At 73.0% G+C, this 57,174-nt stretch carries 50 protein-coding genes, 2 tRNA genes and 1 riboswitch (2 of these 53 only partly in view); of the genes, 21 read left to right on the top strand and 31 right to left on the bottom strand.

Features of this window, described 5'->3' with window-relative positions:
• The 4 genes from B124_RS15885 to B124_RS15870 form a co-directional block, all read right to left on the bottom strand.
• On the bottom strand, positions 1-603 hold the beginning of the coding sequence (locus B124_RS15885) for a glycoside hydrolase family 3 protein (RefSeq protein ID WP_496503482.1). 969 nt of this gene lie to the left of the window's left edge; 603 of the gene's 1,572 nt are visible here — the first part of the coding sequence; its start codon is at positions 601-603; the stop codon falls past the left edge of the window.
• A gap of 61 nt (positions 604-664) precedes the next feature.
• Complete coding sequence (locus tag B124_RS15880; RefSeq protein ID WP_496503481.1) at positions 665-1,495, bottom strand: carbohydrate ABC transporter permease; 831 nt, start codon at positions 1,493-1,495, stop codon at positions 665-667.
• Positions 1,492-2,478 carry a carbohydrate ABC transporter permease gene (locus B124_RS15875; RefSeq protein ID WP_496503480.1) on the bottom strand — a complete coding sequence of 329 codons (987 nt, stop codon included), beginning with the start codon at positions 2,476-2,478 and terminating at the stop codon, positions 1,492-1,494. Before B124_RS15875 ends, B124_RS15880 begins: the two co-directional genes overlap by 4 nt.
• 90 nt (positions 2,479-2,568) lie before the next feature.
• Positions 2,569-3,855, bottom strand: coding sequence for an extracellular solute-binding protein (locus B124_RS15870; protein WP_496503479.1), 1,287 nt, complete (start codon positions 3,853-3,855; stop codon positions 2,569-2,571).
• Between the two features lie 317 nt (positions 3,856-4,172).
• On the opposite strand from B124_RS15870, the gene B124_RS15865 reads away from it, so the two are divergent.
• The 6 genes from B124_RS15865 to B124_RS15840 all read left to right on the top strand — a co-directional run bounded on the left by B124_RS15865 (position 4,173) and on the right by B124_RS15840 (position 12,002).
• Positions 4,173-4,979: a GntR family transcriptional regulator gene (locus tag B124_RS15865; RefSeq protein WP_496503478.1), complete on the top strand. Its 807-nt coding sequence runs from the start codon at positions 4,173-4,175 to the stop codon at positions 4,977-4,979.
• A gap of 163 nt (positions 4,980-5,142) precedes the next feature.
• Positions 5,143-7,365: a carbon starvation CstA family protein gene (locus B124_RS15860; RefSeq protein WP_496503477.1), complete on the top strand. Its 2,223-nt coding sequence runs from the start codon at positions 5,143-5,145 to the stop codon at positions 7,363-7,365.
• The gene (locus B124_RS15855) at positions 7,362-7,565 is read left to right on the top strand and encodes a YbdD/YjiX family protein (RefSeq protein WP_496503476.1); all 204 of its coding nucleotides are present in this window, start codon (positions 7,362-7,364) and stop codon (positions 7,563-7,565) included. The genes B124_RS15860 and B124_RS15855 overlap by 4 nt, the downstream gene beginning before the upstream one ends.
• A gap of 94 nt (positions 7,566-7,659) precedes the next feature.
• Positions 7,660-8,178, top strand: coding sequence for a GNAT family N-acetyltransferase (locus B124_RS15850; RefSeq protein ID WP_496503475.1), 519 nt, complete (start codon positions 7,660-7,662; stop codon positions 8,176-8,178).
• Between the two features lie 58 nt (positions 8,179-8,236).
• Positions 8,237-8,384, top strand: a riboswitch (cobalamin riboswitch).
• Positions 8,385-8,496: 112 nt separating this feature from the next.
• Entirely contained in the window at positions 8,497-10,986 is a 2,490-nt protein-coding gene (locus B124_RS15845) for a ribonucleoside-diphosphate reductase subunit alpha (protein WP_496503474.1), read from the top strand.
• Positions 10,977-12,002 (top strand): ribonucleotide-diphosphate reductase subunit beta, encoded by a 1,026-nt coding sequence (locus B124_RS15840; RefSeq protein WP_496503473.1) that lies wholly within the window; start codon positions 10,977-10,979, stop codon positions 12,000-12,002. Before B124_RS15845 ends, B124_RS15840 begins: the two co-directional genes overlap by 10 nt.
• Positions 12,003-12,088: 86 nt before the next feature.
• Here B124_RS15840 and B124_RS15835 read toward each other — a convergent pair whose 3' ends face one another.
• From B124_RS15835 to B124_RS15795, 9 genes are all read right to left on the bottom strand, one after another.
• Positions 12,089-12,823 carry a D-Ala-D-Ala carboxypeptidase family metallohydrolase gene (locus tag B124_RS15835; protein ID WP_496503472.1) on the bottom strand — a complete coding sequence of 245 codons (735 nt, stop codon included), beginning with the start codon at positions 12,821-12,823 and terminating at the stop codon, positions 12,089-12,091.
• Between the two features lie 153 nt (positions 12,824-12,976).
• Positions 12,977-13,624 (bottom strand): peptide deformylase, encoded by a 648-nt coding sequence (gene def, locus B124_RS15830; RefSeq protein ID WP_496503471.1) that lies wholly within the window; start codon positions 13,622-13,624, stop codon positions 12,977-12,979.
• Between the two features lie 85 nt (positions 13,625-13,709).
• Entirely contained in the window at positions 13,710-14,702 is a 993-nt protein-coding gene (locus B124_RS15825; protein WP_496503470.1) for a tetratricopeptide repeat protein, read from the bottom strand.
• A 163-nt stretch (positions 14,703-14,865) separates the two neighbouring features.
• On the bottom strand, positions 14,866-16,236 hold the full coding sequence (locus tag B124_RS15820) for a metal-dependent phosphohydrolase (RefSeq protein ID WP_496503469.1): 1,371 nt from the start codon (positions 16,234-16,236) through the stop codon (positions 14,866-14,868).
• Positions 16,233-17,609 carry an HD-GYP domain-containing protein gene (locus tag B124_RS15815; RefSeq protein ID WP_496503468.1) on the bottom strand — a complete coding sequence of 459 codons (1,377 nt, stop codon included), beginning with the start codon at positions 17,607-17,609 and terminating at the stop codon, positions 16,233-16,235. The genes B124_RS15820 and B124_RS15815 overlap by 4 nt, the downstream gene beginning before the upstream one ends.
• A gap of 104 nt (positions 17,610-17,713) precedes the next feature.
• Positions 17,714-18,064, bottom strand: coding sequence for a mycothiol system anti-sigma-R factor (rsrA, locus tag B124_RS15810; RefSeq protein WP_496503467.1), 351 nt, complete (start codon positions 18,062-18,064; stop codon positions 17,714-17,716).
• Positions 18,061-18,879, bottom strand: coding sequence for a sigma-70 family RNA polymerase sigma factor (locus B124_RS15805; protein WP_496503466.1), 819 nt, complete (start codon positions 18,877-18,879; stop codon positions 18,061-18,063). Before B124_RS15805 ends, rsrA begins: the two co-directional genes overlap by 4 nt.
• A gap of 114 nt (positions 18,880-18,993) precedes the next feature.
• Positions 18,994-19,626, bottom strand: coding sequence for an alpha/beta hydrolase family protein (locus tag B124_RS15800; protein WP_496503465.1), 633 nt, complete (start codon positions 19,624-19,626; stop codon positions 18,994-18,996).
• A 144-nt stretch (positions 19,627-19,770) separates the two neighbouring features.
• Positions 19,771-20,592, bottom strand: a complete 822-nt coding sequence (locus B124_RS15795) for an SOS response-associated peptidase (protein WP_496503464.1) — start codon at positions 20,590-20,592, stop codon at positions 19,771-19,773.
• A gap of 82 nt (positions 20,593-20,674) precedes the next feature.
• On the opposite strand from B124_RS15795, the gene B124_RS15790 reads away from it, so the two are divergent.
• The 4 genes from B124_RS15790 to B124_RS15775 all read left to right on the top strand — a co-directional run bounded on the left by B124_RS15790 (position 20,675) and on the right by B124_RS15775 (position 24,390).
• Positions 20,675-21,388 (top strand): M50 family metallopeptidase, encoded by a 714-nt coding sequence (locus B124_RS15790; protein ID WP_496503463.1) that lies wholly within the window; start codon positions 20,675-20,677, stop codon positions 21,386-21,388.
• A gap of 132 nt (positions 21,389-21,520) precedes the next feature.
• Positions 21,521-22,936, top strand: coding sequence for a 3-phosphoshikimate 1-carboxyvinyltransferase (gene aroA, locus B124_RS15785; protein ID WP_496503462.1), 1,416 nt, complete (start codon positions 21,521-21,523; stop codon positions 22,934-22,936).
• An 8-nt stretch (positions 22,937-22,944) separates the two neighbouring features.
• Entirely contained in the window at positions 22,945-23,952 is a 1,008-nt protein-coding gene (rsgA, locus tag B124_RS15780) for a ribosome small subunit-dependent GTPase A (RefSeq protein WP_496503461.1), read from the top strand.
• Positions 23,953-24,066: 114 nt separating this feature from the next.
• Complete coding sequence (locus B124_RS15775) at positions 24,067-24,390, top strand: DMT family transporter (protein ID WP_496503503.1); 324 nt, start codon at positions 24,067-24,069, stop codon at positions 24,388-24,390.
• Here the strand turns inward: B124_RS15775 and B124_RS15770 are convergent.
• Positions 24,356-24,988 carry a TetR/AcrR family transcriptional regulator gene (locus B124_RS15770; protein WP_496503460.1) on the bottom strand — a complete coding sequence of 211 codons (633 nt, stop codon included), beginning with the start codon at positions 24,986-24,988 and terminating at the stop codon, positions 24,356-24,358. The genes B124_RS15775 and B124_RS15770 overlap by 35 nt on opposite strands.
• Before the next feature lie 136 nt (positions 24,989-25,124).
• On the opposite strand from B124_RS15770, the gene hisN reads away from it, so the two are divergent.
• From hisN to B124_RS15750, 4 genes are all read left to right on the top strand, one after another.
• On the top strand, positions 25,125-25,919 hold the full coding sequence (gene hisN, locus B124_RS15765; RefSeq protein ID WP_496503459.1) for a histidinol-phosphatase: 795 nt from the start codon (positions 25,125-25,127) through the stop codon (positions 25,917-25,919).
• A gap of 185 nt (positions 25,920-26,104) precedes the next feature.
• The gene (locus B124_RS15760) at positions 26,105-26,515 is read left to right on the top strand and encodes a CBS domain-containing protein (RefSeq protein WP_496503458.1); all 411 of its coding nucleotides are present in this window, start codon (positions 26,105-26,107) and stop codon (positions 26,513-26,515) included.
• Positions 26,516-26,736: 221 nt separating this feature from the next.
• A complete protein-coding gene (locus tag B124_RS15755; protein ID WP_496503457.1) occupies positions 26,737-27,162 on the top strand; it encodes a Fur family transcriptional regulator in 426 nt (141 codons plus the stop codon).
• Positions 27,163-27,205: 43 nt separating this feature from the next.
• A tRNA-Met gene (locus tag B124_RS15750) sits at positions 27,206-27,282 on the top strand.
• A gap of 154 nt (positions 27,283-27,436) precedes the next feature.
• On the opposite strand, the gene B124_RS15745 is transcribed toward B124_RS15750, so the two are convergent.
• From B124_RS15745 to B124_RS15735, 3 genes are all read right to left on the bottom strand, one after another.
• Complete coding sequence (locus B124_RS15745) at positions 27,437-29,254, bottom strand: tetratricopeptide repeat protein (RefSeq protein ID WP_496503456.1); 1,818 nt, start codon at positions 29,252-29,254, stop codon at positions 27,437-27,439.
• Positions 29,255-29,633: 379 nt separating this feature from the next.
• A tRNA-Met gene (locus tag B124_RS15740) sits at positions 29,634-29,707 on the bottom strand.
• 97 nt (positions 29,708-29,804) lie between these two features.
• Entirely contained in the window at positions 29,805-32,696 is a 2,892-nt protein-coding gene (locus B124_RS15735; protein ID WP_496503455.1) for a UPF0182 family membrane protein, read from the bottom strand.
• A 221-nt stretch (positions 32,697-32,917) separates the two neighbouring features.
• On the opposite strand from B124_RS15735, the gene B124_RS15730 reads away from it, so the two are divergent.
• The gene (locus B124_RS15730; RefSeq protein WP_496503454.1) at positions 32,918-33,511 is read left to right on the top strand and encodes a PPA1309 family protein; all 594 of its coding nucleotides are present in this window, start codon (positions 32,918-32,920) and stop codon (positions 33,509-33,511) included.
• A gap of 75 nt (positions 33,512-33,586) precedes the next feature.
• Here B124_RS15730 and B124_RS15725 read toward each other — a convergent pair whose 3' ends face one another.
• The 4 genes from B124_RS15725 to B124_RS15710 all read right to left on the bottom strand — a co-directional run bounded on the left by B124_RS15725 (position 33,587) and on the right by B124_RS15710 (position 36,688).
• A complete protein-coding gene (locus tag B124_RS15725; protein WP_496503453.1) occupies positions 33,587-34,681 on the bottom strand; it encodes a YlbL family protein in 1,095 nt (364 codons plus the stop codon).
• Between the two features lie 20 nt (positions 34,682-34,701).
• Positions 34,702-34,872 carry a hypothetical protein gene (locus tag B124_RS15720; protein ID WP_018835031.1) on the bottom strand — a complete coding sequence of 57 codons (171 nt, stop codon included), beginning with the start codon at positions 34,870-34,872 and terminating at the stop codon, positions 34,702-34,704.
• Positions 34,873-34,951: 79 nt separating this feature from the next.
• Positions 34,952-35,431, bottom strand: coding sequence for a molybdenum cofactor biosynthesis protein MoaE (locus B124_RS15715; RefSeq protein WP_496503452.1), 480 nt, complete (start codon positions 35,429-35,431; stop codon positions 34,952-34,954).
• Between the two features lie 111 nt (positions 35,432-35,542).
• Positions 35,543-36,688, bottom strand: a complete 1,146-nt coding sequence (locus tag B124_RS15710; RefSeq protein WP_496503451.1) for an NAD-dependent epimerase/dehydratase family protein — start codon at positions 36,686-36,688, stop codon at positions 35,543-35,545.
• A gap of 201 nt (positions 36,689-36,889) precedes the next feature.
• Here B124_RS15710 and B124_RS15705 point away from each other — a divergent pair, with 201 nt between their 5' ends.
• Both B124_RS15705 and B124_RS15700 read left to right on the top strand, forming a co-directional pair.
• Complete coding sequence (locus tag B124_RS15705) at positions 36,890-38,437, top strand: zinc-dependent metalloprotease (RefSeq protein ID WP_496503450.1); 1,548 nt, start codon at positions 36,890-36,892, stop codon at positions 38,435-38,437.
• Positions 38,434-38,964, top strand: a complete 531-nt coding sequence (locus B124_RS15700) for an NUDIX hydrolase (protein WP_496503449.1) — start codon at positions 38,434-38,436, stop codon at positions 38,962-38,964. Before B124_RS15705 ends, B124_RS15700 begins: the two co-directional genes overlap by 4 nt.
• 89 nt (positions 38,965-39,053) lie before the next feature.
• On the opposite strand, the gene B124_RS15695 is transcribed toward B124_RS15700, so the two are convergent.
• Entirely contained in the window at positions 39,054-39,638 is a 585-nt protein-coding gene (locus B124_RS15695; RefSeq protein ID WP_496503448.1) for a M48 metallopeptidase family protein, read from the bottom strand.
• A 168-nt stretch (positions 39,639-39,806) separates the two neighbouring features.
• Here B124_RS15695 and B124_RS15690 point away from each other — a divergent pair, with 168 nt between their 5' ends.
• Both B124_RS15690 and B124_RS15685 read left to right on the top strand, forming a co-directional pair.
• Entirely contained in the window at positions 39,807-41,030 is a 1,224-nt protein-coding gene (locus B124_RS15690) for a ThiF family adenylyltransferase (protein WP_496503447.1), read from the top strand.
• Positions 41,023-42,423 (top strand): ABC1 kinase family protein, encoded by a 1,401-nt coding sequence (locus B124_RS15685; RefSeq protein ID WP_496503446.1) that lies wholly within the window; start codon positions 41,023-41,025, stop codon positions 42,421-42,423. The genes B124_RS15690 and B124_RS15685 overlap by 8 nt, the downstream gene beginning before the upstream one ends.
• Positions 42,424-42,442: 19 nt before the next feature.
• On the opposite strand, the gene B124_RS15680 is transcribed toward B124_RS15685, so the two are convergent.
• From B124_RS15680 to B124_RS15665, 4 genes are all read right to left on the bottom strand, one after another.
• Complete coding sequence (locus B124_RS15680; RefSeq protein WP_496503445.1) at positions 42,443-42,754, bottom strand: putative WhiB-interacting protein; 312 nt, start codon at positions 42,752-42,754, stop codon at positions 42,443-42,445.
• On the bottom strand, positions 42,751-43,116 hold the full coding sequence (locus B124_RS15675) for a WhiB family transcriptional regulator (protein ID WP_106966315.1): 366 nt from the start codon (positions 43,114-43,116) through the stop codon (positions 42,751-42,753). The genes B124_RS15680 and B124_RS15675 overlap by 4 nt, the downstream gene beginning before the upstream one ends.
• 113 nt (positions 43,117-43,229) lie before the next feature.
• The gene (locus B124_RS15670) at positions 43,230-43,553 is read right to left on the bottom strand and encodes a hypothetical protein (RefSeq protein WP_496503444.1); all 324 of its coding nucleotides are present in this window, start codon (positions 43,551-43,553) and stop codon (positions 43,230-43,232) included.
• A 167-nt stretch (positions 43,554-43,720) separates the two neighbouring features.
• A complete protein-coding gene (locus tag B124_RS15665) occupies positions 43,721-45,856 on the bottom strand; it encodes an ATP-dependent DNA helicase UvrD2 (protein ID WP_496503502.1) in 2,136 nt (711 codons plus the stop codon).
• Positions 45,857-46,164: 308 nt separating this feature from the next.
• Here B124_RS15665 and B124_RS15660 point away from each other — a divergent pair, with 308 nt between their 5' ends.
• Positions 46,165-46,422: a mycoredoxin gene (locus B124_RS15660; protein ID WP_496503443.1), complete on the top strand. Its 258-nt coding sequence runs from the start codon at positions 46,165-46,167 to the stop codon at positions 46,420-46,422.
• Between the two features lie 76 nt (positions 46,423-46,498).
• On the opposite strand, the gene nudC is transcribed toward B124_RS15660, so the two are convergent.
• From nudC to B124_RS15635, 5 genes are all read right to left on the bottom strand, one after another.
• Positions 46,499-47,449: an NAD(+) diphosphatase gene (nudC, locus tag B124_RS15655; RefSeq protein WP_496503442.1), complete on the bottom strand. Its 951-nt coding sequence runs from the start codon at positions 47,447-47,449 to the stop codon at positions 46,499-46,501.
• A gap of 105 nt (positions 47,450-47,554) precedes the next feature.
• Positions 47,555-51,289, bottom strand: a complete 3,735-nt coding sequence (locus tag B124_RS15650; protein ID WP_496503441.1) for an ATP-dependent DNA helicase — start codon at positions 51,287-51,289, stop codon at positions 47,555-47,557.
• A 123-nt stretch (positions 51,290-51,412) separates the two neighbouring features.
• A complete protein-coding gene (locus B124_RS15645) occupies positions 51,413-52,120 on the bottom strand; it encodes a hypothetical protein (RefSeq protein WP_496503440.1) in 708 nt (235 codons plus the stop codon).
• Between the two features lie 91 nt (positions 52,121-52,211).
• Positions 52,212-55,580, bottom strand: coding sequence for an ATP-dependent helicase (locus B124_RS15640; protein ID WP_496503501.1), 3,369 nt, complete (start codon positions 55,578-55,580; stop codon positions 52,212-52,214).
• Positions 55,581-55,826: 246 nt separating this feature from the next.
• The gene (locus tag B124_RS15635; RefSeq protein ID WP_496503439.1) at positions 55,827-56,204 is read right to left on the bottom strand and encodes an MGMT family protein; all 378 of its coding nucleotides are present in this window, start codon (positions 56,202-56,204) and stop codon (positions 55,827-55,829) included.
• Positions 56,205-56,365: 161 nt separating this feature from the next.
• On the opposite strand from B124_RS15635, the gene B124_RS15630 reads away from it, so the two are divergent.
• On the top strand, positions 56,366-57,174 hold the beginning of the coding sequence (locus tag B124_RS15630) for a lysylphosphatidylglycerol synthase transmembrane domain-containing protein (protein WP_496503438.1). It continues 1,900 nt past the right edge of the window; 809 of the gene's 2,709 nt are visible here — the first part of the coding sequence; the start codon lies at positions 56,366-56,368; its stop codon lies beyond the right edge, outside the window.

Here is a 57,174-nt window from a genome sequence, read left to right as displayed (position 1 = left end):
CAGCACGCCGAGGGAGACGTCGACCCGCGGCATGGCGTGGTGTGAGTCGACGCTGGTGTCGCCGTGCCCGGGGAAGTGCTTCGCGCAGGCGCTGACGCCCGCGTCCTGCAGGCCCTCGATGTACGCGGCGGTGTGCCGGGCGACCAGCTCCGGGTCGGCGCCGAAGGAGCGCACGCCGATGACCGGGTTGTCCGGGTTGGAGTTGACGTCGGCGGACGGGGCCCAGTCGAGGTTCACGCCGACCTCGGCGAGCCGGCGGCCCAGCTCGCGGGCGACGGCCCGGGTGAGGTCGGGGTCGTCGACGGCGCCGAGGGCGAGGTTGCCGGGGAACGAGGAGCCGGTACGCACCTCGAGGCGGGTGACGTCGCCGCCCTCCTCGTCCATCGCCACCAGCACCTCGGGCCGGACGGCGCGCAGCCGCGCGGTGAGCCGGGCGACCTGCTCGGGGTTCTCGATGTTGCGGCCGAAGAGCCCGACGCCGGTCAGGCCCTCGTCGAGGCGGCGCAGCACCCAGTCCGGGGGCTCGGTACCCAGGAAGCTCGGCTGGAGTACGGCAAGAGCGTCCCGGGTCAGCGTGTCAGTGCTCCCTGCGAGTGTCGTCATGGCCGTCGTGCTGTCCCTTCCCGCGGTGGGTCGTCCCCGCCGCAGCTTACGAGGTGGTGCGTCAGCCCTTCACGGCGCCGGCGGTGAGACCGGCGGTGACCTTGCGCTGGAGGTACAGGAAGAGCAGCAGGATGGGCAGGGCGAACAGCGACGCGGCGGCCATGGTGGCGCCCCAGTCGTCGCCGAACTGGGTCTGGAACTGCGACAGCCACAGCGGCAGGGTCTGCGCCTCGGCCTCCTTGTTGACCACGAGCACGAGGGCGAACTCGTTCCAGGCGGTGATGAACCCGAACAGCGAGGTGGCCATCAGGCCGGGCGCCAGCAGCGGGAAGATCACCTTGCGGAACGCCTGGGTACGGGTGGCGCCGTCGACCATGGCCGCCTCCTCCAGGTCCTTGGGCACCGCGGCCACGTAGGTACGCAGGGTCAGGATCGTCAGCGGCAGCACCATCACGGTGTAGAAGAGCGTCAGCGGCACCAGGCTGTTGAGCATGTCGGCGTCGCGCACCAGCATGTACACCGAGATGACCATGACTTCCCAGGGCGCCATCTGCGCGAACATGAACAGCAGGATGACGCCGCTGCGGCCCCGGAACCGCATCCGCGCGAGGGCGAAGGACGCGAAGAGGGCGATGAGCAGCGAGATGCCGACCGCCAGCAGGGTCACCGTGAGCGAGTTCTTCCAGAAGTTCCAGAAGTTGTCGGCGTCGAAGGCCGTGCGGTAGTGCTCGAAGGTCGGGTCCAGGGGGAACCAGACCGGGTCGTCGCTGATGATGTCGCCGGTCGGCTTGAAGGACGTGGCGAACATCCAGTAGACGGGGAAGAGGAAGAGCACGCACAGCACCAGGGCCGTCGCGTTGGGCCAGAAGCGGCCGATGAACGAGCGCCTCACGAGTCTTCCCTCTCCTGCTTCATGGCCATGCGGATGTAGTACGACGTCAGCCCCATCAGCACCAGGATGGTGAGCACGGAGATCGCCGCGCCCATGCCGTAGTGCTGGTTGCCGACGCCCTCGACGAAGGCGTAGACGGGCAGCGTCTCGGTGAGCCGGTCGGGTCCGCCGCCGTTGATCGCGTAGACGTGCGGGAACGCCTTGAAGATCCAGATGATCTCCAGGAACGTGGTGGCGATCAGGAACGGCTTGATGAACGGGAAGGTCACCGAGGTGAACGTGCGCCAGGCGCCGGCGCCGTCCAGGCCGGCGGCCTCGTACAGCTCCTTGGCGATCGTGGTCGTGGCGGCGTAGAGGTTGATCGCCACGAACGGGATCGACGTCCAGACGAGCATCACCGTGATCACGAAGAACGTGGAGAACTGGCTGCTGGTCCAGGAGTAGTCGGCCATCGAGTGCCAGCCGAGCTTGTCCAGGATCCAGTTGACGACGCCGTAGCGCTCAGCGAACAGCCACTGGTAGACGGTGGTGGCCGCGATGATGGGCATCGCCCAGGCGAGCACGAGCGCCATCATCAGGGTGAGCCGCATCCGGCGGCCGAGCCGGGCGAGCAGCAGCCCGATCAGGGTGCCGAACAGCATGATGAGCGCCACGTTGACCGCGGTGAAGACCACGGTCCGCAGGGTGACGCGCCAGAAGTCCTCGCCGCCGAGGACGTCGGTGTAGTTGTCGAAGCCGTTCCACTCGGTGAGGTGCTGGATCAGCTCCTTCATGCCGAGCTTCTGGAACGACAGGATGCCGTTCTTCACCAGCGGGTAGCCGAGCAGCACCGCGGTGATCACCAGTGCGGGCAGCAGCAGCAGGTACGGGAGGGCGCCGGCCGATCCCTGGGCCTTGCGGTGGCGGCCGGGCGGTGGGGGCGGTGTCGTACGGGCGCGGCCCTGGGTCTTCTCGGTGGCCGGCCCCGGTATCTGCACAGTCATGATGCGGTGATCTCTTCGGGACGAGGTGGTTTCGGACCCGCGGGGGCGGGCGGGGCCGGGTCGTACCCGGTCCCGCCCGCCCGATGGCGCTTACTCCTGCGCGAGGCGCTCGTTCAGGTCGTCCTCGACCGACTCGGCCGCTTCCTCGTGGGAGTCACCGTTGAGGTAGGCGGTCATGTAGGACTTGATGGGGTTGGGGGTGTTCTCCACCGCGCCCCACTCGGGGATGAGCGGCGTGGTGCCGCCGACGGCTGCGGACGGCGCCGCGGCCTCGGCCGCCTCGTTGCCCTCCAGCTTCGACTGCAGCGAGTCCTTGTTGGGGATCACGCCGTTGGCAGCGGCCAGGGCGCCCTCGTGCTTGTCGGACAGGGCGGTCTTCAGGAACTCCTGGGCGAGTTCCTGCTTGTCGCTGCCGGCGGCGATGGCCAGGTTGGAGCCGCCGAGGAAGACGCTCTCGGGGGTCTCGGCGGTCTCACCGGGGATGGTGAAGTAGCCGATCTCCTTCTCGAAGTTCTTGTCCTTGCTGGCCTCGATCGCGATGCCGGCTTCCCAGCCCATGCCGATGATCGCGCCGGTCTTGCCCTTGCCGAAGACCTCGCCCTGCTGCGGGGTGGCCTCGTCCTTGTCCTTGGGCGCCGTGGAGTAGTCGGCGTACTGCTTGTAGATCTCCATGGCCTGGCCGACCTTGGGGTCGGCCAGGTTGGAGACCCACGTGTCGCCGTCCTGCTTCACCAGCTCGGCGTCCTGGCCGATGAGCAGGCCGTCGAAGAAGTACCAGTTCTGGCCGGGCATGTAGACCGGCTCGGCGTCGGTGTTCTTCTCGATCCTGTCGAAGGCCGCGAAGAGGTCGTCACGGGTCTTGGGCAGCTCCGTGATGCCGGCTTCCTTGAAGACCGACTTGTTGTAGAGCACCACGCGGTTGGCGAAGAACCACGGGGCGGCGTACTGCTTGCCCTCGTAGATCGACGACTCGTTGAGGGACTCGGTCCACTCGGTGCCGATCTCCTCCTTCAGCGCGGTCAGATCGGCCAGGCCGCCGGTCGCCGCGTAGGCGGGCGTCTGGGTGTTGCCGACCTCGACCACGTCGGGCGGGCTCTCCTCGGACAGCGCGGTGGTCAGCTTCTGCTGGATGCCGTTCCACTGCTGCACCTTGTATTCGAGCTTGGCGCCCGTCTTCTTCTCGAACTCGGCCTGGACGTCCTTCAGCCAGTCTTCCGGGGTCGAGCCGTCCATGGCCCAGAAGGTGAGCGTCTCGCCCTTGAACGAGCCGGGGCCGCCGCCCCCCTTCTCGTCGCCGTCACCATCGTCAGACCCGCAGGCGGCGAGGCTTGCCACCAGGCCAGCCGCCGCCAGCACCGCTACCGCCGTGCGCTTCACGTCACCCTCCTCAACATGCCGGCCCACGCCCCCCTGCCGTCGTTCGCCAGCGATTCGCCACCGAAAAGTCCTTGCTCCCGGACCCTGCCCGCGGAGTGGACTTGTGGTCTTTAATGGTTTAGACCAGGTTGACGGTCTTGGTCTGGACCAATCGTGCAACGAAGCCTGGCCTAGACCAATGAGGGTGTCAAGGGTGCGCGGCCTGCTGGTTCGGCTTCCGTTACCGGACCGACATGTGAGCTATCCCGTCACCCCGCGAGTGCACCGACGGGTGACGAGCCGTGCCAGGATGTGAGCCGCTACCAGACGGAGGAGTCATGAGGACGAACGCCGGACCGGCCGAGGGAACGCCGGCTGCGACGGTACCGGCAGCCGACGAGCCGGGACGTGCCGGGAGCAGCACCGGGCGGACCACCCGCGTGCCCAAGTACTACCGGCTCAAGCGGCACTTGCTGGAGATGACCGAGACCCTGCCTCCCGGCACCCCGGTGCCGCCGGAGCGCACCCTCGCCGCCGAGTTCGACACCTCCCGTACGACCGTGCGCCAGGCGCTGCAGGAGCTGGTCGTGGAGGGGCGGCTGGAGCGGATCCAGGGCAAGGGCACGTTCGTGGCAAAGCCCAAGGTCTCGCAGGCCCTGCAACTGACCTCGTACACCGAGGACATGCGCGCCCAGGGTCTCGAACCCACCTCGCAGCTCCTGGACATCGGCTACGTCACCGCCGGGGACCAGCTCGCCGAGCGGCTCGACATCACCCCGGGCGGGCGCGTGCTGCGCATCGAGCGGCTGCGGCTGGCCAACGGCGAGCCGATGGCCATCGAGACGACCCACCTGTCGGCCAAGCGCTTCCCCGCGCTGCGCCGCAGCCTGGTCAAGCACTCCTCGCTCTACACCGCGCTCGCCGAGGTCTACGACGTGCACCTCGCCGAGGCTGAGGAGACCATCGAGACCTCGCTCGCCACGCCCCGTGAGGCGGGGCTGCTGGGCACGGACACGGGCCTGCCGATGCTGATGCTCTCGCGCCACTCCGTCGACAGCCAGGGCGAGCCGGTGGAGTGGGTCCGGTCGGTCTACCGCGGCGACCGCTACAAGTTCGTCGCCCGCCTCCGCCGCCCGGTGGGCTGAGCGGCCGCACGGCGGCGGGCCCGGCCAGCCGCCGGGGCCGCAGCGCCCCTGCCAGGGGGTTCGTGACCAAAAAGCGACTTGTCTCCCTAGTGACGGCAGCCAACCCCTGCTCTACATTTCGAGCGCATTGCAAGAGAGTGAGAGCTCAGGGGACGGAGCCGCCATGACAGTCCAAGCACCACCGGACGTGCCGCGCAAGCCACGCCTGGAACCGAAGAGCGTTGTCCTGTGGACCGCCGTCGCCCTGGTGGGCGCCATCGGCTGGACCGTGCTGGCGCTCTCCCGGGGCGAGGAGGTCTCGGCGGCCTGGATGGTGGCCGCGGCCCTCGGCTCGTACGCCATCGGCTACCGCTTCTACTCGAAGTTCATCGCCTACCGCGTGCTCCAGGCCGACAAGACCCGCGCCACCCCCGCCGAGCGGCTCGACAACGGCATCGACTTCCAGCCGACCGACCGCCGGGTGCTCCTCGGCCACCACTTCGCCGCGATCTCCGGCGCCGGCCCGCTGGTCGGCCCGGTGCTGGCGGCGCAGATGGGCTATCTGCCGGGCACGATCTGGATCGTCGCGGGCGTCATCTTCGCGGGCGCGGTCCAGGACATGGTGGTGCTGTTCTTCTCCACCCGCCGCAACGGCCGTTCGCTCGGCCAGATGGCGCGCGAGGAGATCGGCCCGGTGGGCGGCGCCGCCGCGCTGATCGGGGTCTTCGCGATCATGATCATCCTGCTGGCGGTGCTGGCGCTGGTCATTGTCAACGCGCTGGCGGAGTCCCCCTGGGGCACGTTCTCCATCGGCATGACGATCCCGATCGCCCTGTTCATGGGCTTCTACCTGCGGATGATCCGGCCGGGCCGGATCGCCGAGGTGTCGCTGATAGGCGTCGCCCTGCTGCTGCTCGCGCTGGTCGCGGGCCGGTGGGTGGCCGAGTCCTCGCTCGCGGACACGTTCACGCTGAGCAAGGAGTCGCTGGTCATCTGGATGGTGATCTACGCCTTCATCGCCTCGGTGCTGCCGGTGTGGGCGCTGCTCGCGCCGCGCGACTACCTGTCCACGTTCATGAAGCTCGGCACGATCGCCCTGCTCTTCATCGGCGTGCTCGTGTCCGCGCCGACGCTGAAGATGGACAGCGTCACCGACTTCGCCGGCGAGGGCACCGGGCCGGTCTTCGCCGGCTCGCTGTTCCCGTTCGTCTTCATCACCATCGCCTGCGGTGCCCTGTCCGGCTTCCACGCCCTGATCTCCTCCGGCACCACGCCGAAGATGGTGCAGAAGGAGACGCAGGTGCGGATGATCGGCTACGGCTCCATGCTGATGGAGTCCTCCGTGGCGATCGTCGCGATCATCGCCGCCTGCGTGCTGGACCCGGGGCTGTACTTCGCGATGAACTCGGCGCCCACGGTGATCGGCGACACCGCGCAGTCGGCGTCGCAGGCGATCCAGGGCTTCGGGTACGAGATCACGCCGTCGGCACTGCAGGCGGCGGCCGACTCCGTCGAGGAGTCGACGCTGCTGTCCCGTACCGGCGGCGCACCGACGTTCGCCATCGGGGTCTCGGAGATCTTCTCCGACGTGACCGGGGACAGCCTGAAGGCGTTCTGGTATCACTTCGCCATCATGTTCGAGGCGCTGTTCATCCTGACGGCGCTGGACGCGGGCACCCGGGTGGGCCGCTTCATGCTGCAGGACACCCTCGGCAACATCTACAAGCCGCTCAAGCGCGTGAGCTGGTGGCCGGGGCTCATCGGCACCAGCGCGGTGGTCGTGGGCCTGTGGGGCTACTTCCTGTGGGTCGGCGTCAACGACCCCCTCGGCGGCATCAACCAGCTCTTCCCGCTCTTCGGCATCACCAACCAGCTCCTCGGCGCGATCGCGCTGACGATCTGCACCACGCTGCTGATCAAGTCGGGGCGGCTGAAGTGGGCGTGGGTGACGGGCATCCCGCTGGCCTGGGTCGCGGTGGTCACGCTCACCGCGAGCTGGCAGAAGGTGTTCTCGGACGACCCGCGGGTCGGCTTCTTCGCCCAGGGCGACGTGGCGCAGGAGCAGATCGACTCCGGCGAGCTGTCCGGGCAGGCGCTGGAGGACGCCGAGACCATCGTCACCAACACGACGGTCGACGGCGTCCTGTCCGCCGTCTTCGCGCTGCTGGTGGTCGTCGTGATCGTGGACGCGGCGCGGGTGTGCATCAAGTCGCTGCGCAATCCCGAGTCGGTGGTCAGCCACGAGGAGCCGTACCACGAGTCGTCGTTCGTCGCGCCGGCGCAACTGATCCCGACCAAGGAGGAGAAGGCGGAGCTGGCCGCGGCCGGGCTGGGCAGCGGCGGCGGGTTCAAGCCGGGCACGGGACCGCGCGCCGGCGGCGGTCCGCGGGACGGAGGCGGCTCGTGACGGGGACGGCGGCACTGGCGGCGGCCGGGCGCAAGGTCTGGTGGTACGTCCGCGAGGTGATCGGCGACACCGCGTACGAGCGCTACGCCGAGCACCTGCGCGGGCACGACCCCGACGCGCAGGTGCCCAGCCGGCGCGAGTTCGAGCGGATGCGCATGGACGCGGGTGACGACCCGCGCAAGGGCTTCCGCTGCTGCTGAGCGCGGCGCGGCGGATGCCGACGGCGTACGGGCCGCCGTCCCCGGCTTGCGGGGGCGGCGGCCCGTTGTCAGTGGGACAGGGCACACTCGGGTCATGGACTTCACGGTGCGGCCGGTGCAGCCGGCGGAGTACGAGAAGGCGGGCGAGCTGGTCGCCCGGGCGTATCAGGTGGACGGACTGCTGACGTACGGCGACGACGACGAGTACGTGCACGAGCTGCGCGACGTGCGGCGCCGGGCGACGGCCGACCGCTCTCAGGTGCTGGTCGCGGTCGACGGGGACGGCGGGCCGGACGGCGGACGGCTGCTGGGCAGCGTGACGTTCGTGACGAAGGGGTCGCCGTTCGCGGAGCTGAGCGGGCCAGGAGAAGGCGAGTTCCGGATGCTGGCGGTGGCGCGGGAGGCGCGCGGCCGGGGCGTGGGCGAGGCGCTCGTACGGGCCTGTCTGGACCGCGCCCGGGAGCTGGGCGCGCACCGGATGGTGCTGTCCAGCACGCCGGAGATGGCCCCGGCCCACCGGCTGTACGGGCGGCTGGGGTTCCTCCGCACACCCGAGCGCGACTGGTACCCGCTGCCCGGTCTGCCGCTGTGGGCCTTCGTCACGGACCTCTGAGGCGCCGTCGACACGCGGCACAACATATAGGGGTGGTTCCCAGACGAGCCACTAGATGTATTCTCTTCCAAGCTGCCGACGCAGGGGAATTCCGGTGGAAGTCCGGAGCTGTCCCGCAACGGTGAGCGATGTCCTGCCATGCCTGCCTTGCGGCGGCGTGCCCGTACGTCGTGAGCCCGAACACCTGCGGCAGTGATCGATGACGTCCGGGTCTCGCGGATTGGGCTCACGGACGCTGCCGGGTGCTGTCCGTGTGCCCGCATGCGCCCGTATCACTGCCCCTCCCGCGCGGCCCGCCGAGCGAGGGAGAGCAGGATCTTGACCATCGCACCACCGGCCGCGCCCGCGGAGCCCGCCTCAGCCGGCCCCCGTACCACCGCCGCTTCCACCGGCACTCGCAACGCCGACGACGGCCCGGCCGCCGCGCTCATCCGCACCCTCACCGAGCTGGCCGCCGACCTGCCCGCCACCGACCCCGGCCGGGTCGCCGCGGACGCGCTGCGCGGCCGGCAGCCGGGCGCCGGCGAGGCGGAGTTGCGGGAGCTGGCCACCGAGGCCGCGGCGGCGCTGATCGCCGAGGATCCGGAGTACTCGCGGCTGGCCGCCCGGCTGCTGACCCGGGCCGTCACCGAGGAGGCCGCGGCCCAGGGCGCCACCAGCTTCGCCGCGTCGATCGCCGTGGGCCACCGCGAGGGCATCGTCACCGACGCCACCGCCGCCTTCGTCCGGCGGCACGCCGCGCGCCTGGACGCCCTGGTGGACGAGGCCGTCGCCGAGGGCCGCGACGACCTCTTCGGCTACTTCGGCCTGCGCACGGTCTACACCCGCTACCTGCTGCGCCACCCCGCTCGGCGCGCCGTCATCGAGACCGCCCAGCACTTCTTCCTGCGCGTCGCCTGCGGGCTGGCCGCCGACGAATCCGACGCCGCCCTCGCCGAAGTCGCCGAGCTGTACGGGCTGATGAGCCGCCTGGACTACCTGGCCTCCTCCCCCACGCTCTTCAACTCCGGCACCCGCCACCCGCAGATGTCGGCCTGCTACCTGCTGGACTCGCCGCTGGACGAGCTGGACTCGATCTACGAGCGGTACCACCAGGTCGCCCGGCTGTCCAAGCACTCCGGCGGCATCGGCATCTCCTTCACCCGCGTCCGCTCCCGCGGTTCGCTGATCCGCGGCACCAACGGCCACTCCAACGGCATCGTCCCGTTCCTGCGCACCCTGGACGCCTCCGTCGCCGCCGTGAACCAGGGCGGCAAGCGCAAGGGCGCCGCCTGCGTCTACCTGGAGCCCTGGCACGCCGACGTCGAGGAGTTCCTGGAGCTGCGCGACAACACCGGCGAGGAGGCCCGCCGCACCCACAACCTCAACCTCGCGCACTGGATCCCGGACGAGTTCATGCGCCGCGTCGAGGCCGACGGCCTCTGGTCGCTGTTCTCGCCCGCCGACGTGCCGGAGCTGACCGACCTGTACGGCGCGGAGTTCGACGCGGCGTACACGCGCGCGGAGGCGGAGGGGCGGTACGTCAAGCAGGTCCCCGCGCGGCAGTTGTACGGGCGGATGATGCGTACCCTCGCGCAGACCGGCAACGGCTGGATGACGTTCAAGGACGCCGCCAACCGCACCGCCAACCAGACCGCCGAGCCCGGTGCCGTGGTGCACTCCTCGAACCTGTGCACCGAGATCCTGGAGGTCTCGGACGACGGCGAGACCGCGGTGTGCAACCTGGGCTCGGTCAACCTCGCCGCCCATCTGGGAGACACCGCCGGCGGCTGGGAGGGGGCGATGGACTGGGAGAAGCTGGACGCCACGGTCCGTACCGCCGTGACGTTCCTCGACCGCGTCGTCGACATCAACTTCTACCCCACTCGGCAGGCCGCCGCCTCCAACTCCCGCTGGCGGCCCGTGGGCCTGGGCGTCATGGGTCTGCAGGACGTCTTCTTCCGGCTGGGGCTGCCGTTCGACTCCGCCGAGGCGCGGGCGCTGTCCACGCGGATCGCCGAGCGCATCATGCTCGCCGCGTACGCCACCTCCGCCGGCCTCGCCGAGCGGCACGGCCCGCACCCGGCCTGGTCCCGCACCCGCGCCGCGCGCGGCGTGCTGCACCCCGACCACTACCCCGAGGCCGACGTGACCTGGCCGGAGCGCTGGGAGGCGCTGCGCGCCCGGATCGCCGGGGCCGGTCTGCGCAACTCGCTGCTGCTGGCCATCGCGCCGACCGCGACGATCGCCTCCATCGCCGGCGTCTACGAGTGCATCGAGCCGCAGGTCTCCAACCTCTTCAAGCGCGAGACGCTGAGCGGGGAGTTCCTCCAGGTCAACTCCTACCTGGTGGCCGAGTTGAAGGCGCTCGGGGTGTGGGACGCGCAGACCCGCGAGGCGCTGCGCGAGCACAACGGGTCCGTACAGGAGCTGACCTGGATCCCCGAGGAGGTCCGGGCGCGCTACCGCACGGCGTGGGAGCTGCCGCAGCGCGCGCTGATCGACATGGCCGCGGCCCGTACCCCGTACCTCGACCAGGCGCAGTCGCTCAACCTGTTCATGGCCGCGCCGACCATCGGCAAGCTCAGCTCGATGTACGCCTACGCCTGGAAGTCCGGGCTGAAGACGACGTACTACCTGCGCTCGCGCCCCGCGACCCGGATCGCCCGCTCGGCCCGCGCCACCGCACCCGCGGACCCCGCCCCCGTACCCCTGCCCGGCCCGCTGCCCGGCCCGCTGCCCGGCCCGCTGCCTGGACAGGAAACGCACGCCGACGACGCCGTCGCCTGCTCCCTGGAGAACCCCGAGACCTGCGAGGCATGCCAGTGACCGCCGCCACCGAAGCCAAGAACCTGCTCGACCCCGGCTTCGAGCTGACCCTGCGCCCCATGCGCTACCCGGACTTCTACGAGCGCTACCGGGACGCCATCAAGAACACCTGGACCGTCGAGGAGGTCGACCTCCACTCCGACGTCTCCGACCTCGCCAAGCTCTCGCCGGGCGAACAGCACCTCATCGGCCGGCTGGTGGCCTTCTTCGCCACCGGCGACTCGATCGTGGCGAACAACCTGGTGCTCACGCTCTACAAGCACATCAACTCGCCGGAGGCCCGCCTCTACCTCTCCCGCCAGCTTTTCGAGGAGGCCGTGCACGTCCAGTTCTATCTGACGCTGCTCGACACCTACCTCCCCGACCCGGACGAGCGGGCCGCCGCGTTCGCCGCCGTGGAGAACATCCCGTCGATCCGCGAGAAGGCGCGGTTCTGCTTCCGCTGGATGGACTCCGTGGAGAACATCGAGCGGCTGGAGACCCGGGAGGACCGCCGCCGCTTCCTGCTCAACCTCATCTGCTTCGCCGCCTGCATCGAGGGCCTGTTCTTCTACGGCGCGTTCGCGTACGTCTACTGGCTGCGCTCCCGCGGCCTGCTGCACGGCCTCGCCACCGGCACGAACTGGGTCTTCCGCGACGAGAGCATGCACATGAACTTCGCGTTCTCCGTGGTCGACACGGTCCGCGAGGAGGAGCCCGGCCTCTTCGACGAGGAGCTGGGGCGGCAGGTGCGCGACATGCTCGACGAGGCGGTGCAGGCGGAGCTGCAGTTCGCGCGGGACCTGTGCGGCGACGGTCTGCCGGGGATGAACACCGAGTCGATGCGCGCGTATCTGGAGTGCGTGGCGGACCAGCGGCTGGTGCGCCTCGGCTTCGCGCCGGTGTACGGGGCGCAGAACCCGTTCGCGTTCATGGAGCTGCAGGACGTGCAGGAGCTGACGAACTTCTTCGAGCGCCGCCCGTCCGCGTACCAGGTGGCGGTGGAGGGCACGGTCGCCTTCGACGACGAGTTCTGAGCACGGCCCCGAGGACGACAGCGCCGGCCGGACCCGCCGGGAGGGCGGATCCGGCCTGCGGCTGTCCGCTGGTGCGGCTTCCCGCGTCAGATGCCGCAGCTGGGTGCGGACCAGTAGCGGGAGGACCGGCCGTCCACGTGCACGTGGTCGTTGTGACCCGGGTAGCCGGGGCCGAGGATCCCCGCGAAGCCGTGGGTCCGCGCCTGCTGCGCCAGCGTGCAGAACGACGGGGACCCGGTGAGGTCGGCCGCCGTGCCGTACAGGTGCTGGCTGTTGGAGGCGCCGCCGACCGCGCTGTTGCACGAGTAGGAGCGGAAGCCGCTGCTGATGGTGATGGGCGTGTCCCCGAGGGCACGGCGCATCGCCTCCAGCTTCCACATGGTGCGCTTGGCGTTCTCCTTGGCCGTGGCCGCGGAGACCGCACCACCGCCCCAGGTGGAGTTGCACTTGTTCAGTTCGGCGTACGTGAAGTGCGCCGGGGTGCAGTCGGCGTCCTGCAGGCCGTAGATCTTGTTGTACGTGTTGGTGCCCGCGACGCCGTCCGCGGTGAGCCCATACCGGCTCTGGAACTTGGCGACGGCGGCCTTGGTGCGCGCACCGAACTGGCCGTCGATGGCGAGGACCTCGCCGGACGTCACGTGGCCCGCCACCCGGATCTGCAACTGGGTGACGTCGGACCCGGACATGCCTTCCTTGAGGGTACGGCTCCAGGTGTAGCAGTCGTCCGCCTGCGCGGTGCCGGCGGTCGCGACGGTGCCGACGACACCCGCCGCCGCGATCATGGCAATGCTGAGGATGAGTCTGACCATACGTCTGAGCATCGGACCTCCGCGCCGTGTGAATGGGGGCTCCGAGCGTTACGCGCGGCAGGCGCGCGGTCAACGGGCCACCATTCCGCCACTGGTCCAGACCGCCGCCGTAACCGCCGCGCAAGACACGGCGGTTACGGACACACTGGGCAGCTCGCCGGGCCGTCAGTCGTTGGGGACGGTCTCGTAGCGCGGGGTGTTCTCCGCCATCTGCTGCATGACGTCCTTGCGTTCGCGCTTGGAGAGCCGGTCGATGTAGAGCCGCCCGTAAAGGTGGTCGGTCTCGTGCTGCAGGCAGCGGGCGAAGTAGCCGGTGCCCTGCACCCGGATCGGGGTGCCGTCGAGGGCCTGGCCGCTCACCACCGCGTAGTCCGGGCGGGCCAGCGACATGTACGCGCCGGGGACGGACAGGCAGCCCTCGTTGCCGTCGTCGAGCTGCCGGCGGTCGGCGGGCAGTTCCTCCAGCACCGGGTTGCACACGGCGCCCACGTGCCGTACGCCGTCGTCGTCCGGGCAGTCGTAGACGAAGAGCTTGAGGTCGACACCGACCTGGTTGGCCGCGAGCCCCACGCCCTCCGCCTTCCGCTGGCTGACGAACATGTCGTCCGCGAGCTGCCGCAGCGCGTCGTCGAACTCCGTGACGTCCCGGCACTCGCGGTGCAGCACCGCATTGCCCACCACCGTGATCGGGCGGAACGTACCTCGCTCGCGGGCCTCCCGCTCCCGCGCCTCCGCGTCCGTCACGTCGTCGAGGAACACGTCCGGCGACTCCGCTTCCCGCCCCGCCTGCTGCTGCTCCGCCTGCTGCGTCATCCTCGCCGTACGCCTTCCTGGTTCCCGCCCACACGAGCTTTACGAAAAGAGCCGGAGTCCAGGGTACGACCAGGTGGCAACAGGTTCAGACGACTTCTTCCAGATCCCGCCAGTCCCGGGTGTCCGGGCTGTCGGCGGCCCAGCTCTCCAGCAGCCCGCGCACCAGCGCCGCGGGCGCGGCTATCCCGCACTCCCGCTCCGGCACCCACAGCCCGTCCTCGGTGCGGTGCACCAGGGGCCCCGGCTGGCCCGGCTCGCTGTGGTCGTGCGGGTCGAGGGTCGCCTGCAGCGAGCCCTCGGCGCTGGGCATGCAGCTCTCCGAACAGGTGCGGCAGAGCAGCCGCACCGACGACGACCAGTCCTCGGCCGCGTACCCCGCCTCGGCCGCCAGCAGCTCGACGGCGTCCCGGTCCGCCTCGGTGGCCGCCTCCAGCAGCACCACCCACGTCGGCACCGGCGACGGTGCCCACAGCTCTATCTCGTCGAAGACCGGGTACGAAGGACCCGCCAGCGTCGCCCGCTCGCCGTGCGGCACCCCGTCGTGCAGCACGACCTCGCCCCAGCGCCGCCCCGACGACGGCAGCGGGATGCTCTGCACCTCGATCCGCGCCGGGTCAAGCCGGCGGCCCCAGACGACCTCCGCCTCGCCCTCCGGCGACAGCCGGACCGCGGCGCTGCCCAGCTCCATGTCCTCCGGCGGCTCGGCCGCCCCCTGGTGCGCGGCGCCGCCTGGCACCCGCAGCCCGTACGCCTGCCAGGCCCGCCGCGCCAGCGGCCAGTCCTGCAGCGCGGTGGCGGCGATGCCGACGTTCCACCAGTCGGGCGCGCCGGCCTCGCGGTCGAGCAGCGCCACGGCCCGCAGCCCGGCGGCGCGCGCCTGCTCCCAGTCGTGCCGGAACTTGTGCAGCAGCGCCAGGTTGAACCACGACTCCGACAGCCAGGGCTCCAGGCCCGCGGCACGCGTGAGCAGCGCGCCCGCGTCGTCGTACCGGCCGTCGCCGATCAACGTGAACGCGCGGTCGGTCGCCTGCCGCCACGAGGCGGAGGGCCGATGCCGTGTTCTGCCGAAGATCCTCACGATTCCTGCCTGCCGTCCTAGCTCCAGGATGACCACTGCGCGGCCCGTCCGCACGGTGTGCTCTCCCAGGGGGCGCCGTTGCTCCCCGCAACTTCCTGTCCGCTCGGGTGCCGGGCTATGCCCGCATCCAACCACGCGGTGCCGTACACCCGCTTCTTACCGGTCAGTTCGGGTACACGCCACTGGCCAGCACCTCCCGCAGCGCGTCCACCACGGCCGGGTCGTACTCGGCGCGAGGGGCCAGCCGCAGCCGCTCCAGGGCCGCGAGCGGTCCGGCGGCGACCGCGCCCTCACCCTTCGCGTTCCCCGTCACCAGTGCGTCGTATGCGGCGGCGACGCGGACGATACGGGCCGCGACCGGCTGGTCACGGTACGGCTCCGCCTGCCGCTCCACGACGACGGCGACCTCGGGGGCCACCCCGGTCTGCCGTACCACCGCGCCGCCCAGCAGGGCGATGCGCCGCCGGTCGGCGAGGCCGCCGGCGCCTGCGGGGCCCTCGGCGCCGGCGGTGCCCTCGGCACCGGGGGGCACCGGACCTTCGGCGCCGGGGGGCACGGGGCCGTCAGCGCCGGAGGGCACGGGGTCCGCAAGCGACAGCTTGCCGAGGTCGTGCATGAGCGCGGCCTGCTCCAGCACGTCCAGCTCCCGCTCGGACAGCCCCCGCACCCGGCCGATCGCCCGGCTGAGGGCCGCGACGCGGTGGGCGTGGCCCGGGGAGTGGTAGCCGGCCATCTCGGTCGCGCGGGCCAGGGAGGCGATGGTCTGGCGGTACGTGCGGCGCACGGCGGCGTAGCGGCGGAACGAGAGCTGGGTGAGCAGCAGCGGCAGGCTCAGCACCGGCAGCGCCCACACCCCCGTCACCTGCGCGGCGAGCGCGATGACCACGCCGGTCGCGCACATCGCGGAGCCGACGCCGGGCAGGGCGCGCAGTTCGTCGCGGAGCAGGGGGCCGTACGGCCAGCCGGTGCGGGCGCGGGCGAGGCACGCGGCGAGCACGGCGTCGCAGAGCGCCGTCAGCGCGAGGACGCCGAGCAGGGCCAGGACGTAGCCGGGGCCCGCGGCCAGGCCGGTGACCGGGCCGCCGCCGTCGTCCGGGCCGCCGGCGCACAGGGGGCGGCAGCAGGCGGCGGCGAAGGCGGTGCCGAGGACCCGGCGGACCAGGTGCTCGGCGGTGGGGCCCTGGCCCCGGGCGATGTGCGGCACGGCGCCGACGACGGTGGCGGTGAAGGAGACGGCGGCGATCTCCAGTACGGCGCCGCCCGCCGTGTCCGCGGGGAGGCAGAGCAGCGCGTACCCGAGCGCACCGGCGGTGGCCAGCGGCGCGGGGAAGCGCGCGGGGGCGCACGCGCGGTGGTCGCCCGCCACCTCGCCGAGCACGATGAGGAGGCCGAAGGCGAGCGCGGCCTCGGGCTGGGCGAGCCCGTGCCGCAGCGTCCAGCAGAACCCGGCCGCGGCCACCGCCGCCGCGGCCCCGACCGCCACGCGCACCTCGGGCGGGGTCCCGGGGCGGAAGCGGAGAACCGATTCGCTCACGGCGTACCACCGCTGCGTACGACGGTCTCGGCGGCCGGCGCCCGGCTCGCCGCCCGCTGACCGGCCCCGCCGCGCAGCGGCGCGGGGACCGTCACGGGCTCGTCCGCGGTGACCTCGGCGTGCCAGCCGCGGCGCTCGATCACCCCGGCCAGCGCGCGCACCACCCGGGGGTCGAACTGCGCCCCCGCGCACCGCCGCAGCTCCGCCAGCGCCGCGGGCACCTCGCGCGCGCGGCGGTACGAGCGGGTCGACGTCATGGCGTCGAAGGCGTCGGCGACCGCCACCACGCGGGCGTATTCCGGAATCCGCTCGCCGGTGAGCCCGTACGGGTAACCGCGGCCGTCCATCCGCTCGTGGTGGTGCAGGATCGCCGAGCGCACCTCCTCCAGGAAGCCGATGCCGCGGACGATCTCGTGCCCGTACTCCGGGTGCAGCTCGATGATCCGCCGCTCCTCGTGCGTCAGCGGCCCGTCCTTGCGCAGGATGCGCGTCGGCACGCCGAGCTTGCCCACGTCGTGCAGGATCCCGGCGAACCGCAGCACCTCCTGCCGCCGCTCGTCCATGCCCAGCTCGCGCGCGATGAGCACCGACGCGCGGCCGACCCGCTCGCTGTGCCCGCGGGTGTAGCGGTCCTTGATGTCGACGGCCTGCACCAGCGCCCGGATCGTCGCCTGGTGCGCCGCGCGTTCCCGGTTGGCCTGGGCGAACGCCCAGCAGGAGATGGCCATCGGCAGCAGCACGAGCAGCCCGCTGGCGGGCCCGTGCGGGCTGTGCCAGAGCATGGCCATCATCAGCCCGGCGAGCCCGTGCACGAGGTACACGCCGGCCGCCGCGGGCGCCGCGGCGAGTACCGCGCGCGGGGAGCGGCGCTCGGCGGCGGCCTGCATCAGGGTGTCCAGGCAGGTGAGTACGGCCCAGAAGGCCGCGACCGCGACGAGCGCGGCGGGCAGCAGCTCGGGGAAGCCGGCCACGCCGAGCCGGGCGTCCCCCGGCACGCGCCCGGCGGCGTACGCGGCGGCCCAGGCGGCGAGCGCCAGTTCCGCGGCCCGCCACAGCCGCCGCGGGACGGCGGGCTGCTCGGTGATCCGGGCGGTCAGCGCGCCCGGGAGGGGGACGAGGGCCGCCGCGGCGGGCGGCAGCAGAAACGCTCCTGCAAGCAGGACGGGAAAGAAGGCGCCGATGCCGTCGGGCACCCGGCCGGCCAGCGGCGGGATGCGCCAGAGGTGTTCACCGGCCGCACAGACGGCGGCGAGCAGGGCCAGCGCCGCCCAGGGGGTCGCGGCGCCGGGCCGCAGCGCGGGGGCGGCACACGCCGCCGCGGCCAGCAGGGCGCACAGCAGACAGCCGCGCCCGGCTGCAGAGACCTGCGCCATCTGCCCCATGCTCCCCACGCTCCTCGTCCGCGCAGTACTCCGTACGAGTTGGGGAGCATAGGGCGGCGCCTACGGCCGCATGGGCGCAGTCGCGTAAAAGAACACTACGAAGCGGGTGGATTCGCACCTTCGAGTGACGTGGGGCGGCCGTCGTCCCCGGTGCCTTCGGCGTCGAGCAACGGCTGCTCCGGCACCTCGTCGCCGGACCTGATGGTGTCGATCCGGCCCATCACCTTCGCGCGCAGGTCCGCCGGCACGTCGTCCTGCCCGCAGCAGCGTTTGACCAGCTTCTTCACGGCCTGCTCCAGGCCGTACTTCTCCAGACACGGGTTGCACTCGTCGAAGTGCACCTGGAACTTCGCGCAGTCGCCTTCCGGCATCTCCTGGTCGAGATACTCGTAGAGGTGGTCGAGGACCTCTGAGCAATCCGTCTCGTGCGGCTCTCCGCAGCTCATGCTCCCGATCCCTTTCCCGTGTGCGAGCCGGCCGACTCCGGTCCGGCTCCCGCCGGCATCAGGCCGCGCTCCTGCGCGTAGTCCTCCAGGAGACCGCGCAACTGGCGGCGACCGCGGTGCAGCCGGGACATGACCGTACCGATCGGTGTCCCCATGATGTCCGCGATCTCCTTGTAGGCAAAGCCCTCGACGTCCGCCAGATAGACCGCGATGCGGAACTCCTCCGGGATCGCCTGGAGGGCTTCCTTCACGTCCGAGTCCGGCAGGTGGTCGAGCGCCTGGGCCTCGGCGGAGCGCAAGCCGGTCGACATGTGCGACTCGGCGCGCGCGAGCTGCCAGTCCTCGATCTCCTCCGCGGCGCTGCGCTGCGGTTCACGCTGCTTCTTGCGGTACGAGTTGATGAACGTGTTGGTCAGGATGCGGTAGAGCCACGCCTTGAGATTCGTGCCCTCGCGGAACTGGTGGAAGGACGCGTACGCCTTGGCATAGGTCTCCTGCACCAGGTCCTCTGCGTCGGCGGGGTTGCGCGTCATGCGCAGCGCGGCCGAGTACATCTGGTCGAGGAACTGGAGCGCGTCCCGCTCGAAGCGCACGCTCCGCTCGGCGGACGTCTCCTGCGGCGCCGTCCGCTCCGCGGCCGGCTCGCCCTTCCCCGTGTCGGTCCCTGCGACGAGACCCACCTCCTCCAGCACAGTGGTGGAGCCTGCGGTGGCCCCGTACGGTTCGGAGGATAGACGACGTCCGTGCACATCCGCCGCCCAGTACTTCTCCGCTGCCTCCGGCTGCGGACGCGACGGGCATGCAACCGCGCTCATGCGTGTCCCTTCATCGATCACGTGAACGTACATCGGTGAAAACACAGACCGCCGATGCCGCATTCCCCGCTGGTGCCGGGGGCTGCCGGGGGCGGGGGCCCATCGCGGCCGGCGTCAGCGCAGGCCGGCGAGCCAGTCCACCGCGGCGGCGGTGATCACGGCGACGGTCCCTGCCTCGTCCGGCGGGGCGCTCTTGGCCACGGCGAAGCCGTGGTCCGCGTACGGCACGGGCACGACGTCGATATCCGCGGGGAACTCGGCGGGGCCGCCGAACGGGTCGCGCTCGCCCTGCACCACGCGGGTCGGCACCCCGGCGTCCAGCAGCTCCGCCAGCCGGGACTTCTCCGGCTTGCCCGGCGGGTGCAGCGGGAAGGCCAGGGCGAGCACCGCGCGGGCGCCGAGGGCCCGGGCCGTACGGCACGCGACCCGGGCGCCGGCGCTCCGGCCGCCGGCGACGACCGGCACGCCGGGTTTCTCCAGGGCGGGCCACAGCGCCGTCCAGCCGGCGTCGAGGGTCTTGGGCGCGGGCGCCAGCTTGCGGCCTGCGACCCGCCAGGGCTGCTCGACGAGCGCGACGGTGACCCCCTCGGCCGGCAGCGCGGCGGCCAGCGCGCGCAGGTCGCGGGCTTCGATGCCGGCGCCGGCGCCGTGGCTCAGGGCGAGCACGAGCCGCGGGCGCGCGGCCCGGTGCCAGGTGATGCGGGCGTCGCCGGGCGGGGTGGCGACGATCTCGGTGGTGGGCTTCACGCGCCTCAATCTAGGCGAGCCGCCGGCCCGGCCGGCCGGACCCCGAACGGCACGTCCGCCCGCACCGGTGAAGCCCCGCACCCCGCAGGCACCCGTCCGGCCGGCACCCGGCTGGCACCCGGCTGGCACCCGGCTGGCACCCGGCTAGAACAGCGTCTCCTCCTCGGGCGCCGCCATCTCCTCCACCAGCTCCGCGCCGTTGTTCCGCACGTCGCTCACCTTCGTCGACACCGGGAACGCCCGCAGCAGCCCCGCCGGCGGCGGGGTCAGCAGCTCCCGCAGCGCCTCCGGGTCCTTGTTGGCGGGGTCGAGCCAGGCGTCCCAGCGGTCCGGGGTGAGCATCAGCGGCATCCGGGGGTGGATCTCGGCGAGCGTGTGCGGCCCCGACTCCCCCGCCGGGCCGCCCGCCAGTTCCGTGGTCTCCGCCTCGGTCGTCACCACCGTGCACGTCACCCACCACGCGCGCGGGTCGTCGTCCGGGAGCGTCTTGTCCCGCCAGAACTCGAAGAGCCCGGCCATCGCGAAGACCGAGCCGTCGGCCGGGGTGACGAAGTAGGGCTGCTTGCGGGGCCGCTTCTTCTTCCCCTGCTCCTCAAGCTGCCGCTCCCCCTTGAACGTCAGCCACTCGAAGTAGCCGTCGGCCGGCAGCAGGCAGCGCCGGGAGACGAACGCCCGGCGGTAGGCCGGCTTCTCGTGCACGGTCTCGGCCCTGGCGTTGATCATCTTCACGCCCAGGTCCGGGTTCTTCGCCCAGGACGGCACGAGCCCCCAGCGCAGCGCGCGCAGCTGCCGCACGGGCCGGGGGTCGTCGGAATCCCGCTCGGGGCGCTCCAGCACCGCGTACACGTTCTTGGTCGGCGCCACGTTGTAGTCGGGGGCGAGCGTCTCCTCCGCGTCCCACTTCTCCACCTCGAAGAGGTGGACGAGGTCGTCGGGTTTCCTGCTCGCCGCGTACCGTCCGCACATGGGTGTCAAGACTGCCACGCCCCTCTGACAGCCCGCACATGCCGCCTTGGCTACCCTGCTCGTCCGAGCACCGGGAGGGCACGTGGAAGGAACCAGCTTCGGCGAGCTGTGGGACCGTGTCGTCGGCACACAGCCGGACCCCTCGGAGTGGCTGGTCGCGGTGACGGGGCTCGTGGCGCTCTCCGCCGTGCTGTCCTGGGGCGTGTGGCGGGTGGCGCGCAATGCCGTCACGATCGCGCACGAGGGCGGCCACGGTCTGGTCGCCGTGCTCACCGGGCGCCGCCTGGAGGGCATACGGCTGCACTCCGACACCTCCGGTCTGACCGTCAGCCGCGGCAAGCCCTCCGGCCTCGGCATGGTCCTCACCGCCGCCGCCGGCTACACCGCTCCGCCGCTGCTCGGCCTCGCCGGCGCCTGGCTGCTGGCCGACGGGCGCATCACGGCGGCGCTGTGGGGTGCGATCGCCCTGCTCGCGGCGATGCTGCTGATGATCCGGAACGCGTACGGGGTGGTGACCGTCGTCGTGACCGGCGCCGCGTTCTTCCTCGTCTCCTGGCTGACGGAGCCGGAGGTGCAGGCGGCGTTCGCGTACGCGGCCGTGTGGTTCCTGCTGCTCGGCGGGGTGCGGCCGGTCTTCGAGCTGCAGCGGAAGCGGCGCCGCGGCGAGGCGCCGCAGTCCGACGCCGACCAGCTGGGGCGGCTGACGCACACCCCCGCCGGGCTGTGGGTGTTCCTGTTCTACATCGTCGCGCTCTGTGCCCTGGCCGGCGGTGCCCGCTGGCTGCTGGACCTCTGATCCGCCCGGCGGGGTTCACGCGCCCCGCTCCGGGACGGCGGCCGTCGCCCCGGTTGTCCACAACCCGCCGGTTGTCCACAGGCCGGCGGCGGACCCTGCGAGGGGCGGGCCGGCCCGCATAGGGTGAGTGCCATGACCGCTTCGCAGAGCAGCCCCTGGCCCGCGCCGACCGCCTCCGGCCCGGTGACCGCGGCCGTCACCGTCCCCGGATCGAAGTCGGTGACGAACCGGGCGCTGGTGCTCGCCGCTCTCGCCGCCGAGCCGGGCCGGCTGCGCCGGCCGCTGCGCTCGCGCGACAGCGCGCTGATGGCGGGGGGCCTGCGGGCCCTCGGTGTCGGCATCGAGGAGGCCGCCGGCCCGGACGGCGCCGAGGAGTGGCGCGTCACCCCCGGCGCCGGGCTGCGCGGCGACACCGCGGTGGACGTGGGCAATGCGGGGACGGTCATGCGCTTCCTGCCCCCCGTCGCAGCCCTCGCCGACGGCCCGGTCCGCTTCGACGGCGACCCGCGCAGCCACGAGCGCCCCCTGCACGGCGTCATCGACGCGCTGCGCGCCCTCGGCGCCCGGATCGACGACGCCGCGCAGGGCAGCCCCGGTGCCCTGCCGCTGACGGTGTACGGCGAGGGGGCGCTGCGAGGCGGCCCGGTCGAGGTCGACGCCTCCTCGTCGTCGCAGTTCGTCAGCGCGCTGCTGCTGTCCGCGCCGCGTTTCGACAAGGGCGTGGAGCTGCGCCACACGGGCCACCGGCTGCCCTCGCTGCCGCACATCCGGATGACCGTGGAGATGCTGCGGGCGGCCGGCGCCGTGGTGGAGGCGCCGGAGGACGGCGGCGAGCCGTACGTGTGGCGGGTGGCGCCGGGCGCGCTGCGGGGCCGGGACCTGACGGTGGAGCCGGACCTGTCGAACGCGCAGCCGTTCCTGGCCGCCGCGCTGGTCACCGGCGGCCGGGTGACGATTCGCGACTGGCCGGCGCGGACCACGCAGCCCGGGGACGCACTGCGGGGGATCTTCACCGAGATGGGCGGCTCCTGCGAGCTGGTGACCACCGCGGAGGGCACGGGCGGCACGGACCTGGTTTTCACCGGCCCCTCGGCCGGGGCGCCGGGAGGGGGCGTGCGCGGCATCGACATCGACCTCTCCGAGGTCGGCGAGCTGACGCCCGGCATCGCCGCGGTGGCGGCGCTGGCCGGCTCGCCGTCCCGGCTGCGCGGCGTGGGCCATCTCCGGCTGCACGAGACGGACCGGCTCGCCGCTCTCACCGAGGAGATCAACGGGCTGGGGGGGGACGTCACCGAGACCGGGGACGGCCTGGAGATCCGTCCCCGCCCGCTGCACGGCGGCCTCTTCCACACGTACGACGACCATCGGATGGCCACCGCGGGCGCGGTCCTGGGTCTGGTGGTGGAGGGTGTGCGGGTGGAGAACGTGGAGACGACCGCCAAGACCATGCCCGGCTTCCCCCGGATGTGGGCCGGCCTCCTCGCCGGGACGGACTCCGGTGCCGGGTCCGCAGCCGGCGCGCCCGCCACCCCCGCCCGGAGAGCCTGACCCACGCGATGCGGCGCTACGGCAAGAACCCCGACGAGGACGACGTCCGCGTACGCCCTGACCGCCGGGGCAGCCGCCCCCGCAGCCGCAACCGCCCCAAGCACGAGGACGCCACCGAGGGCTTCGTCCTGACCGTCGACCGCGGCCGGATCACCTGCCTGGTGGGGGAGCGCACGGTCACCGCCATGAAGGCGCGCGAGCTGGGGCGCAAGGGCATCGTCGTCGGCGACCGGGTCGCCGTCGTCGGGGACGTCTCCGGCGCGCCCGGGACGCTGGCGCGCATCGTCCGGGTCGAGGAGCGCACGTCGGTGCTGCGCCGGACCGCGGACGACGACGATCCGTACGAGCGCGTGGTCGTCGCCAACGCCGACCAGTTGGCCATCGTCACCGCCCTGGCCGACCCGCCGCCCCGGCCGCGGCTGGTGGACCGCTGCCTGGTCGCCGCGTACGACGGCGGGCTCGACCCGCTGCTGGTGCTGACGAAGTCGGATCTGGCGCCCGCGGACGAACTGCTGAAGTCGTACGCGCCCCTGGGCGTGCGGGCCGTCGCCTGCAACCGCGACGAGCTGGCCACCGGCGCGGGCGCCGCCCGGGTGCTGGACCTGCTCACCGACCGGGTCACCGCCTTCGTCGGCCACTCCGGCGTCGGCAAGACCACCCTGGTCAACGCCCTCGTGCCGGAGCGCCAGCGGGCCACCGGCGAGGTCAACCTCGTCACCGGCCGCGGCCGGCACACCACGACGTCGGCGCTCGCCCTGCCGCTGCCCGACGACAAGGGCTGGGTCATCGACACCCCGGGCGTGCGGTCGTTCGGCCTGGCCCACGTCGATCCGTCGCGCGTCATCCACGCCTTCCCCGACCTGGAGCCCGGGACGGCGGACTGCCCGCGCAACTGCAGCCACGACGAGCCGGACTGCGCGCTCGACGCATGGGTCGCCGAGGGCCACGCCGACCCCGCCCGGCTGGCCTCGCTGCGCCGTCTGCTCGCCACCCGCGAGCGCCGCGAAGGAGACTGACGGGGGCTCAGCCCGCGGGCCCCGAAGCCGTGCGGCAGGTCCATCGCCCCCGCCCACGCGCGTTGGGCATAATCGCAGGAGCGTCAACCGAACGGGAGGCTCTACACGATGGCGATGGCGTGGCTGATGGTCGTCGTGGCCGGAATCCTCGAAACCGGCTTCGCCGTCGGCCTGAAGCTCTCCCACGGCTTCACCCGGCTGTGGCCGACGGTCGCCTTCTGCGCCTTCGCGCTCGGCAGTTTCGGCCTGCTGACGCTGTCGCTGAAGAAGCTCGACGTCGGCCCGGCGTACGCGGTGTGGACCGGCATCGGTGCCGCGGGCACGGCCATTTACGGCATGGTCTTCCTCGGCGACATGGTCTCCACGCTGAAGATCGTCTCCATCACGCTGGTGATCGTCGGCGTCATCGGCCTGCAGTTGTCCGGTGCGGCGCAGTGACCGCCAGCAGCCCGCGGACCGCCCGCTCCACGTCCTCGCCCCTGGCCGCGGGCGCGACCACGTACGACAGCGTCAGCCGGGTCACCGCCTCGCAGACCCGGCGGCGTTCGCCCGGCGGCCCCGCCAACTGCTCCTCCAGCGCCCGCAGTACCCGGTCGCGTACCTCCTCGACCAGCTCCGCCGGCGTCTCCACGGACGGGCCCGTGCGCCGCGCCCCCGGCGCCCCGCCGCGGGCGGGCACGCGCCGCACGGGGGCCGGTAGCTGCTCGCTCCAGCATCCGGTGAGCGCGGCGCGCACCAGCGGGTTGCCGCGCGCGGCGCGCAGCGTCCAGGCGACCAGGGCGAGCAGCCGGCCCCCCGCGTCTGCTCCGGATCTGCGGGCACCGTCCAGCGTGCGCTCCACGCCCGCGAGGTAGCCGTCGATCTCGCGTCTGACGAGGGCCTGGGCCAGGCCCTCCTTGCTGCCGAACTCGTTGTAGAGAGTCTGGCGGGACACCCCGGCCGCGGCGGCGACGTCGACCATCCGCACCGCTGCCCAGGGCCGGGCCCTGAGCGCCGCGAAGGCGGCGTCGAGGAGTCCTTCTCGCGCTGTAGGCATCGTGGCCTCCAGAGGGCGACCGTGCGCTCAGAATTGACGCACCGCCAGGTGCTGTCAAGGGTCCGTACGAGGGGGCCCGCGACCCGCCGCGCGCGGCCGAAGGTTGGCGGTGCACCTTTGGGGTTACTGTTCGTTCATGGCCGGTTTTCATGATGATCTGCGTCTCGCCCACGTCCTGGCGGACGCCGCCGACGCCACCACGATGGAGCGGTTCAAGGCGCTCGACCTGAAGGTCGAGACGAAGCCCGACCTGACTCCGGTGTCGGAGGCGGACAGATCGGCGGAGGAGCTGATCCGCTCCTCACTGCGGCGCGCCCGGCCACGCGATGCCGTGATGGGCGAGGAGTACGGCACCGAGGGCACAGGGCCGCGGCGCTGGATCATCGACCCCATCGACGGCACGAAGAACTACGTCCGCGGGGTCCCCGTCTGGGCGACGCTGATCGCGCTGATGGCGCCGGGTGCGGAGGGCAACCAGCCGGTCGTCGGCGTGGTCTCGGCGCCCGCCCTCGGCCGCCGGTGGTGGGCGGTGCAGGGCGGCGGCGCGTACACCGGCCGCAGCCTGGCGAAGGCGAGCCCGCTGCGGGTGTCGGGGGTGCAGCGCATCGAGGACGCCTCGTTCGCGTACTCCTCACTGCACGGCTGGGACGAGCGCGGCAGGCTCGACGGCTTCCTGCACCTGACGCGCGACTGCTGGCGCAGCCGGGGGTACGGGGACTTCTGGCCGTACATGATGGTCGCCGAGGGGACGGTCGACATCTGCGCGGAGCCGGAGCTGTCGCTGTGGGACATGGCGGCGTGCGCGGCGATCGTGGCGGAGGCCGGCGGCACCTTCACGGGCCTGGACGGCGAGCCCGGTCCGCACAGCGGCAACGCCGCGGCGTCCAACGGGCTGCTCCACCAGGAGCTGCTGAAGTACCTCGGCCCGTAGCCGCTCGTCCGGGCCGCCGGCAAACCCGCGCGCGGGGGCGCGGACCGCGGCCGGCCGGGCTTCTCCCGCCCCCTTGTTGCTCTCTGCCGTGCGTGCCAGTCTGACGGTGACCGGCCTTGTGAATTTGTGAAATCCTTCACAGGTGAGCACAAGGGCCCGTAACGCCTAGGAGGTGGCCCCACCCCATGCTCGTCCGCGACGCCATGAGCACGGTGGTCCTCACCATCGGCCCCGCACACACCCTCCGCCAGGCCGCCCGGCTGATGTCGGCCCGGCGCGTCGGCGCGGCGGTCGTCTTCGACCCCGACACCAGCGGGCTCGGCATCCTGACCGAGCGCGACATCCTCAACTCCGTCGGCGCGGGCCAGGACCCGGACATGGAGAAGGCCGACGACCACACGACCACGGACGTCGTCTTCGCCGCACCCGGCTGGACCCTCGACGACGCCGCCGGAGCCATGACCCACGGCAGCTTCCGGCATCTGATCGTCCTCGACGACGCGGAGCCCGTCGGCATCGTGTCCGTACGCGACATCATCCGCTGCTGGACCCCGGAGCGGCAGGAGCCGGAGCGCCGCGAGACAGCCCTCGCATAGCGCGCCCGGACGCGTCAGAGGGGCCGGGAGCCCGACCGGCGTCCCGACCCCTCTGTCCGTGCACGGCAACCGGCCCGCGGCCACGCAGGGCCTGGAGCGTGACCTCGGGACCGATCGCCGCAGTCTCCCAGGGAGCCTACATTAGACTTAGTCCAAGTCAAGATCTCAATGAAGTTCGTATGGCTTCTGGCCATAGAGCGGTGCGCTGCTACCCTGAACGCATGAGTGACCTCCTGGAGCGACTGCGCGGCCGTGGCTTCCGGCTCACCGCACAGCGGCGGGTCGTGGCCGAGGTCCTGGACGGCGACCACGTGCACTACACCGCCGACGAAGTACTCGCGCGCGCCACCGCCCGGCTCCCCGAGATCTCGCGGGCGACGGTCTACAACACGCTGGGCGAGCTGGTCGCGCTCGGCGAGGTGCTCGAAGTCAGCACGGACGGCCGCGCCAAGCGGTACGACCCGAACGCCCACAGCGCGCACCAGCACCTGGTGTGCAGCCGCTGCGGCTCGATCCGCGACGTGCGCCCGGAGGGCGACCTGCTGTCGACGCTGCCCCAGGAGGAGCGTTTCGGCTTCCGGGTCTCCGGCGCGGAAGTCACGTATCGCGGCATCTGCCCGGATTGCGCCGAGGGCCACGGGAAGTAATTTGCGCTGGTCGACCGGCCAGGGGTAGTGTTGTTTTCACCGACGCGGGGTGGAGCAGCTCGGTAGCTCGCTGGGCTCATAACCCAGAGGTCGCAGGTTCAAATCCTGTCCCCGCTACCAATGACGAAGGCCCGGACCCTATGGTCCGGGCCTTCGTCTTCTGTTGTGTGAGTGAGCCGCCGCCGCCTGAGTGAGCTACCGCGAAGGGCCGGCGGCTGTATGCCGCCGGCCCCTCCGCCGTGCTTCTTCGCTTCTTCCGTGCTTCGCGCCGGTCTCAGGCGGTGAGCTCCTGCGCGAGCGCGTCCCGCAGCCGGGCGGCGCGCTCGGCGACCTCCGCCGGCCCCAGCTCCACGGCCCGCGACGACCAGTGCTGGCTCTCCGGCAGGTCGCCCCTCCGGGCGGCCAGCAGCGCGAGCCGCAGGGCGGCACGGCCGTGGCCGTGCTCGGCCGCCCGGCGCCACCAGATCGCCGCCTCCGCCGCGCTGCCCTCCCGGGCCAGCAGCAGGCCCAGGTTGAACGCGCCGTTGCGGCTGCCGGCCTCCGCGGCGGCCCGGTACCACCGGCCCGCGGCCTCCGTCTCGCCCCGCCCGGCCGCGCGCATGCCCAGCCGCACCTGGGCGCGCCGGTGGCCCTGCCGCGCGGCCTGCTCGTACCACCGCTCGCACTCGGCGTCGGCGTCGGAGCCGCCCGGGCCGACGGCGGCATCCGCGGACCCCGCGTCACCCCACGCCCGCGCGCTGCGGGAGCCCGCGGCACCCGGGGCGTCCGGTCCCGGCCCCGCTTGGGGCCCGGGGCGCCGGTCGTCCAGCAGCGCCGCCAGCCGGAACGCGCCCTCGGGGCTGCCGCCCTCGGCGGCCGTCCGCAGCCGGTGCTCCGCCTCCTTCTCCTCGCCGTCGCGCAGCAGCGCGATGCCGACCTGCAGCGCGGCCTCCACGTGCCCGGCCGACGCGGCGCGCTCGTACCACTGCCGCGCGCCCGTCTCGTCCTCCCGGTTCGCGTGGATGATCCCGAGGTTGAACGCCGCGTCGACGCTGCCCGCCTCCGCGGCCTTCGAGAACCACGGCTCGGCGCCCGCGGCGTCGCCGCGCTGCAGCAGCAGCACGGCCAGCGCGTTGGCCGCCTCGCAGTGCCCGGTGTACGCGGCCTGCCGGTACCACTGCTCGGCCTGCGCGATGCGGTCCTCCCCGGCGCACAGCAGCGCAAGGTTGTACGCACCGTTGATGTCGCCCGCGCCGAGCGCCACCCGGTACCACCGCTCCGCCTCCTGCGGCTCACCGCGGTCCGCGTACAGCGCGCCGAGCGCGTTCGCCGCGTTGCCGTCGCCGTCCTTGGCCGCCTGGCGCCACCACACGGCGGCGCTGGCGTCGTCGCCGGCGTCGCGCAGCAGGAAGCCCAGCGCGCAGGCCGCGCGCGGCTCACCGCCCCGCGCGGAGATCACGTACCACCGGCCGGCCTCCTGCGACTCGCCGCGCTCCTCCAGGAGCGTGCCGAGGTGCAGCGCGGCGCGCACGTGCCCGCGCGCGGCGGCCTGCCGGTACCACTGCTCGGCCTCGGCGACCGGGTCGTCACCGGCCCCGGCCGCGCCGCGGACGAGACTCACCGTGCCCGGCGACGCCGGCGGCGTCAGCCGCGTACCGGTCTCGACGCCGCTGCCGGACCGCGCCCGGGTGCCGGTGTCGAGGATGCGCGCCAGACGGTACGCCGCCTCGCGGTGACCCTTGTCCGCCGCGATCCGGAACCAGCGCTCCGCGCCCACGTCGCTGCGGTGCTCCAGCAGGTCGGCGAGGGCGTACGCGCCCAGCGCGTGCCCGGCCTCGGCGGACTGGCGCAGCCAGTACTCGGCGCCGGGCTCGTCGCCGTTCTCCCGGTAGTAGCGCCCCAGGGCGTGCGCGGCGGCGGGCGAGCCCCCGACCGCGGCGATACGCCACCAGCCGGCCGCCTCGTGCGTCTGGCCGCGCTGGTAGAGCAGCACGCCCAGGTTGTTCGCCGCAGCCCGGTCGCCCTCGGCGGTCGCCGCGCGCAGTATCGGCTCCGCGCCGTCCAGGTCCCCCTTGCGCAGCAGGGCGGCGCCCCGCGCGCTGAGCTCCGCCACGGCCGGGTCCTGGCCGCGCGCAGCCCTCAACTCACCGGCGGCGGCGGGAGCCTTGCGCTCCTGCCCACCGGTGCCCCCTGTCCTACGGGCATCCAACACCCTTGCCTCGTCCCCCATGAGGTCCATCGTCGCACCACCTGCAACCCGCGTACACCTGGTATACCGCAGCCAGGAAGGTCACTTCAGCGGTTTGTCGACTTCCCGACAGGACGACTCATCAAACCTTGTCACGCCCACAACCCCCAAAACAATGACCTCAAGAACGAACACACGACCCATCCGTCCCCCTTGCACCACCAGCCCCAGGGACACCCACGGGTCACATGGGTGACACACGTCGAGGCCCGGAGTCCGTTGGACTCCGGGCCTCGATCTCGCGTAGCGGGGACAGGATTTGAACCTGCGACCTCTGGGTTATGAGCCCAGCGAGCTACCGAGCTGCTCCACCCCGCGTCGTGTGCCGTAAGGCTATCACGGTGCCGGGCGCCCCAACGCCGCCGGCCCTCGCGGCCCGTGGCCCGCCGGACGTCACGTCCGGCGGGCCACGGCCCTAGGCCCCGCCGCCTCCGCCGTCACCGGCATCACCGGCATCACTGCCGCCTCCGCCGTCACCACCGCCGTCGGCGCCCTCACCGGCTCCGTCGTCGCCGTTCGAGCCGGCCTGCTGCTGGGCCTCCTCGATCCGCTGGAGGGCGTCCTGCAGGTCCTCCTGGGCCCTGCCGTACGCCTCCCAGTCCTGCGGCTCCTCCTGGAGCGCCTGCTGGCCGTCCTCGTAGGCGTTCTGGGCGTCCTCCACGGCGTCCTGGAGGCTGCCCCCTGCCGGTGGTTCCTCTTCCGGTGGCGGCTCCTCGCCGGTGTCCTCGGGTGGTGTCGCCTCCTCCACCCCGAAGACCACGTTCAACGCCTTGGGCAACGTGTCCTCGAAGGCCGTCTGATCGCCGTACGTGACGAGCACCTTGCGCAGCAGTGGGTACCCGGTGCCGGTGCCTTGCACGTACACCGGCTCGATGTAGATCAGTCCGCCCTCCAACGGCACCGTCAGCAGGTTGCCGTAGATGACTTCCGAATCGCCTCTCTGCAGGATGTTGATCTGGTCGGCGATCGCGGCGTTGGAGTTGAATCTGGACTGCACGAGCTTCGGTCCCGGCACGGGACTGTTGGGCGGCAGCTTCAGGATTCTGATCTGCCCGAAGTCGTCGCTGCGCGCGTCCGCGCCCACGGCCATGTACGCGCCGAGGTTGTTCCGGTTGCGTGGCGTGAACGTGGTCGTCAGCGAGAACGACCGCGAGTCCTGATCCGGCATCTTCATGCTGAGGTAGTAGGGCGGCACCGAACTCTCGACCTTGGTGGTCGGGTCGTCCGGGATCTCCCACTGCTCACTGCCGGAGTAGAACTGCTTGGGGCCGGTGACGTGGTACTGCGTCAGCAGCTCGCGCTGGACCTTGAACAGGTCCTGCGGGTAGCGCAGATGGTCCATCAGCGAGTCGCTGATCTCCGAGCGCGGCTTGACCGTGTCGGGGAACGCCTTCATCCACGTCTTGAGGACCGGGTCCTCGGTGTCCCACTCGTAGAGGTCCACGCTGCCGTCGTAGGCGTCGACCGTGGCCTTCACCGAGTTGCGGATGTAGTTGACCTGGTTCTGCTGCGCGACCACCGAACGCTGGTCGTCCGTCAGCGAGTCGGCCGTCGTGTCGCCCAGGGTGGTCCTGGTCGAGTACGGATAGCCGTTGCTGGTGGTGTAGGCGTCGACGATCCAGGTGATGCGGCCGTCGACCACCGCCGGATACGGGTCGCCGTCGATGGTCAGCCAGGGCGCGACCGCCTCCACCCGCTCCTTGGGGGTGCGGTTGTACATGATCTGCGAGCCCTCGCCGATCGCACCGGAGTACAGGATCTGCGGTTCGCTGAACGTCAGCGCGTACGCGGCCCTGTTGATCGGGTTGGACAGGTCGACGCCGCTGTCGCCCTTGTAGCGGTACGTCTTCTCGCCGGAGTCATCGGCGTAGTCGACCTCGTCCTGCGGGCCGCCCACGATCGAGTAGTCGCGGGTCTGCTCGCCGTAGTAGATGCGCGGCTCGTAGTCGCCGAGCTCGCCCACCGGCGGCAGGTCCTTCTCCGTGTAGGACGGGTCGCCGTCGTCGGTCACCTCGGTGCCCTTGGCGGCGACGACACCGTAGCCGTGGGTGTACCGGAAGTGGCTGTTGATCCAGCCCTTCTCCGGGATGCCGCCGACGTTGATCTCACGCAGACCGACGACGGTGTCCTGCGAGTTGCCGTCCTTGTCCTCGTACCGGTCGACGTCCAGGGTGCCGGGGAACTGGTAGTAGCCGCGGACCTGCTGTTGCTGCTGGTACGTCGGCGAGACCACGCTCGGGTCGAGCAGACGGACGCTCGCCGTCTCGTCGACGGCGCCGCGCAGATGCTCGTTGGTGGTGTCCTTGGGCGCCTGGCCGGTGTAGTCCGTCACCTTCGAACCGTCGATGTCGTACGCCTTGCGCGTCGCCTCGATGTTCTTCTCGATGAACGGCGTCTCCTTGGCCTGCTCGTTCGGCTGCACCTGGAACTTCTGCACGATCGCCGGGTACAGCCCGCCGATCAGGATCGCGGAGAGGACCATGAGGCCGAGGCCGATGAGCGGCAACTGCCAGGTGCGCCGCCACAGGGTGGCGAAGAACAGCACCGCGCAGATGATCGCGATGACGAAGAGGATGGTCTTCGCCGGCAGGTAGGCGTTCGCGTCGACGTAGCGCAGACCGGTCCAGCCGTCTGTGGTCTTCAGCCCGCTGGTCTTGGTGGCCAGGCTGTAGCGGTCGAACCAGTACGCCACCGCCTTGAGCGCCACGAAGGTGCCGAGCAGCACCGCGAGATGACCGGTCGCCGCGGACGTGGCCCGCGCGCCGGGGCTGGAGATGCGCAGGCCGCCGTACAGGTAGTGCGTGAGTGCGGCGGCGATCGTGCACAGCACGACCGCGGCGAAGCCGAAGCCGAGCAGGAAGCGGTACCAGGGCAGGTCGAACGCGAAGAAGGAGATGTCCTTGTGGAACTGCGGATCCTTCTCGCCGAACGACTGGCCGTTCACCCACAGCAGCCACGTGCGCCACTGCCCGGTCGCGGAAGCGCCGGCGATCAGGCCGACCAGCGTGGCGATGCCGAGCAGCACCCACTTCTTGTACGGCGCCAGGTTCATCCGGTAGCGGTCGAGGCTCTCCTGCTCCAGCGACATCGCGCTGAGCGGCGGCCTGAGCCGGTGCGCCAGCCACATGTTGAAGCCCACGGCGAGCGCCATCAGCAGGCCGAAGACGAAGAACAGGCCCACCTTGGTCCACAGCCGGGTGGTGAAGACCGAGGAGTAACCGACGGAGCGATACCAGAGCCAGTCCGTCCAGAAGCCGGCGAACATGACGAAGATGATGCCCAGGATGGCGAGCACACCCAGCGTCATCAGCAGCGTTCGTACCCGCCGGGACGGCCTGCCCACACTGATCCGTGGCCCGGTGGGGCCTCCGCCGCGGTCCGGCATCTGGAAAGCCAAGGTGGCACCTCGAGACTTGAACGTCTGGTCATAAGGCCCCCGCGGCACAGGGGCTCAATGTGGCAACTTACTAAAGCTTTACTCAGTTCCCGCCGGGGGGTGGCAGAGAGCGATGAGGCAGGATGACGAGCATGTCCAACTCTCCCACCGGCGGTCCACCCCTGGCAGCCGACCCGCTGACCCGCGCGGTCCTGGAGCTTGACGAGTACGCGGCCGGTTTCGGCTGGGACCGGCCGCCGCGGCTCTTCGCCCTCGTCGACACCGCGCGGCTGCGCGCGCAGGAACCGGGGCTCGCCCAGCGGCTGGACCTCGGCGCAGACGACGGCGACGGCCCCGGTGCCGGGGCTGCGGCGGGGCCGGCCGCGCAGGTCTCGTACACGCCGATCGAGCAGCAGGAACTGCCCGAAGGGCAGCCGCTCGACGAGTTCCTCGGCACCATCGCGTGGCCCGACGCGGTCGGCGGCTGTGCGCTCACGGTCGAGCGGCTGATGCTTCCGCCCGCGGCGGAGGCCGAGGTGCCCGATGATCTCGACGAGGCCGGGCTCGCCGACTGGGTCGCCGCGCATCCGCGACGCGAGGAGGTCCGCATGACGGTCGGCGTGCTGCGCGACGGGAGCCGGGAGGCCGCGCTGCGGCTGCGCTCGAAGGACACTCCCACCGAGGTGCTCACCGGTCCGGACCTGGTGCCCGGGCTCGCCCGCGCACTGGCGGCGACGTTCGACTGACCCTGCCGTGCCGGCCGGCCGCCCCCGGCGGGGTGGCCGGCCGCCGTGCACGCGGCGCACGCCGTGCCCGTGCGGCTACTTCTTGCACTCGTCGAGCTGGTCGAGGTCGCCCTCGCGGATGTCCTTCAGCGCCTTCAGGGCGTCGTCCATCGTCCGGATCTCGATGAGGGTGAGCCCGTCGGGCACGTCCCGGACCGCCGTGGGGCAGTTCGCCGCGGGGGTGAGGAAGAACTTCGCGCCCTCATCGCGCGCGCCTATGGTCTTCATGTGGATGCCGCCGATCGGCCCGACCTGGCTCTCGGTGTTGATCGTGCCGGTGCCGGCGACGAACTCGCCGCCCGTGAGGTCACCCTTGGTGAGCTTGTCGACGATGCCGAGGGCGAACATCAGCCCCGCGCTGGGGCCGCCGACGTCGGCGAGCTTGATGTCGATCTCGAACGGGAAGGTGTGCGCGGTGCCCGCCGCGATGCCGACCACGGCCTTGCCGGGCTCCTCGTCGGACTCCCGGGTGCGGAGGGTGATCTTCTCGCCCGGCAGCTTGCGGGGGTCGTCGCCGGCCTTCTCGGCCTTCTCGGCCTTGTCCGCGGGGACGATCCGGAACGTGACCTTCTCCCCCGGCTTGCGGCTGGTGACCAGCTCGACCACGTCGCCCGGCACCTTGACTGGCTTGCCGTCGACCGCCTTGATCACGTCACCGGCGTGCAGCGTGCCCTGCGCGGCACCGCCCGCGGCCACGGAGGCCACGATCACGCGGGTGGTGAAGGGGATGCCCAGGGCGTCGAGCGCGGCGACCTTGGCGCTCTCCTGCGAGGCGGTGAACTGCTCGGCGTTCTGCTGGTCGACTTCCTCGGCGGTGCTGTCGTCCGGATACAGCGACTCGTGCGGCACCACCGCGTCGTCCGGCGAGAGCCAGCCGTAGACGGCCTCGACGAGGTTCATCTTGTAGTCGGCGCCGGTGACGCGGACCGTGGTCATGTTGAGATGACCGCTCGTCGGATACGTCTTGCGGTCCTCGATCTGCAGGACGGGCTCGCGGTCGTGCTCCCCCAGGGTGTTCACCGTGGGCCCGGGCGACATCTCGGCGTACGGCACGGGGATGAAGACCCCGGCGACGAGGATGGCGAGCAGCGTCACGGTGGAGGCGAGCAGCGTCGCCGTGCGGCGTGGCATAGAACGACAGTACGGGACGCTCAGGCGGCCCCGGAACGGGAGTGGCTGCGCTCCATGGCTTCCCGGAAACGGGCGTACCCCGCCAGCTCCGTGCTGTCGCCCACCTTGCGGGTGCGCGTCGCCCAGCCCGCCCATATCGCGGCTGCCCCGGCTGACGCGAGGGGTATGACCAACCAGGCTATCGCTGCCATCCCGTACTCCTAGCTGACGTGACTTCTTTCCGATAAGCCAACGCTCACGCGGGCCCGGAAGTTACGCAACTCGACAACTTCAGCCAGCGCCTACCCACTCTTCCGTCCCGTCCGTGAACTTCTGGTGTTTCCAGATGGGAACGTCGCGCTTGAGCGCGTCGATCAGGGCGCGGCAGGCGTCGAACGCCTCGGCGCGGTGCGGGCAGGAGACGGCGGCGACGACGGCGAGATCCCCCACGGCCAGTTCGCCCACGCGGTGGACGGCGGCCAGCGCCCGTACCGGATAGCGGGCCGCGACCGTCTCCGCGACCCGGCGCATCTCGGCCCCGGCGGTGGGATGGCTCGAGTACCCCAGCGCCGTCACGTCCTGGACGCGCTCGGAGGCGGCCTGCCGGTCGTGGTCACGGACCGTGCCGACGAAGAGCACCGTCCCGCCCGCGGCGGGGTCGCCGACGGCGGTGAAGACCTCGTCGAGCGAGAGCGGCTCCTCACGGACGGCGACCAGGCGCACGGGGTCCGCGGCGGCCTGCTCGCCCGGGTGCTGCGGGGTGTCTGCCATGCGCCCATCCTGCCGCACGGGACCGACAGGCCACCGCCCGCACGGCGGCGGCCCGGTTCGCGTACGGGCCGGGGCGCGGTCCGTACGCGGTGCTCCGCGGCGGGCGAGGGCTCAGATCTTGCCGCGCCGTGCCTTGCGGACCCGGCGTACGACCGCGGCCGTGCCCAGCAGCGCGACCGTGGCCCCGGCCGCTCCCGCGGCGCCCGCGGCGGCGGCGTCCTTGCGGCCCAGCCGGCGGCCGGCGACCGTGTGCCGGCCGGAGACCTCCTCAAGCAGCTCCGCGAGCACCTCCTCGTTGGTGTGCTGCGGACGCCAGCCCGCGTCGTGCAGCCGGCTGCCGCTGACGACCCACGGGTACATCGTGTACGCCAGGTCGCCGGCCGGGGACGGCGTGAGGCCGAGGCGGTGCAGCCGGGAGGCGGCGCCGAGCGCGACGGCAGACGGCAGCTCCATGCGCCGGATACCGGTCAGCTCCTCGACCTCCTCCTGCTCCAGCCAGCCGTCGCAGCCGACCGCCAGCTCCCCCTCGGCCTTCTCCAGCGCCGCGAACTCCAGCGCGGCGGCCAGGTCGTCGATGTGGCAGAACTGCCAGCACGGCCGGGTGCCCTTGACGACCAGCAGCCGCGGCGACTCGAAGTACCGGGTCAGCGGGGTGTCGACGCCGCCGACGACGGCGGCCGGGCGCACGACGGTGACATTCAGACCGGGGTGCGCGCGGGGCGCGCGGCGGCCCAGGCGCTCCATCTCCAGCAGATCGCCGACGCCGGTGGCCTCCTCGGTGGCGCGCAGCTCGGCGTCCTCGGCGAGCGGGACGGGGTTGTCGGGCAGCGCCCCGTAGACCATGGCGGAGGTGCACAGGACGACGCGGCGCACGCCGGCCGCGGCGGCGGCGGTGAGCACCGTCTGCGTACCCCGCACGTTGTACGCCGTACGGGCCGTGGCGTCGGTCTCCAGGTCCAGGTCGAGGGCGAGGTGCACCACGACGTCGGTGCCGCGCAGCTTGTCGGCGATCGCGGGGTCGCGCACGTCCAGCACGTGCCAGTGGGCCTCGGGCAGCTCACCGCGCCGCTCGTCGATGGCGACGACCTGCTTGACCTCGTCGGAGGCCGCCAGCCGCTCCGTGACCAGGGCGCCGATGCCGGCCGCCGCCCCGGTGACGGCGACGACGGGGCGCCACGCGCCTGGGCCGGGCTCGTCGGCCGCGGCCCCATCAGCGGCTTTTCGCGCTGCGCGAACGTTCGGTTCCGGGGAACTCACCGGGCGGCTCCAACTGTTGTGTGCAGTAGTTCCATCCATCCTGCCCCAGCCGCACCCGCGGCGGTGGCGGCGGGCGCCAGCACATCGTGCGGGTATGCCGTGCGGGCATTCCGTGCAGGCATACGAAGCGGCATAGGGTGGAGGCAGTGGAGGGCGTACGCCGCCGGCCCGGTGCAGGCGGCCCGACGAGCCGAGGAAACCGTGAGTGACACCCCATTCGGATTCGGCCCCCCGAAGGAGCCGGACGACGACGGCGAGGGCGACGACAAGGGCGCCCGCAAGGGGGACGGCGACCGGAGCGGCCGGGACCCGTTCGGCTTCGGGAGCGCCGGCAGCGACCCGCAGAACCCGTTCGCGGCCCTCTTCGGCTCCCTCGGGGGCCCGGGCGGCGCCATGGGCCCGCAGGACCTGGGCGCGGCCTTCCAGCAGCTCGGCCAGATGCTGAGCTACGAGGGCGGCCCGGTCAACTGGGACATGGCCAAGGACATCGCCCGGCAGACGGTCGCGCAGGGCGCGCCCGCGGGCGGCGGCCAGGCCGCGGGCTCCGGCGGCGAGTCGAAGGACGCCAGCGTCGTGGACTCCGAGCGCAAGGCGGTCGAGGAGTCCGTACGGCTGGCCGACCTGTGGCTGGACGAAGTGACCTCGCTGCCCTCCGGGTCCGGCGCCGCGCTGGCCTGGAGCCGGGCGGAGTGGGTCGAGGCGACGCTTCCGGTGTGGAAGGAGCTGGTCGACCCGGTCGCCGAGCGGGTCGGCGCCGCCATGGGCGGTGTGCTGCCGGAGGAGATGCAGGCCATGGCCGGCCCGCTCATCGGCATGATGCGCTCGATGGGCGGAGCGATGTTCGGTACCCAGATCGGGCACGCCGTGGGGGTGCTGGCCGGCGAGGTCGTCGGCTCCACCGACATCGGGCTGCCGCTGGGGCCGGCGGGCAAGGCGGCGCTGCTGCCGGTGAACATCAGGAAGTTCAGCGAGGGCCTGGGCGTACCGCTGGACGACGTCCGGCTGTACCTGGCGCTGCGTGAGGCGGCGCACCAGCGGCTCTTCGCCCACGTACCGTGGCTGCGCTCCCACCTCTTCGGTGCCGTCGAGGGCTATGCGCGCGGCATCAACGTGGACACGTCCAAGCTGGAGGACCTGGTCGGCCAGGTCGACATCGAGCGTCCCGAGCAGTTGCAGGAGGCGCTGCAGCAGGGCATGTTCCAGCCGGAGGACACCCCCGAGCAGAAGGCGGCGCTGGCCCGGCTGGAGACGGCCCTGGCGCTGGTCGAGGGCTGGGTGGACGCGGTCGTGCACGCCGCCGCGGAACCGCACCTGGACGCCCCCTCGCTGAACTCGCTGCGCGAGGCGCTGCGCCGCAGGCGCGCCACTGGCGGTCCCGCGGAGCAGACGTTCGCGACCCTCATCGGGCTGGAGCTGCGGCCACGGCGGCTGCGGGACGCCTCGCGGCTGTGGGCGTCGCTGGCGGACGCCCGCGGGGTCGACGGGCGGGACGCGCTGTGGGCGCACCCCGACATGCTGCCGACGGCGGGCGACCTGGACGACCCGGACGGGTTCGTGCACAGCGAGCAGGCGGACTTCTCGGAGCTGGAGAAGATGCTGGGCTCGGGCGGCGACGCCGGGTCCGGTGATGCCGGTGATGCCGGTGACGCTGGTGATGCCGGTGACGCGGGCGGCTCCGGTGGCTCCGGCAGCTCCGGCGGCGGCGAGGAGGACGGGCGGGACGGCGGCAAGGGCGACAGGGACACGTGACGCTGCGGAACGACGCCGAGCGCGTACTGAAGGAGTGGAGCGCGCCGGACGGCGGTCAGGACGCGCTCCGCGTCACGTACCTGGAACATCTGGCAGCTCACCCCGACGGGATGTACAAGCCGTGCGCGGCAGGGCATGTGACGGCCAGCGCTCTCATCGTCGACCTGGCGCGAGAGCGGGTGCTGCTGACCCTTCACCGCAAGCTGCAGCAGTGGCTGCAGACGGGCGGCCACTGCGAGCCGCAGGACGCCACGCTGGCCGCGGCGGCGCTGCGGGAGGCGGGCGAGGAGTCCGGCATGACGGGTCTCACGCTGCTGCCCGGCGGGCCTGTGGGCCTGGACCGGCACCACACACCGTGCGCCTGGCACCTCGACGTGCAGTACGCGGCGCTGGCCCCCGCGGGGGCGGTGCCGTCGATCAGCGAGGAGTCGCTGGATCTGCGCTGGTACGGGTACGACGAGGTGGCGGGCGTCGCGGACGCGTCCGTGGCGCGGCTGATGGATCGCACGCGGGCGCGGCTGGCCTGAGGGCCGGGGCCTGCGGCCCGAGGACGCGCGGAGGCCGGGCGCACCGGTGCCGGGGCGGTCACGCGGCCACGTGCGCGTGACCCGGCTGGCTAGTCGGTGCCGGGCTCCGGGCCGCCCGGCGCGGGGCGCGGGATGAACGGCAGGCTCTCGCCGGCGACCACGCCCTCCAGATAGCCGCGGGCCCGCTCGGTGCGGGGGTAGGCGCCGACGAGGTCCCAGAAGCGGGGGCCGTGGCCCGGCACGAGCAGGTGGGCAAGCTCGTGGATCAGCACGTAGTCGATGACGTACTCGGGCATGCCCTTCAGCCGGTGCGAGAGGCGGATCGTGCCCTCGGCGGGGGTGCAGGAGCCCCAGCGGGTGTTCTGGTTGGTGACCCAGCGCACGCTGCTGGGCCGGGCCCGGCCGTCGAGGTACTGCGCGGAGAGCCGCTGGGCCCGGTCGGCAAGCTCGGCGTCGCCCGGCATCCGCCGGTTCTCCTGGGCCTGGAGCTTGTCGAGCATGACTGTGACCCAGCGCTGCTCCTCCGCCTCGCTCATGCGGGCGGGGATCAGCACGACGGTGCGGTCGCCCTCGCGATATGCGGAAACGGTCCTGCGCCTGCGCGCGCTGCGTCTGACCTCGACCGCTCGCGACGGTTTCGGCCGTCCATGGCTGTGCTCTGGGTCAGCGGGCACGCCACGACGTTACCTGGTCAGGGAAGAGAAAGTCCCGGCCAGGAGCAGGTGTGCGACCCCACCGCAGGCGCCGCAGCCAATTCGTCATACTTTTTCCGTCACCTGTGGATAACTACTGATGCGCCGCGGCGGGAGCTGGCAAGGTGACGGAGGAACAAGGGGGGCACGATGCATCCGATGATCAAGCCTGCACTCCGGCGGAGCTGGCGCGGCAGGCACACCCTGCAGATGGGCGTGACCAGGGCACATGCGGTGTCGATCCATCCGGTGGACTCGGCGACGGGGTTGTTCCTGCGCCGGCTGGACGGCACGCGCGGGCTGGATTCGCTGCGCCGTGAGGCGCACAGGTTCGGTCTCTCACCCCGGTCGGTGGACATGCTGGTCGTCCGGTTGACGCGGGCCGGGCTGATCGACGAGGGACCGCCCCCGCCGACGGGCACCGTAACTCCCCGGGACGGCCACCCGACCTCCACGGACCTTCCACGCGGCGTCCACCGTTCCGCGCGCCCCGGTCCGCGGGAGGCGCCTGTCGCGCCACCGGCCGGCGGGCCGTCGATGCCCGGGGGCCGGCGGCACGGCGGGGCGATACCGGCCCGGCTGCGGGGCGACCAGGCTTCGCTGTCCGTCGTGCACCCCGAGCCCGGGGCCGCCGTGGAGCGGCTGCGGGCGCGGCGGGGGCTGCGGGTGGTGGTGCGCGGCGCCGGGCGGGTGGGTGCCTCGGTGGCGGCGCTGCTCTCCGCCGCGGGCATCGGCGAGGTGGAGGTCGTCGACGGCGGCTGCGTGGAGCCGTGGGACGTGGTGCCCGGCGGCGTGGGTGCCGGGGATGTCGGCCGGCGCAGGCGGGACGCGGCCCTGCGCGCCGTGCGCCGGGCCGGGCCGTGGCCGGCGGCGCGCGGCGGGCGCCCGGGCGGGCCGGTGGCGCTCGTGGTGCTGGCACCGCGGGACGGGCTGGCGGCGTACGCGCCGGATCCGGAGGTCGCCCGGCGCTGCCGCGACGCGGGCATTCCCCACGTGTACGCGGGAGTGCTGGAGGGCACGGGGGTGGTGGGTCCGCTCGTGCTGCCGGGTGGCTCGGCGTGTGCGGGCTGCCTCGCGGCGGCCCGGGCGGAGCGGGAGCCGGAGTGGCCGCGGATGCTCGCCCAGTGGCGGGCCGGAGGTGAGCGGGAGGGGGTCGCCGCGTGTGATGCGGCGTTGGCGACAATGGTGGCAGGGCTGACGGCCGCCCATGCGCTGACTTTTCTCGACGGGCGGCTGCCGGTCTGTACGGGGGCCCGGCTGGAGTTCGCACTGCCGGGCCTGGCCTGGGAGTTGACGAAGCTCGATCCACACCCGAGGTGCGGGTGCGGTGCGGCGGCAGCCGCTGACCGGGATACGGGAGTGGTCCATGTCTGACCTTCCACGCAAGGCGATCACACGTACGGCGAAGCTGGCCTCTCTCCCGGTGGGCTTCGCCGGGCGCGCCACCTGGGGGCTCGGCAAGCGGCTCGGCGGCCGGCCGGCGGAGCGGGTGGCCCGGGAGCTGCAGCAGCGCACCGCCGAGCAATTGTTCAAGACCCTGGGCGAGTTGAAGGGCGGGGCGATGAAGTTCGGGCAGGCCCTGTCCGTCTTCGAGTCCGCGCTGCCGGAGGAGATAGCGGGGCCGTATCGCGCGGCCCTGACCAAGCTGCAGGAGGCGGCGCCGCCGATGCCGGTGCGCACGGTGCACGGTGCGCTGGCGGAGCGGCTGGGGCCGGACTGGCGGGATCTCTTCCTGGAGTTCGAGGACACGCCCGCGGCGGCGGCGTCGATCGGGCAGGTGCACCGGGCGGTGTGGCACGACGGCCGCGCGGTGGCGGTCAAGGTGCAGTACCCGGGGGCAGGCAAGGCGTTGCTGTCCGACCTGACGCAGTTGGGCCGCTTCGCCCGGCTGTTGGGGCCGCTGGCGCCGGGGCTGGACATCAAGCCGCTGATCCAGGAGTTGCGGGACCGGGTCTCGGAGGAGCTGGACTACGGGCTGGAGGCCCGGTCCCAGCGCGCGTACGCGCAGGAGTTCGCGGACGACCCGGATGTGCTGGTGCCGGACGTGGTGCACCAGGCGGACCAGGTGCTGGTCACCGAGTGGCTGGACGGCGTGCCGGTCTCGGAGCTGATAGCGGACGGCTCACGGGCGGAGCGGGACCGGGTGGGCCAGTTGCTGGCACGGTTCCTCTTCGCCGGCACGGCACGCACGGGGCTGCTGCACGCCGATCCGCACCCGGGCAACTTCCGGCTGGTGAAGGAGGGCGAGCCGGAGGAGTGGCGGCTCGGGGTGATGGACTTCGGCACGGTGGACCGGCTGCCGGGCGGGCTGCCGGAGGAGATAGGCACCGCGCTCGGGATGACGCTCGACGGCCAGGCGGACGACGTGTACGAGCTGCTGCGCGAGCAGGGGTTCGTGAAACCTGACGTCGAGCTGGACCCGGAGGCGGTGATCGACTACCTGCTGCCGATCATCGAGCCGGCGGCCGTGGCGGAGTTCGCGTTCAGCCGGGAGTGGATGCGCACGCAGGCGGCCCGGATCGCCGATCCCCGCAACCCCGCACACCAGTTGGGCCGGCAGCTCAACCTGCCGCCGTCGTATCTGCTCATCCACCGGGTGACGCTCAGCACCATCGGGGTGCTCTGCCAGCTCGGCGCGCAGGTGCGGATGCGGGAGGAGCTGACGGAGTGGCTGCCGGGCTTCGCCGAGTACGCCGAAGGGGGCCGTCCGGAGGACGACCCCCACGAGGGTTCGGCGACGGAGGATCCGGCGACGGCGAGCGCCTGACCGGGACGGCCCGGAGCCGCTACTGCATGACGGCCATCGCCAGCGCGCGCCGGGCGCGCATCTGCGCGCGCTCGGCCCGTCGCTGCATCCGCCGGGCAGCAAGCAGGCGCAGGGCCCTGCGTTCCTGCTCGGCGGCCTCCACTCGGTCCCGATACTGGGCCCGGGCAAGGGCTTCTGGCATGAGTTGCATCTGAAGGTTCCTGTTCTGGCGCTCGTCGTAGGCGCCTGCTTCGTGACGTGCTGCGGGGTAGTCGGTGGACGGGTTCATCGTCGTTTCCTGCTCTGCCGGTGCGTGCGCGCGTGGACGGTCGATCGTGCCGTGGGCGTTCATGCCACGACCGGGTTCTTCCGCGGACGCCCACGCGGCCGCTTGCGCGGCACGACCACACCCTGGACGAACAGCTCGCCGCCCCAGACCCCCCAGGGCTCGCGGCGCTCCTTGGCACCCGCGAGGCACGCCTCACGGACGGGGCAGGTCTGGCAGAGGGACTTGGCGTACTCGACGTCCGCCGGAGTCTCCGCGAAGAACACCTCGGGGTCGTAGCTCCGGCAGGGCACGAGGTCGCCGAGCGCGTCGATGCGCTCGTCGAGCTCGGTGAGAGCGGTCAGCTGAGTCAAAGGGACCTCCAGGTCGGTGGTGCCGGGCACGGGGTCGGGCGTGGGCCTGTGCGGGGTGTGCACGGGGAGGGACACGTTTCCGTCCTTGCTCGTCGTGTTGATCAACTTCTGCGTTGGGCAAATCAAAAGGGCCGCGGATCCCGGTTCGGGTTCCGCGGCCCTGGAAGGTGCCGTCTCGATCGATGCGATCAAGATGGTTCTTTCCAGGGATCAGGCCCGCGGAAGGCCCGCATGTGCTGCGTCGTGGCCGCAATGCCGCCTGCGAAGGCGCCATTGGCCCACACCTGCTGGAGGTCGGCACCCGCTGCCGCCGCCGCATAGGCCGGAGCCTGCGCCGCTGCTACCAGGAGTGCCTTGGTCGGTCGCTCGTCACGGATGCCAGCCCCCAGACCGCCACGGACACCGGACACACCGGTGGCGGGGACCCGGAGCTTGGAGACCGCGAGCAGGCAGGAGGAGACGACCTCGCGACCGGCGGCAGCACGAGCTTCAAGTTTCGTGTTGCTGATCATGGGTTTCTCCTCCTCTCTGTCTCGTCGGACCGGCGGACCGGTCCAAGGTCTCCTAGTACAACACGGAATCACCGGCTCCGTGAAGAGCTGTTCTTCCGTGCCGGAAGGCTATGAGGCTACTCCCGGCGATCGCAAACCATTTTTCGGGGAATTTTTTCCGGACCCCGTCACGGCTCCCCGGCGGGCTCGCCGGACGGCTCGCGGCCCGCGCACAGATCCAGGACATCGGTGCCATATCGGTCGAGCTTGCGCTTGCCCACGCCCGAAATGACCGACAGTTCCCGCTCGTTGTCGGGCACGGCCTCGGCGATGGCGATCAGGGTCTTGTCGGTGAAGACGCAGTACGCCGGCTGTCCCAGTTGCCGAGCCTGGTCCGCGCGCCAGTCGCGCAGCCGCTCGTACAGCCCCTCGTCCATGTCCGACGGGCAGTCCTCGCACCGCATCAGTTTGATCTCGCCGGCGTCCGTGAGCGTCCGCCCGCAGACCCGGCAGCGCACCGGCCCGCGCCGCCGGCGCCGGTCGGCCGCGCTCCGCTGGGCACCACCGCGCTCCACGCCGCCCTGCGCCAGGACCGCGGCGCCGCCCGGCCGCCCGGAGCCCGGCCGCAGCCCGGTCAGAAAGCGGCTCGGCCGCCGCGAGGCCCGCCCGCCCGGCGAGCGGGACAGCGCCCAGGACAGCGACAGGTGCACCCGGGCCCGGGTGATGCCGACGTAGAGCAGCCGGCGCTCCTCCTCGATCTGCTCGGGCGTCTTGGCGTACGTGATCGGCAGCATGCCCTCCGTGAGCCCCACCAGGAACACCGCGTCCCACTCCAGGCCCTTCGCAGCGTGCAGGGAGGCGAGCGTCACACCCTCGGCCGTCGGCGCGTGCTGCGCCGCGGCGCGCTCGGCCAGTTCGCCGACCAGATCCCGCAGCGTCGCCCCGGGCCTGGCCCGGCCGAAGTCCTCGGCCAGCCGCACCAGCGCCGCCAGCGACTCCCAGCGGTCCCGGACCGTGCCCGAGCCCGCCGGCGGCTCTGCCGACCAGCCCAGCACGGCACGGACCTGCGCGGCCAGGTCACCGTCCCGGCCGGCCTCGTCCAGCATCGCGTCGTTCTTGCCCCCCACGGCCGCGCCGCGCAGCTTGACCCCGGCCTCGCGCACCTCGGGCCGCTCGAAGAACCGCTCGGCGCCACGCATCTGGTACGGCACGGAGCGGTCGGCGAGCGCCTGCTCGTAGACCTCCGACTGGGCGTTGATCCGGTAGAGCACGGCGATGGAGCTGGGCGCCACGCCCGCGTCGATGAGCCGGCGGACGTGCCGGGCGGTGCCCTCGGCCTCGGCGGGCTCGTCCGCGTACTCCGCGAAGGCCGGCTCCGGGCCCCCCTCGCGCTGCGCCACCAGCTCCAGCCGGGCGGCGGCGGCCCGGCCGGTGGCCTGGGCGAGCACGCCGTTGGCCAGGTGGACGACCTGGGGGGTGGAGCGGTAGTCGCGGACGAGCTTGACGACCGTGGCGTCCGGGTGCCGGGTGCGGAAGTCCAGCAGGTGGTCGGGGGTGGCGCCCGTGAAGGAGTAGATCGTCTGGCTGGCGTCGCCGACGACGCACAGGCTGTCCCGGCCGCCGAGCCACAGCTCCAGCAGCCGCTGCTGCAGCGGGCTGACGTCCTGGTACTCGTCGACGACGAAGTGCTGATACTGCCGCTGCACCTGCTCGGCGATGTCCGGCCGGTCCTGGAGCACCCCCACGGTGAGCAGCAGCACGTCCTCGAAGTCGATGACGCCGCGGTCGCGCTTCAACTGCTCGTATCCCCGGTAGATGCCGGTGATCTCCGCCGGGTCGCGCGGGGCGTCGCGGCCGGCCTTGGCGACTGCCGCGGCGTAGTCCTCGGGGGCGGTCTGCGTGACCTTCGCCCACTCCAGCTCGCCGGTGACGTCCCGCAGCTCATTGCGGTCGAGCCGGACGCGGGCGCGCGCCGCCGCCTCCGCGACGAGCTGGACCTTGCGCTCCAGCAGCCGCGGCAGCTCACCGCCGACGGCCCGCGGCCAGAAGTACTGCAACTGCCGCAGCGCGGCGGAGTGGAACGTCCGCGCCTGCACGCCCGGGGCGCCGAGCTGGCGCAGCCGGCCGCGCATCTCGCCGGCCGCCCGGTTCGTGAACGTCACGGCCAGCACGCTCGCCGGCTGCAGCACGCCGGCCCGCACGCCGTACGCGATGCGGTGGGTGATCGCGCGCGTCTTGCCCGTGCCCGCGCCGGCCAGCACGCACACCGGGCCCCGCAGCGCCGTCGCCACCTCGCGCTGCTCCGGGTCGAGCCCCGCCAGCACCGCGTCCGCCGAGTCCGGGACGGCGGGGAACTCCGTGGACCCCGTGAGCCGGGTGGGCTGGGTGGACTGGGTGGACTGGGTGTAATCCGAGGACAGGGAGGGCTGCGAGGACGGCGGGGGCTGCGGTGCTGCTGTCACCCCGCCATGCTGCCAGGTCTGCCGGGACCGGTGTGCCGGTTGTCCACAGGCCCGCGTGAGCGGTCCGGTTATCCACAGACGGCCGGGCGTGGCTACGGGAATGGCCGCGTCCCCGGTTACGTTCAACCTCCGGAACAGACCCGGCCGACCCCCCGAAGGAGCGCAGCGACATGGCGGGCACCGTCACGATGTACAGCACCACCTGGTGCGGCTACTGCCGTCGGCTCAAGAGCCAGATGGACCGCGAGGGCATCCCGTTCAACGAGATCAACATCGAGCAGGACCCGGAGTCCGCCGCCTACGTCGAGAGCGTGAACAACGGCAACCAGCTCGTGCCCACCGTCGTCGTGGTGCCGAAGCAGGGCGGCGAGTCCGTCGCCATGCCCAACCCCTCCCTGGCCCAGGTCAAGGCCGCCCTCGGCGCCTGACCGCAGCCGCGGGCACCAGCACCGCCGCCGGCCCTCGGCCGGCGGCGACGGTGCGGCGGGGGCACCGCGGCGGCCGTCAGCCCGCCCGCCGCGGCAGGTCCGAGCCGTACCACAGCTCGATCAGCCGCCCCGCGATCGAGATCCCGTACGGCGGCAGCACCTCGCCCGTCTCGTACGCCTTCCGCAGCTCGTCGCGCGAGAACCAGCGCGCCTCGTGCAACTCCTCGCCGTCCACCTGGATCTCGGCGCCTTCGGCGTCCGCCGCGCGCGCGAGGAAGCCCACCATCAGGCTCGACGGGAACGGCCACGGCTGGCTGGCCACGTACTCCACGTCGCCGACCACCACCCCCGCCTCCTCGAAGACCTCCCGGCGCACCGCGTGCTCCAGTGACTCACCGGGCTCGACGAAGCCCGCGAGCGTCGAGAAGCGCCCCTCCGGCCAGTGCACCTGGCGGCCCAGCAGGATCCGGTCCTCCGGGTCGGTCACGGCCATGATCACGGCGGGGTCGGTCCGCGGATAGTGCTCCGCGCCGCACGCCGGGCAGCGGCGGATGTGGCCCGCGGCGGCGATGACCGTACGCTCGCCGCAGCGCGAGCAGAAGCGGTGCAGCCGCTGCCAGTTCTCCAGCGCGACGGCGTGCACCATCAGCCCGGCGTCCTGCTCCGACAGCAGCAGCCCCGCCTCGCGCAGCCCCGCGGGGCGTGCGGTGTCGTCCATGCGGCCGGGCAGCGAGTCCTTCTGCAGCGCGAAGTAGCGCACGCCGGCGGAGTCGGTGCCGAGGAAGTAGCGGTGCTGCTCGGTCGGCGGCGCCTCGAAGGCGGGCGTCGTCACCAGCTCGGTGCCGCCGTCGGCGGTGTCGTCGATGAGCACCTGGCCCTCGCAGACCACGAAGACGCGGGTCGTCGGATGGCTCCAGGCCGCCGCCAGCCACGCCTCGTCGATGCGGTGGTGGGCGGCGCGGTCGACGCCGGTGTCCGCCGTGAAGGAGACCGGCCGAGAGGCCGTCCGTTCGATGCCCGTGGTCACTGCTGCTCCCCTTCCGCCGCGCCGCCTTCGGCCCCCACGCGCTCTCCCGGCAGGCACACCGAAGGGTCGGCGACGCTGCCGGGGGTGGTGCTCATGCCCCCGAGCCTAATCCGTCCGGCCGGCCAGCAGGGCCTCAAGCTCCGCTCTGCCCGGCAATGTGGCGGGACGCACGATCTCCCCGGTGCGTACGTACAGGAACGCGGCGGTGACGCCGGCCAGCGGCAGCCGCTCCTGCTCGGCCCAGGCGAGGCGGTAGACGGCGAGCTGGAGGGGGTCGGCGCTGCCGCTGCGGCCGGTCTTCCAGTCGACGATCTCGTAGCCGCCGCCGGGCTCGCGGTACACGGCGTCGATTCGCCCGCGGATGAGGCGGCCGGCGAGGCTGAGCTGGAAGGGGGCTTCCAGGCGGTACGGGGTGCGCTGGGCGTACGGGGACCGCTCGAACGCCTCCTTCAGGGCGGCCAGCTCGCGCTCGTCGGCGATCTCCGGCGCGTCCTCTTCGCCGCCGGGCAGCTCGTCGGGGCCGAGCATGGGCAGCGGCAGCGCCTCGAACCGCGACTCCACCCAGGCGTGGAACCGCGTCCCGCGCCGCGCGGCGGGCATCGGCGGGCGCGGCATCGGCCGGGCCAGCTCCCGCGTGAACTCCTCGGCGTCGGCGGCGAGCCTGATCAGCTGCGAGGCGGTGAGGGAGGCGGGCAGGGCGACGTCCCGGACGGGCCGCCGGGCGGCGAGCAGCTCGGCTTCGAGGGCGTCGATGTCCCGGTCCCAGGACTCGACGACCCGCACGTCGGCGGGGCCGAGGGGGCGGGCCGGCGCGGGCTGCGGGCGGGCGTCACCGGAAGCGGCACCGGCGCCGGCGTGCCCGGTCGCAGCCGCGGGGGGCGGTACGTCACCGGGGCGTCCCGGCCGCGCGCCGTCCGGCGCCGCCGGGGCGGCGGGTACGCCGGCCGCGGTTCCGGTGGCCGCCCAGGGCTCGGGCACGCCCGGCGCCTTCGGCGCGGGCACGGTTTCGCCGGACACGGATTCGCGCGGCGCGGACCCGCCAGGCGCGGGCCTACCGGACGCGGACCCACCGAGCACGGATCCGCCGGGCGCAGACCCGCCGGACGCCGGGTCGCGCGGCGCTGGCCCGCCGGGCGCGAGCTCACCGGGCGCGGACCCGCCAGGCGCGGGCGGCTCGCCGCCGGCCGTTGGCCCGGCGCCTGCGCCCGCCGCCGCCGCCCGGCGCGCCAGCGCCGACTCCACCGCCGCTGCCGCCGCGCGGCGGCGGGCCGTCGCCGCCGGGTCCAGCGGGAGCGGCCAGGCGCGTTCCGCCTCGTGCTCCGCCAGGGCCGGGTTCCGGGCGTCCTTGGGGGGTTCCGTGGCCCATGTCTCGACCTCGCCGCCGCCGCGCTCGCAGTGCTCCCGCAGCGCGTGCAGGAACGCCGACGGGCCCCGCGCCTCCTTCTGCGTCGCGCCCCACCAGTGCCCCGAGCCCAGCAGCAGCGACCGGGGGCGCGTCACCGTGACGTACCCGAGGCGCAGCTCCTCCGTCTCCTGGTGCTCCCGCATCGCCGCCCTGAAGTCCTTCAGCCCCCGCGCCGTCCACTCCGCCACGTCCGGCAGCGTCGCCGCGTCGCCCCGCAGCGCGTGCGGCAGCACCTTGCCCTGCGTGACCCACGACTCCCGCGGCTGCCGGCTCGGGAAGTGCTTCTCCACCAGCCCCGGCACCACCACGACGTCCCACTCCAGGCCCTTGGCCTTGTGCGCCGTGAGCACCTTGACCGTGTCCCGCCCGTCGCCCGGCAGCGAGCTGTCGAGCCCCTTCTCGTACTGCGCCGCGGTCCGCAGGAAGCCCAGGAACCCCAGCAGCGTCGCCTCGCCGTCGAGCGCGGCGGACGACGCGTAGCCGGCGGCGACGTCGAGGAAGCGCGCCAGCGTCTCGCGCCGCCGCGCCGCCAGCGCGTGCGGCGACGCGGACAGCTCGACCTCCAGTCCCGTGACCGCCAGCACCCGGTGCAGCACGTCCATCAGCGGGTCCGCCAGCGACCGCCGCAGGTCCCGCAGCTCCGTCGCCAGCCGGGCGAACCGCTGCCGCGCCGCCGCGCCGAACGGCAGCCCGTCGTCGGGCTGCCGAGCCTCAAGAAACGTGTCCAGCGCGTCCGCCAGCGACGCCACCTCCGCCGGGTCGACGCCCTCGACGGCCTGCGCCAGCCGCTCGTCGGCGTCCGGCTCGCCGTCCGTACGGGCCGTGGCCACCAGCAGGCGCGCGCGCCGGCCCAGCAGCGCCAGGTCGCGGGCGCCGATGCGCCACCGCGGGCCGGTCAGCAGGCGTACGAGCGCGGCGTTGGCGGCCGGGTCCTGCAGCACCTCGCACATCGCCACCAGGTCGGCGACCTCCGGCAGGTCCAGCAGCCCGGCAAGACCCACGACCTCCACGGGTACGTCCCGGGCGACCAGCGCCGCCTGGATGTCGCCGAAGTCGCCCGCGGTGCGGCACAGTACGGCGATCTCGCCGGGGGCCGTGCCCGTACGCACCAGATGCGCCACCGAGTCCGCCAGCCAGTCAAGCTCCGCCGCATGCGTCGGCAGCAGCGCGCAGCGCACCGTGCCGTGCCGTTCCGCACCGGCGGCGGGGCGCAGCGCCTCGACGCCGACGTGGCGGGCGCGCAGGGGGGCGGCCAGCCCGTTGGCGAGTGCGAGGAGGCGCCCGCCGCTGCGCCGGTTCTCGCCGAGCGCCTGGCGGCGTGCGGGGGTGCCGTCGGCGTTCGGGAAGTGGGCGGGGAAGTCGTCGAGGTTGGCGACGGACGCGCCGCGCCAGCCGTAGATCGCCTGGCAGGGGTCGCCGACGGCGGTCACCGCGTGCCCCGTGCCGCCGCCCGAACCGCCAGAACCACCCGAACCGCGCGAACCGCGCGAACCGCCGGCACCGCCGAACAGCGCGGCGAGCAGCCGCCGCTGGGCGACGGACGTGTCCTGGTACTCGTCGAGCAGCACCACCCGGCACTCCTCGCGCAGCAGCCGGCCCACAGCCGGGTGGTTCTCGGCGAGCAGCGCGGAGTGGGCGATCTGGTCGCCGAAGTCGAGCAGATCGCGGCGCCGCTTCTCGCGCCGGTAGGCCCGTACCAGGCCCAGCAGCTCCAGCCGGGCCTGCGCGGCCCTGGGAGCCTTGCGCAACTCGTCGTTGGTGAGCCGGACCCGGTCCAGCTCCGCGAGCTGCGCGGCACCGAAGTCCGCGAGCGCGTCGGGCTCCACGAGGTGTTCTGCCAGCTCGGCGTCGAGCGCGAGGAGTTCGCCGACGAGCGCCGGGAGGGACTTCGTCAGGGCGGGGTACGGGCCGGGGGCGGTGCGCAGCACGTGGGCGGCGAGCTGGTAGCGGGTGGCGTCGGCGAGGAGGCGGGCGCCGGGTTCGAGGCCGATGCGCAGGCCGTGGTCCTTGAGGAGCTGGCCGGCGAAGGCGTGGTACGTGGAGATCCGCGGCTCGCCGGGCTCCGCGGAGCCGTCACCCGGCACCCCGTCCCCCGGCACCCCGTCGCCGTACGCCCCGGCGGGCCCGGCACCGCCCGCCGCGGCACCGTCACCCGGCATGACCCCCGCCTGCGCCAGCGCCCGGCGCACCCGCTCCGCCAGCTCCGCCGCCGCCTTGTTGGTGAACGTCAGCCCCAGCACCTGCTCCGGCGCCACCTGCCCGGTGCCCACCAGCCACACCACCCGGGCCGCCATCACCGTCGTCTTGCCGGATCCCGCCCCCGCCACGATGACCTGCGGGGCCGGCGGTGCGGTGATGCACGCCGTCTGCTCCGCGGTGAAGGGGATCCCGAGGAGCTCCTTGAGCTGGTCGGGGTGGGTGATACGGGCCGGCATTCCAGCGAGCGTAGCGGCGCCCGCCGACAACCGTGGTCGTGCGGCTGCCGGCGGGCGCAGGGGGCGGGGGGTGCGCTACGGGGCGTACGTGCCCGGCTGCGGCCCGGTGTGCGGAACCGCGGTTCAGCCGCCGAGTTCGTTGAGGTCCACCGCGTCGGACGGGGCGGTGACGTCCACCTTCTCGTTGAACTCCGAGAACTCCGCCGTGCCCGGCTCGTCCCCGCCCTCGATCTCCATCTTGAGGATGTACGGCTCGCCCTCAGTGGCGATGTGCACCGTCGTGGTCTCGCCGTCCTTCTTCGTGATCAGCTCGATGGTCGGGGTGCCGCGCACCTCGCCCTCGTCGCCCTTCTCGGTGTTGTCGTTCTTGTCGCCCTTGTCCTCGTTCAGACCCTTGAGGATCTCGTCGAGGTCGCAGAAGGACGCGAAGTCGTCCTGCCCGGTCCCCGCCTTCACCCACTTGTCGCCCACCACCGACGCGATGAGCTGCGCCTGCTCCGGGCTGCCGGCGTTCTGCTCCCAGAACTGCGTGTCCGGCTTCATGTACGACGTGCCGTCGACGCGCATGACCTCCGCGTTGGCACCGTCCAGGCCGATGCTGCCCTTGCACTCGCCGCTCTTGGTCAGCGCCAGGTTCATGGACGTCTTCTGGGCACCGCTCTGCTCGAAGTCCATGGTCATCGACTTGGCGGACTGCATCGCCGCCACCGTCTCGTCCTGGATCTCCGTGGCCGACTTGCTCGCGAGGCCGTCGTCCTCGCTGCCGCACGCCGACAGGACCGTCACGCTCAGGGCCGAAACCAGAACCCCCGCCACCACGCTCTTCCGCACAGTCAATCCTTACTTTCTGTTTACGCCTGAACGATTGGTCATACGACCACATACAAGGCCGCGGTGTCACACCGGGTCTCACCCTGTGGTTTCACTCGACGACGTGCCGCCCCTCCGGGCGGGCGCTGCACGAGCTGCGGAAAGCGCACTGCGCGCAGTGGTCGCCCGGCGTCGGCCCGAAGCGCTCGTCGAGCACCCGGGCGGCGGCAGTCGCCAGCAGCCGGGGGACCCAGTCGCCCTCCGGCGGCGGCTGCTGCTGCACCTTCGGCAGCGCGTCGCCGCCCTCCCGGACGGGCGCCCCGATCCGCAGGTGGACCAGCTCGGCACCGCCCGGGACGGTGCGCTCCGCGCCGGCCGCGCCCTCGGCGACGGCGGCCTGGTACACGGCGAGTTGGGCGTGCTCGGCGACCTCGGGGCCGGTCGGCCGGGACTTGCCGGTCTTGAAGTCGACGACGTACGCGCGGCCCTCCGCGTCCTCCTCGACCCGGTCCATGGTGCCCTTGACCTGCACCTCGTAGGTACCGGCCTTCAGCGTGACGTCGAAGTCCCGCTCGCTGGCCACCGGCCGGCGGCCCCGCTCCAGCACGTGCCAGCGCAGAAAGCGCTCCAGGGCGGCGCGGGCGTTCTCCTTCTCCTGCGCGGACTTCCACGGGGCGTCGAAGGCGAGGCCGTCCCACACGCCGTCGAGGCGCTCCATGAGCGCATCCAGGTCGGCGGGGGTACGGCCCGAGGCGACCTCGTCGGCGAGGGCGTGGACGACGAGGCCGAAGCCCTGGGCGACGGAGGCCGGTTCGCCGGCGCGTACCTCGCGGCCGAGGAACCACTGCAGCGCGCAGGTGTCCACCAGCAGCCCCACGGCGCTGCCGCTGAGCGCGACGGGCTGGGCGGGGTCGCGCAGCGGCACCGCGTTCTCGGTCGGCTCGTCCAGGCCCCACCAGCGGTCCGGATGCGCGGCGGGCACCAGCGGCCGGCCGTCGTCCGCCGGCGCCGCCAGCCGGGCCAGCCGCTCGGCGGCGGCGGCACGCAGCGCGTCGGACGCCTCGGGGTCGACGGTCGTCGCGCGCAGCTCGGCGACCATCGCGGCGACGGAGAGCGGACGGCGGGGGCGGCCGGTGACGTCCTTGGGTTCGACGCCCAGTTCGGCGAGGAACCGCGACGGCTGGTCGCCGTCCTCCGCCGGCGCCTTCACGGCGGTGACGACGAGCCGTTCGCGGGCGCGGGTGGCGGCGACGTAGAACAGCCGCCGCTCCTCGGCGAGGAGCGCGCCGGGCGGCAGCGGCTCGGCGAGGCCGTCGCGGCCGATGCGGTCCGCCTCCAGCAGGGAGCCGCGGCGGCGCAGGTCGGGCCAGAGGCCCTCCTGGACCTGGGCGACGACGACGAGCCGCCACTGCAGGCCCTTGGCGCGGTGCGCGGTCATCAGGCGTACGGCGTCGGGGCCCGCGGAATCGTCGGCGCGGCGGGTGAGGACGTCGGCGGCGATGTCCTGGGCCTGGAGCTCTTCGAGGAAGTTGAGGGCGCCGCGGCCACCGGTGCGGTCCTCGGCGCGGGCGGCGGTCTCGAAGAGGGCGCAGACGGCGTCGAGATCGCGGTCGGCGTTGCGCCCCGCGGGGCCGCCGCGGGCGGCGGCGCGCTGCAGCCTGCCGGGCCAGGGGGTGCCGTCCCACAGCTCCCACAGGGCGGCTTCCGCGGTGCCGCCGCGGGTGAGGAGGTCGCGGGCGCGGCGGAGGAGGAGGCCGAGGCGGTGGGCGCCGGCGGCGTACGCGCGGTCGTGGACGACGAGGCGCGAGGGCTCGGCGAGGGCCTCTGCGAGGAGCACGTCGGAGGGCCGCGGTACGGACCGCCCGGCGGCCCGCTCCTCCTCGCGGAGCGCGCGCCCGAGGCGCCGCAGGTCGGCGGCGTCCATGCCGCCGAGGGGGGAGGAGAGGAGGGAGATGGCGACGTCGGGGGGGATCCAGGGGGCGGGTTCTGTGTGCGACGCGCTGGCGGGTGCGGAGTCGCGGTGCGTCGTGCCGCCGGGTGCCGAGTCGCCGTGGCGCGTGGTGGGGTTCGTCCCCCCGTCGGGTGGCGCGTCATCCGCCGCGCCGGTCGGCGGCGCCTTCGGCGCCGGGTCTCCCACCCGCCCACCCGTTACCGGCATCCGCCCCACCGCCGAACCGGCACCGGGCACCACGCCGTCCGCGGCGCCGGCTTCCCCGGGGCCCGTCCCTCGGCCCTCCTGCCCCGCCGCGGGCAGGTCCGCGGCGGACGCCGCCACCCTCAGGGCCGTCAGCAGCGGCTGCACCGCCGGCTCGTGGCGCAGGGGCAGGTCGTCGCCCGCTATGTGCAGCGGCACTCCCGCCGACGTCAGGGCGCGGCGGACCGACGGGATCGTGCGGGCGCCCGCGCGGACCAGGACCGCCATCTCGCCCCAGGGGACGCCGTCTTCGAGGTGCGCCCGGCGCAGGATGTCCGCGATGTTGTCCAGTTCGCCGCTCGCGGTCGGGTACGTGTACGCCTCCACCCGCCCCCCGTCGCGCACCGGCACCAGCCCCCGGTGCGCCCGTACCGCCGCCGACGGCAGCCGCGGCAGCGGCATCCGGCGGGTGAGCAGCCGCGTCGCCGCCAGCAGCAGCGCGCCCGAGCGCCGCGACGTGCCCAGCACCGCGACCGGCGCCGGGCTGCCGTCCCGCCGCGGGAAGACCTCCGGGAACGTCAGGATCCCCCCGACGTCCGCCCCCCGGAACGCGTAGATCGACTGGTCCGGGTCGCCGAAGGCGACCAGCGTCCGGCCGCCGCCCGCCAGCGCCCGCAGCAGCCGCACCTGCGCCGCGTCCGTGTCCTGGTACTCGTCGACGAACACCGCGTCGTACCGCCCCGCCAGCTCCCCCGCCACCCGCTCCGTCTCGGCCAGCAGCACCGCCCGGTGCACCAGCTCCGCGTAGTCGAGCACCCCCTGCATGTCGAGCACGTCCAGGTACTCCGCCAGGAACTCCCCCGCCGCCGCCCAGTCCGGCCGCCCCGCCGCCGCCGCGAACCCCTCCAGCGCCGCCGCCCCCAGACCCAGCTCCCGGCTGCGCGCCAGCACCGCCCGTACCTCGTCGGCGAACCCGCGCGTCGTCAGGCAGGCCCGCAGCTCGGCCGGCCAGGACACCCGCGCCCGCGCGCCGTCCTCGTCGTGGCCGGCGAGCAGCTCCCGTACGACGACGTCCTGTTCCGGCCCGGACAGCAGCCGCAGCGGCTCGACGAACATCTCGGCGTCCTGGTGAGCCCGCACCAGCGCGTAGCAGTACGAGTGGAACGTGCTCGCCTGCGGCGCCGGCGCGCCGTCCAGCCGGGCCGCCATCCGGTCCCGCAGCTCCACCGCCGCCTTACGGCTGAACGTCAGCACGAGGATCCGCTCGGGGTCCGCCCCGCGCCTGATCCGCTCGGTGACGGCTTCCACCAGCGTCGTGGTCTTGCCCGTCCCCGGCCCGGCGAGCACGAGCAGCGGTCCGTCCCCGTGCTGAACCACCGCGCGCTGCGCTGCGTCCGGCACAGGGGGGACCGGCCGCACGGGCGGGGTACGGACGAGCCGGTATGCCGGAGAGGAGACGGACAAAGTGCTCACATGTTTCGCCGGGGTGGGAGATCGGGCGGCCGGGAGGGGTCGGGGGTCAGGTGCCGGTTGCCGAACCGTACTCCGTACGGGCGGCGGCCCGGGCCGTTTGGCACCCGGTGCCGGAAGCTGTCAGATATGACCCTCGACACCGTCACCGCTGCCGTCCCAGCGGGCCCGGCGGATGTCGATGCGCTGCTCACCCGTGGTGGTGGCACGCAGCGGCGTGCCCTCCACGCGGTACTGCTCCAGGGCCTCGCGCTCGTGTCCCGGCAGCAGCCGGCCGTCCGCGCGCACCACGCGCCACCAGGGCACGGCGCCCCCGTAGAGCGCCATCACCCGGCCCACCTGGCGCGGCCCGCCGCGGGCTATGAACTCCGCCACATCCCCGTACGTCATCACGCGGCCCGGCGGGATGCCCTCTGCCGTGCAGAGCACCCGGTCCGCATACTCGTCCAGAAGAACCGCGTCCGAGCCCGGAGGGCCGGCGGCCGGCGTCGCGTCGTCCATCCGCCCCATCCTGCCGCAGACCGCCGACAGTCCGGCGCGGCGGCTGTCAGCGGGCGTACCGCTGTAAAGCCCACCCGGATGCGACCATCAAGGACATGCTCGTGCCACCATCGTGCGGGCGGTGACTGGTGATACGAGACGAAGACGGGACAACCCAGGGCATGCGGCGCGAGTCCGCGGGCGAGCCTCCGCCGGCAGAGCCGGCCACGGAGGCACAGAACCCTGCCCGCCGGGACCGCGACGAGGAGGGTGAGGACACCCGCGGCCTCTACGACACCCCCCGCCCGCACTCCCCCGCCACCGGCCGCCACGACTCCCGCCGCCGCGCCGCACCCGGCCCGGTCGAGGGCGACGACCCCCTCCTGCCCGCCCGCGTGCACCGCCCCTCCGACCTCATGCGGCTGCTCCTCGGCCTCCTCGGCATCGCCGCCGTCCTCGGCCTCGCCACCGTCGCGCACGCCACCACCGAGGGCCTGGAGGAGGACATCACCAAGGGCGCCGAGTACACGCCCTCGTTCGTCGTCACCCTCGGCGGCCTGACCTCCAGCATCGCCGTCCTCATCGTCCCGGTCGCCTTCGCCGTCGAACGCCTCGTCAAACGCGACGGCCTGCGCATCGCCGACGGCGTGCTCGCCGCGGTGCTCGCGCACGGCGCCGGGCTCGCCGTCTCGCTCTGGGTCTCCGAGGCCGCCCCCGGCTCCGTGCAGGGGGCGCTGACGCAGATCGCCCGCGACGGGGAGCGCACCGACCCCGTACACGGGTATCTCGCCCCCGTCATCGCGTACATGACCGCCGTCGGCATGGCCCGGCACGCGCGCTGGCGCGTGCTGATGTGGACGGTCCTGGTGCTCGACGGCCTCGCGGTGCTCGTCGGCGGGTACACCACCCCGTTCGCGATCCTGCTCACCGTCCTCATCGGCTGGACCGTCGCCTACGGCACGATGTACGCGGTCGGCTCCCCCAACGTCCG

It is taken from the genome of Streptomyces sp. CNP082 (assembly GCF_059570535.1).
The sequence above is the reverse complement of the archived record's forward strand: the minus strand, read 5'-3'. Positions and strand labels throughout refer to the sequence as shown.

Excerpts from the sequence above, each read along its gene's own strand:
- B124_RS15875 (WP_496503480.1), bottom strand. The coding sequence starts at position 2,478 with ATGACTGTGCAGATACCGGGGCCGGCCACCGAGAAGACCCAGGGCCGC.
- B124_RS15865 (WP_496503478.1), top strand. The coding sequence starts at position 4,173 with ATGAGGACGAACGCCGGACCGGCCGAGGGAACGCCGGCTGCGACGGTA.
- B124_RS15860 (WP_496503477.1), top strand. The coding sequence starts at position 5,143 with ATGACAGTCCAAGCACCACCGGACGTGCCGCGCAAGCCACGCCTGGAA.
- B124_RS15850 (WP_496503475.1), top strand. The coding sequence starts at position 7,660 with ATGGACTTCACGGTGCGGCCGGTGCAGCCGGCGGAGTACGAGAAGGCG.
- B124_RS15840 (WP_496503473.1), top strand. The coding sequence starts at position 10,977 with ATGCCAGTGACCGCCGCCACCGAAGCCAAGAACCTGCTCGACCCCGGC.
- B124_RS15835 (WP_496503472.1), bottom strand. The coding sequence starts at position 12,823 with ATGCTCAGACGTATGGTCAGACTCATCCTCAGCATTGCCATGATCGCG.
- def (WP_496503471.1), bottom strand. The coding sequence starts at position 13,624 with ATGACGCAGCAGGCGGAGCAGCAGCAGGCGGGGCGGGAAGCGGAGTCG.
- B124_RS15815 (WP_496503468.1), bottom strand. The coding sequence starts at position 17,609 with ATGGCGCAGGTCTCTGCAGCCGGGCGCGGCTGTCTGCTGTGCGCCCTG.
- rsrA (WP_496503467.1), bottom strand. The coding sequence starts at position 18,064 with ATGAGCTGCGGAGAGCCGCACGAGACGGATTGCTCAGAGGTCCTCGAC.
- B124_RS15805 (WP_496503466.1), bottom strand. The coding sequence starts at position 18,879 with ATGAGCGCGGTTGCATGCCCGTCGCGTCCGCAGCCGGAGGCAGCGGAG.
- B124_RS15795 (WP_496503464.1), bottom strand. The coding sequence starts at position 20,592 with ATGTGCGGACGGTACGCGGCGAGCAGGAAACCCGACGACCTCGTCCAC.
- aroA (WP_496503462.1), top strand. The coding sequence starts at position 21,521 with ATGACCGCTTCGCAGAGCAGCCCCTGGCCCGCGCCGACCGCCTCCGGC.
- rsgA (WP_496503461.1), top strand. The coding sequence starts at position 22,945 with ATGCGGCGCTACGGCAAGAACCCCGACGAGGACGACGTCCGCGTACGC.
- B124_RS15775 (WP_496503503.1), top strand. The coding sequence starts at position 24,067 with ATGGCGTGGCTGATGGTCGTCGTGGCCGGAATCCTCGAAACCGGCTTC.
- B124_RS15770 (WP_496503460.1), bottom strand. The coding sequence starts at position 24,988 with ATGCCTACAGCGCGAGAAGGACTCCTCGACGCCGCCTTCGCGGCGCTC.
- hisN (WP_496503459.1), top strand. The coding sequence starts at position 25,125 with ATGGCCGGTTTTCATGATGATCTGCGTCTCGCCCACGTCCTGGCGGAC.
- B124_RS15760 (WP_496503458.1), top strand. The coding sequence starts at position 26,105 with ATGCTCGTCCGCGACGCCATGAGCACGGTGGTCCTCACCATCGGCCCC.
- B124_RS15755 (WP_496503457.1), top strand. The coding sequence starts at position 26,737 with ATGAGTGACCTCCTGGAGCGACTGCGCGGCCGTGGCTTCCGGCTCACC.
- B124_RS15735 (WP_496503455.1), bottom strand. The coding sequence starts at position 32,696 with ATGACGCTGGGTGTGCTCGCCATCCTGGGCATCATCTTCGTCATGTTC.
- B124_RS15730 (WP_496503454.1), top strand. The coding sequence starts at position 32,918 with ATGTCCAACTCTCCCACCGGCGGTCCACCCCTGGCAGCCGACCCGCTG.
- B124_RS15725 (WP_496503453.1), bottom strand. The coding sequence starts at position 34,681 with ATGCCACGCCGCACGGCGACGCTGCTCGCCTCCACCGTGACGCTGCTC.
- B124_RS15720 (WP_018835031.1), bottom strand. The coding sequence starts at position 34,872 with ATGGCAGCGATAGCCTGGTTGGTCATACCCCTCGCGTCAGCCGGGGCA.
- B124_RS15715 (WP_496503452.1), bottom strand. The coding sequence starts at position 35,431 with ATGGCAGACACCCCGCAGCACCCGGGCGAGCAGGCCGCCGCGGACCCC.
- B124_RS15690 (WP_496503447.1), top strand. The coding sequence starts at position 39,807 with ATGCATCCGATGATCAAGCCTGCACTCCGGCGGAGCTGGCGCGGCAGG.
- B124_RS15685 (WP_496503446.1), top strand. The coding sequence starts at position 41,023 with ATGTCTGACCTTCCACGCAAGGCGATCACACGTACGGCGAAGCTGGCC.
- B124_RS15680 (WP_496503445.1), bottom strand. The coding sequence starts at position 42,754 with ATGAACGCCCACGGCACGATCGACCGTCCACGCGCGCACGCACCGGCA.
- B124_RS15670 (WP_496503444.1), bottom strand. The coding sequence starts at position 43,553 with ATGATCAGCAACACGAAACTTGAAGCTCGTGCTGCCGCCGGTCGCGAG.
- B124_RS15660 (WP_496503443.1), top strand. The coding sequence starts at position 46,165 with ATGGCGGGCACCGTCACGATGTACAGCACCACCTGGTGCGGCTACTGC.
- B124_RS15650 (WP_496503441.1), bottom strand. The coding sequence starts at position 51,289 with ATGCCGGCCCGTATCACCCACCCCGACCAGCTCAAGGAGCTCCTCGGG.
- B124_RS15635 (WP_496503439.1), bottom strand. The coding sequence starts at position 56,204 with ATGGACGACGCGACGCCGGCCGCCGGCCCTCCGGGCTCGGACGCGGTT.